63 protein-coding genes (2 of these 63 only partly in view) are annotated in these 54,460 nt (G+C 61.1%); 38 read left to right on the forward strand and 25 right to left on the reverse strand.

Going from position 1 to position 54,460, the window contains the following annotated elements; translation table 11 throughout:
* The 6 genes from ACR0DO_RS14090 to ACR0DO_RS14115 form a co-directional block, all read left to right on the forward strand.
* Positions 1–193: the 3' portion of a hypothetical protein gene (locus ACR0DO_RS14090; RefSeq protein WP_480559618.1), read on the forward strand. 926 nt of this gene lie to the left of the window's left edge; only the last 193 of its 1,119 coding nucleotides appear in the window; its start codon lies off the left edge, out of view; its stop codon occupies positions 191–193.
* Between the two features lie 90 nt (positions 194–283).
* On the forward strand, positions 284–2,215 hold the full coding sequence (locus ACR0DO_RS14095) for an AAA family ATPase (RefSeq protein WP_480559620.1): 1,932 nt from the start codon (positions 284–286) through the stop codon (positions 2,213–2,215).
* A complete protein-coding gene (locus ACR0DO_RS14100) occupies positions 2,212–2,499 on the forward strand; it encodes a hypothetical protein (RefSeq protein ID WP_480559622.1) in 288 nt (95 codons plus the stop codon). The genes ACR0DO_RS14095 and ACR0DO_RS14100 overlap by 4 nt, the downstream gene beginning before the upstream one ends.
* A gap of 133 nt (positions 2,500–2,632) precedes the next feature.
* On the forward strand, positions 2,633–3,970 hold the full coding sequence (locus ACR0DO_RS14105; RefSeq protein ID WP_480559624.1) for a DUF6638 family protein: 1,338 nt from the start codon (positions 2,633–2,635) through the stop codon (positions 3,968–3,970).
* Position 3,971: 1 nt separating this feature from the next.
* Positions 3,972–4,238 (forward strand): hypothetical protein, encoded by a 267-nt coding sequence (locus tag ACR0DO_RS14110; RefSeq protein WP_170447404.1) that lies wholly within the window; start codon positions 3,972–3,974, stop codon positions 4,236–4,238.
* A 10-nt stretch (positions 4,239–4,248) separates the two neighbouring features.
* Positions 4,249–4,893 (forward strand): DUF1523 family protein, encoded by a 645-nt coding sequence (locus ACR0DO_RS14115; protein WP_480559626.1) that lies wholly within the window; start codon positions 4,249–4,251, stop codon positions 4,891–4,893.
* A 48-nt stretch (positions 4,894–4,941) separates the two neighbouring features.
* Here the strand turns inward: ACR0DO_RS14115 and ACR0DO_RS14120 are convergent, their stop codons facing one another.
* The 6 genes from ACR0DO_RS14120 to ACR0DO_RS14145 form a co-directional block, all read right to left on the reverse strand.
* Positions 4,942–6,036, reverse strand: coding sequence for a flagellar basal body P-ring protein FlgI (locus ACR0DO_RS14120; RefSeq protein ID WP_480559628.1), 1,095 nt, complete (start codon positions 6,034–6,036; stop codon positions 4,942–4,944).
* Positions 6,033–7,040, reverse strand: a complete 1,008-nt coding sequence (locus ACR0DO_RS14125) for a flagellin (protein WP_480559630.1) — start codon at positions 7,038–7,040, stop codon at positions 6,033–6,035. The genes ACR0DO_RS14120 and ACR0DO_RS14125 overlap by 4 nt, the downstream gene beginning before the upstream one ends.
* Before the next feature lie 2 nt (positions 7,041–7,042).
* Positions 7,043–8,494 (reverse strand): flagellar hook-associated protein FlgK, encoded by a 1,452-nt coding sequence (flgK, locus tag ACR0DO_RS14130; protein ID WP_480559632.1) that lies wholly within the window; start codon positions 8,492–8,494, stop codon positions 7,043–7,045.
* A gap of 33 nt (positions 8,495–8,527) precedes the next feature.
* Positions 8,528–9,823: a flagellar hook protein FlgE gene (locus ACR0DO_RS14135; protein WP_170327825.1), complete on the reverse strand. Its 1,296-nt coding sequence runs from the start codon at positions 9,821–9,823 to the stop codon at positions 8,528–8,530.
* Positions 9,824–9,921: 98 nt separating this feature from the next.
* On the reverse strand, positions 9,922–10,758 hold the full coding sequence (locus tag ACR0DO_RS14140) for a flagellar motor protein MotB (RefSeq protein WP_480559634.1): 837 nt from the start codon (positions 10,756–10,758) through the stop codon (positions 9,922–9,924).
* Positions 10,759–10,844: 86 nt separating this feature from the next.
* The gene (locus ACR0DO_RS14145; protein ID WP_480559763.1) at positions 10,845–12,164 is read right to left on the reverse strand and encodes a FliI/YscN family ATPase; all 1,320 of its coding nucleotides are present in this window, start codon (positions 12,162–12,164) and stop codon (positions 10,845–10,847) included.
* 105 nt (positions 12,165–12,269) lie between these two features.
* Here ACR0DO_RS14145 and ACR0DO_RS14150 point away from each other — a divergent pair, with 105 nt between their 5' ends.
* From ACR0DO_RS14150 to ACR0DO_RS14190, 9 genes are read left to right on the forward strand one after another with little or no spacing between them, the layout of a single operon-like run.
* Positions 12,270–12,656 (forward strand): FlgB family protein, encoded by a 387-nt coding sequence (locus ACR0DO_RS14150; protein WP_480559765.1) that lies wholly within the window; start codon positions 12,270–12,272, stop codon positions 12,654–12,656.
* Positions 12,657–12,668: 12 nt separating this feature from the next.
* Positions 12,669–13,055 (forward strand): flagellar basal body rod protein FlgC, encoded by a 387-nt coding sequence (gene flgC, locus ACR0DO_RS14155; protein WP_480559636.1) that lies wholly within the window; start codon positions 12,669–12,671, stop codon positions 13,053–13,055.
* Between the two features lie 12 nt (positions 13,056–13,067).
* Positions 13,068–13,358, forward strand: a complete 291-nt coding sequence (gene fliE / locus ACR0DO_RS14160; protein WP_170674387.1) for a flagellar hook-basal body complex protein FliE — start codon at positions 13,068–13,070, stop codon at positions 13,356–13,358.
* 4 nt (positions 13,359–13,362) lie between these two features.
* Positions 13,363–13,635: a flagellar biosynthetic protein FliQ gene (locus ACR0DO_RS14165; RefSeq protein ID WP_058282142.1), complete on the forward strand. Its 273-nt coding sequence runs from the start codon at positions 13,363–13,365 to the stop codon at positions 13,633–13,635.
* The gene (locus ACR0DO_RS14170) at positions 13,635–14,345 is read left to right on the forward strand and encodes a flagellar hook-basal body complex protein (RefSeq protein ID WP_480559638.1); all 711 of its coding nucleotides are present in this window, start codon (positions 13,635–13,637) and stop codon (positions 14,343–14,345) included. Before ACR0DO_RS14165 ends, ACR0DO_RS14170 begins: the two co-directional genes overlap by 1 nt.
* Positions 14,346–14,367: 22 nt before the next feature.
* Positions 14,368–15,153, forward strand: coding sequence for a flagellar basal-body rod protein FlgG (gene flgG / locus ACR0DO_RS14175; RefSeq protein ID WP_170674383.1), 786 nt, complete (start codon positions 14,368–14,370; stop codon positions 15,151–15,153).
* On the forward strand, positions 15,153–15,569 hold the full coding sequence (flgA, locus tag ACR0DO_RS14180; RefSeq protein WP_480559640.1) for a flagellar basal body P-ring formation chaperone FlgA: 417 nt from the start codon (positions 15,153–15,155) through the stop codon (positions 15,567–15,569). Before flgG ends, flgA begins: the two co-directional genes overlap by 1 nt.
* Positions 15,569–16,300, forward strand: a complete 732-nt coding sequence (flgH, locus tag ACR0DO_RS14185) for a flagellar basal body L-ring protein FlgH (RefSeq protein ID WP_480559642.1) — start codon at positions 15,569–15,571, stop codon at positions 16,298–16,300. Before flgA ends, flgH begins: the two co-directional genes overlap by 1 nt.
* Before the next feature lie 12 nt (positions 16,301–16,312).
* Positions 16,313–16,828, forward strand: coding sequence for a flagellar basal body-associated protein FliL (locus ACR0DO_RS14190; protein WP_480559644.1), 516 nt, complete (start codon positions 16,313–16,315; stop codon positions 16,826–16,828).
* A 24-nt stretch (positions 16,829–16,852) separates the two neighbouring features.
* Here ACR0DO_RS14190 and ACR0DO_RS14195 read toward each other — a convergent pair whose 3' ends face one another.
* From ACR0DO_RS14195 to ACR0DO_RS14225, 7 genes are all read right to left on the reverse strand, one after another.
* Positions 16,853–17,236, reverse strand: coding sequence for a hypothetical protein (locus ACR0DO_RS14195; protein WP_480559646.1), 384 nt, complete (start codon positions 17,234–17,236; stop codon positions 16,853–16,855).
* On the reverse strand, positions 17,233–18,321 hold the full coding sequence (gene flhB / locus ACR0DO_RS14200; RefSeq protein ID WP_480559648.1) for a flagellar type III secretion system protein FlhB: 1,089 nt from the start codon (positions 18,319–18,321) through the stop codon (positions 17,233–17,235). Before flhB ends, ACR0DO_RS14195 begins: the two co-directional genes overlap by 4 nt.
* Positions 18,318–19,091, reverse strand: a complete 774-nt coding sequence (locus ACR0DO_RS14205) for a flagellar biosynthetic protein FliR (RefSeq protein WP_480559650.1) — start codon at positions 19,089–19,091, stop codon at positions 18,318–18,320. Before ACR0DO_RS14205 ends, flhB begins: the two co-directional genes overlap by 4 nt.
* Positions 19,088–21,115 carry a flagellar biosynthesis protein FlhA gene (flhA, locus tag ACR0DO_RS14210; RefSeq protein ID WP_480559767.1) on the reverse strand — a complete coding sequence of 676 codons (2,028 nt, stop codon included), beginning with the start codon at positions 21,113–21,115 and terminating at the stop codon, positions 19,088–19,090. Before flhA ends, ACR0DO_RS14205 begins: the two co-directional genes overlap by 4 nt.
* 69 nt (positions 21,116–21,184) lie before the next feature.
* Positions 21,185–21,877: a lytic transglycosylase domain-containing protein gene (locus ACR0DO_RS14215; protein WP_480559652.1), complete on the reverse strand. Its 693-nt coding sequence runs from the start codon at positions 21,875–21,877 to the stop codon at positions 21,185–21,187.
* Between the two features lie 73 nt (positions 21,878–21,950).
* Positions 21,951–22,379 (reverse strand): Lrp/AsnC family transcriptional regulator, encoded by a 429-nt coding sequence (locus ACR0DO_RS14220; protein ID WP_170447368.1) that lies wholly within the window; start codon positions 22,377–22,379, stop codon positions 21,951–21,953.
* A 35-nt stretch (positions 22,380–22,414) separates the two neighbouring features.
* Positions 22,415–23,647, reverse strand: a complete 1,233-nt coding sequence (locus ACR0DO_RS14225; RefSeq protein WP_480559769.1) for an MFS transporter — start codon at positions 23,645–23,647, stop codon at positions 22,415–22,417.
* A gap of 198 nt (positions 23,648–23,845) precedes the next feature.
* On the opposite strand from ACR0DO_RS14225, the gene ACR0DO_RS14230 reads away from it, so the two are divergent.
* The 7 genes from ACR0DO_RS14230 to ACR0DO_RS14260 all read left to right on the forward strand — a co-directional run bounded on the left by ACR0DO_RS14230 (position 23,846) and on the right by ACR0DO_RS14260 (position 28,630).
* Complete coding sequence (locus tag ACR0DO_RS14230; RefSeq protein ID WP_480559654.1) at positions 23,846–24,460, forward strand: ribonuclease D; 615 nt, start codon at positions 23,846–23,848, stop codon at positions 24,458–24,460.
* Positions 24,457–25,419 (forward strand): KpsF/GutQ family sugar-phosphate isomerase, encoded by a 963-nt coding sequence (locus ACR0DO_RS14235; RefSeq protein ID WP_480559656.1) that lies wholly within the window; start codon positions 24,457–24,459, stop codon positions 25,417–25,419. The genes ACR0DO_RS14230 and ACR0DO_RS14235 overlap by 4 nt, the downstream gene beginning before the upstream one ends.
* Positions 25,420–25,452: 33 nt before the next feature.
* Positions 25,453–26,034, forward strand: a complete 582-nt coding sequence (locus tag ACR0DO_RS14240; protein ID WP_480442860.1) for an LPS export ABC transporter periplasmic protein LptC — start codon at positions 25,453–25,455, stop codon at positions 26,032–26,034.
* A 39-nt stretch (positions 26,035–26,073) separates the two neighbouring features.
* Entirely contained in the window at positions 26,074–26,529 is a 456-nt protein-coding gene (locus ACR0DO_RS14245; RefSeq protein ID WP_170447360.1) for an LptA/OstA family protein, read from the forward strand.
* Complete coding sequence (lptB, locus tag ACR0DO_RS14250; RefSeq protein WP_170447358.1) at positions 26,529–27,287, forward strand: LPS export ABC transporter ATP-binding protein; 759 nt, start codon at positions 26,529–26,531, stop codon at positions 27,285–27,287. The genes ACR0DO_RS14245 and lptB overlap by 1 nt, the downstream gene beginning before the upstream one ends.
* Positions 27,288–27,539: 252 nt before the next feature.
* The gene (gene hpf, locus ACR0DO_RS14255) at positions 27,540–28,103 is read left to right on the forward strand and encodes a ribosome hibernation-promoting factor, HPF/YfiA family (protein ID WP_170447356.1); all 564 of its coding nucleotides are present in this window, start codon (positions 27,540–27,542) and stop codon (positions 28,101–28,103) included.
* Positions 28,104–28,165: 62 nt separating this feature from the next.
* Complete coding sequence (locus tag ACR0DO_RS14260) at positions 28,166–28,630, forward strand: PTS sugar transporter subunit IIA (RefSeq protein ID WP_170447354.1); 465 nt, start codon at positions 28,166–28,168, stop codon at positions 28,628–28,630.
* A gap of 66 nt (positions 28,631–28,696) precedes the next feature.
* Here ACR0DO_RS14260 and dalA read toward each other — a convergent pair whose 3' ends face one another.
* A complete protein-coding gene (gene dalA / locus ACR0DO_RS14265) occupies positions 28,697–29,212 on the reverse strand; it encodes a divisome-associated lipoprotein DalA (RefSeq protein ID WP_170447352.1) in 516 nt (171 codons plus the stop codon).
* A 168-nt stretch (positions 29,213–29,380) separates the two neighbouring features.
* Between dalA and ACR0DO_RS14270 the strand changes: the two genes are divergently transcribed.
* Positions 29,381–29,980, forward strand: a complete 600-nt coding sequence (locus ACR0DO_RS14270; protein ID WP_421596933.1) for a L,D-transpeptidase — start codon at positions 29,381–29,383, stop codon at positions 29,978–29,980.
* 140 nt (positions 29,981–30,120) lie between these two features.
* Positions 30,121–30,303, forward strand: a complete 183-nt coding sequence (locus ACR0DO_RS14275; protein ID WP_010442520.1) for a hypothetical protein — start codon at positions 30,121–30,123, stop codon at positions 30,301–30,303.
* 89 nt (positions 30,304–30,392) lie between these two features.
* Here the strand turns inward: ACR0DO_RS14275 and hemH are convergent, their stop codons facing one another.
* Positions 30,393–31,442: a ferrochelatase gene (hemH, locus tag ACR0DO_RS14280; RefSeq protein WP_170674361.1), complete on the reverse strand. Its 1,050-nt coding sequence runs from the start codon at positions 31,440–31,442 to the stop codon at positions 30,393–30,395.
* Positions 31,443–31,499: 57 nt separating this feature from the next.
* A complete protein-coding gene (locus tag ACR0DO_RS14285; protein WP_480559658.1) occupies positions 31,500–32,330 on the reverse strand; it encodes a methyltransferase domain-containing protein in 831 nt (276 codons plus the stop codon).
* A gap of 16 nt (positions 32,331–32,346) precedes the next feature.
* Between ACR0DO_RS14285 and ACR0DO_RS14290 the strand changes: the two genes are divergently transcribed.
* The 5 genes from ACR0DO_RS14290 to ACR0DO_RS14310 all read left to right on the forward strand — a co-directional run bounded on the left by ACR0DO_RS14290 (position 32,347) and on the right by ACR0DO_RS14310 (position 35,283).
* Positions 32,347–33,075, forward strand: coding sequence for a double zinc ribbon domain-containing protein (locus tag ACR0DO_RS14290; protein ID WP_480559660.1), 729 nt, complete (start codon positions 32,347–32,349; stop codon positions 33,073–33,075).
* 37 nt (positions 33,076–33,112) lie between these two features.
* Positions 33,113–33,370, forward strand: coding sequence for a glutaredoxin 3 (gene grxC, locus ACR0DO_RS14295; protein WP_170327797.1), 258 nt, complete (start codon positions 33,113–33,115; stop codon positions 33,368–33,370).
* On the forward strand, positions 33,370–34,200 hold the full coding sequence (locus tag ACR0DO_RS14300; RefSeq protein ID WP_480559662.1) for a carbon-nitrogen hydrolase family protein: 831 nt from the start codon (positions 33,370–33,372) through the stop codon (positions 34,198–34,200). The genes grxC and ACR0DO_RS14300 overlap by 1 nt, the downstream gene beginning before the upstream one ends.
* A gap of 14 nt (positions 34,201–34,214) precedes the next feature.
* Positions 34,215–34,655 carry a MarR family winged helix-turn-helix transcriptional regulator gene (locus ACR0DO_RS14305; RefSeq protein ID WP_170327795.1) on the forward strand — a complete coding sequence of 147 codons (441 nt, stop codon included), beginning with the start codon at positions 34,215–34,217 and terminating at the stop codon, positions 34,653–34,655.
* A gap of 217 nt (positions 34,656–34,872) precedes the next feature.
* Positions 34,873–35,283, forward strand: coding sequence for a hypothetical protein (locus tag ACR0DO_RS14310; RefSeq protein WP_480559664.1), 411 nt, complete (start codon positions 34,873–34,875; stop codon positions 35,281–35,283).
* 73 nt (positions 35,284–35,356) lie between these two features.
* On the opposite strand, the gene ubiG is transcribed toward ACR0DO_RS14310, so the two are convergent.
* Positions 35,357–36,103, reverse strand: a complete 747-nt coding sequence (gene ubiG / locus ACR0DO_RS14315) for a bifunctional 2-polyprenyl-6-hydroxyphenol methylase/3-demethylubiquinol 3-O-methyltransferase UbiG (RefSeq protein ID WP_480559666.1) — start codon at positions 36,101–36,103, stop codon at positions 35,357–35,359.
* Between the two features lie 48 nt (positions 36,104–36,151).
* On the opposite strand from ubiG, the gene pip reads away from it, so the two are divergent.
* The 7 genes from pip (at position 36,152) to ACR0DO_RS14350 (ending at position 44,070) form a co-directional block, all read left to right on the forward strand.
* Positions 36,152–37,129 carry a prolyl aminopeptidase gene (gene pip, locus ACR0DO_RS14320; RefSeq protein ID WP_480559668.1) on the forward strand — a complete coding sequence of 326 codons (978 nt, stop codon included), beginning with the start codon at positions 36,152–36,154 and terminating at the stop codon, positions 37,127–37,129.
* On the forward strand, positions 37,126–37,944 hold the full coding sequence (locus ACR0DO_RS14325) for an ABC transporter substrate-binding protein (RefSeq protein ID WP_480559670.1): 819 nt from the start codon (positions 37,126–37,128) through the stop codon (positions 37,942–37,944). Before pip ends, ACR0DO_RS14325 begins: the two co-directional genes overlap by 4 nt.
* 159 nt (positions 37,945–38,103) lie before the next feature.
* Positions 38,104–38,694 (forward strand): ribosome maturation factor RimP, encoded by a 591-nt coding sequence (rimP, locus tag ACR0DO_RS14330; protein WP_170447332.1) that lies wholly within the window; start codon positions 38,104–38,106, stop codon positions 38,692–38,694.
* Complete coding sequence (gene nusA / locus ACR0DO_RS14335; protein ID WP_480559672.1) at positions 38,694–40,307, forward strand: transcription termination factor NusA; 1,614 nt, start codon at positions 38,694–38,696, stop codon at positions 40,305–40,307. Before rimP ends, nusA begins: the two co-directional genes overlap by 1 nt.
* A 23-nt stretch (positions 40,308–40,330) precedes the next feature.
* Positions 40,331–40,954, forward strand: coding sequence for an RNA-binding protein (locus tag ACR0DO_RS14340; RefSeq protein ID WP_170447328.1), 624 nt, complete (start codon positions 40,331–40,333; stop codon positions 40,952–40,954).
* An 8-nt stretch (positions 40,955–40,962) separates the two neighbouring features.
* Positions 40,963–43,437 (forward strand): translation initiation factor IF-2, encoded by a 2,475-nt coding sequence (infB, locus tag ACR0DO_RS14345; RefSeq protein ID WP_170447325.1) that lies wholly within the window; start codon positions 40,963–40,965, stop codon positions 43,435–43,437.
* 330 nt (positions 43,438–43,767) lie between these two features.
* The gene (locus ACR0DO_RS14350) at positions 43,768–44,070 is read left to right on the forward strand and encodes a hypothetical protein (RefSeq protein WP_170447323.1); all 303 of its coding nucleotides are present in this window, start codon (positions 43,768–43,770) and stop codon (positions 44,068–44,070) included.
* Between the two features lie 380 nt (positions 44,071–44,450).
* On the opposite strand, the gene ACR0DO_RS14355 is transcribed toward ACR0DO_RS14350, so the two are convergent.
* From ACR0DO_RS14355 to ACR0DO_RS14380, 6 genes are all read right to left on the reverse strand, one after another.
* Positions 44,451–45,278 (reverse strand): alpha/beta hydrolase, encoded by an 828-nt coding sequence (locus ACR0DO_RS14355; RefSeq protein WP_170674340.1) that lies wholly within the window; start codon positions 45,276–45,278, stop codon positions 44,451–44,453.
* Between the two features lie 3 nt (positions 45,279–45,281).
* On the reverse strand, positions 45,282–46,160 hold the full coding sequence (locus ACR0DO_RS14360) for a tryptophan 2,3-dioxygenase (RefSeq protein WP_480559675.1): 879 nt from the start codon (positions 46,158–46,160) through the stop codon (positions 45,282–45,284).
* 63 nt (positions 46,161–46,223) lie between these two features.
* Entirely contained in the window at positions 46,224–47,252 is a 1,029-nt protein-coding gene (tdh, locus tag ACR0DO_RS14365; RefSeq protein WP_480559771.1) for an L-threonine 3-dehydrogenase, read from the reverse strand.
* Positions 47,253–47,271: 19 nt separating this feature from the next.
* Positions 47,272–48,222 carry a PLP-dependent cysteine synthase family protein gene (locus ACR0DO_RS14370; RefSeq protein WP_480559677.1) on the reverse strand — a complete coding sequence of 317 codons (951 nt, stop codon included), beginning with the start codon at positions 48,220–48,222 and terminating at the stop codon, positions 47,272–47,274.
* Positions 48,219–49,406 carry a glycine C-acetyltransferase gene (locus tag ACR0DO_RS14375; protein ID WP_480559679.1) on the reverse strand — a complete coding sequence of 396 codons (1,188 nt, stop codon included), beginning with the start codon at positions 49,404–49,406 and terminating at the stop codon, positions 48,219–48,221. The genes ACR0DO_RS14370 and ACR0DO_RS14375 overlap by 4 nt, the downstream gene beginning before the upstream one ends.
* A gap of 108 nt (positions 49,407–49,514) precedes the next feature.
* On the reverse strand, positions 49,515–50,078 hold the full coding sequence (locus ACR0DO_RS14380; protein ID WP_480559681.1) for a helix-turn-helix domain-containing protein: 564 nt from the start codon (positions 50,076–50,078) through the stop codon (positions 49,515–49,517).
* 117 nt (positions 50,079–50,195) lie between these two features.
* On the opposite strand from ACR0DO_RS14380, the gene ACR0DO_RS14385 reads away from it, so the two are divergent.
* Positions 50,196–51,371: an acetyl-CoA C-acyltransferase family protein gene (locus tag ACR0DO_RS14385; RefSeq protein WP_480559683.1), complete on the forward strand. Its 1,176-nt coding sequence runs from the start codon at positions 50,196–50,198 to the stop codon at positions 51,369–51,371.
* Positions 51,372–51,469: 98 nt separating this feature from the next.
* On the opposite strand, the gene ubiB is transcribed toward ACR0DO_RS14385, so the two are convergent.
* Positions 51,470–52,999: a 2-polyprenylphenol 6-hydroxylase gene (ubiB, locus tag ACR0DO_RS14390; RefSeq protein WP_480559685.1), complete on the reverse strand. Its 1,530-nt coding sequence runs from the start codon at positions 52,997–52,999 to the stop codon at positions 51,470–51,472.
* Positions 53,000–53,002: 3 nt separating this feature from the next.
* On the reverse strand, positions 53,003–53,755 hold the full coding sequence (gene ubiE / locus ACR0DO_RS14395; RefSeq protein ID WP_170447308.1) for a bifunctional demethylmenaquinone methyltransferase/2-methoxy-6-polyprenyl-1,4-benzoquinol methylase UbiE: 753 nt from the start codon (positions 53,753–53,755) through the stop codon (positions 53,003–53,005).
* Between the two features lie 166 nt (positions 53,756–53,921).
* Between ubiE and ACR0DO_RS14400 the strand changes: the two genes are divergently transcribed.
* On the forward strand, positions 53,922–54,460 hold the 5' portion of the coding sequence (locus ACR0DO_RS14400; RefSeq protein WP_480559687.1) for a hypothetical protein. It continues 142 nt past the right edge of the window; the window shows 539 of its 681 coding nt (coding positions 1–539); the start codon lies at positions 53,922–53,924; the stop codon falls past the right edge of the window.

The following is a 54,460-nucleotide window of genomic DNA, read 5'->3' on the forward strand; positions in this document are numbered from 1 at the left end:
GACAGTTGAGCGTGAAGTGTTCGCTTTGGATCCGTTCGGCGGGCAGGGGGCCGAGACCGGGGCCACGCGTACCCAAAGGTCGATCATTCTGCCTCAGCGTCCGTTTCAGGTGCTGGCCGAGCGCAACCCGCCGGGCTTTGGTGACGTGCGCAAATTCGTGGTTAGCAAGACCGGGCAGGTGTTGCGCTACTAGTTTCGCCTCCCCTAACGGACCCATTCCGGGTCCTGCCGGACAACGGGACGAGAGTATTTTTGAAAAGATGAAGCAAGGGCGGTTATTGAGATGAGTTTGACGTCAGATCAGATGGAATTGCGCGAGGCGGATATTCGCAAACACTATCCGGCGGCGACTGCCTTGCTGAACGGATTTGAACATGCGCCGCGGATTGCCAAGGTGGTTGAGGCGGCGGTCGAGCGGTCGCCGGGGGTGTCGACGGGGCGGCGATTCCGGTCCACGACGCCGGGATTGGTGACGCGGCGCACTGCGCGGGCCGACGGGGTGCATCTGGTCGAGCGGATCGAGGCGTCGGATGACGGCGATGCGCTGGTCTCGCCACCGCAGGCCACGACGCAGCAGGCCGTTCGCCGCGCCATTGCCATCGCTCTGGCCGTGGCCGAGGCCTATGCTGAGCAGACGCCGCTGGCCGATCTGAAGCGCGCCAATCTGGCCGGGGATTTGCCTGCCGCCCGAAAGTCCGAGTTCTCGGAACTGCTGACGGCCGAGGCCCTGATCACATCGCACACATTCGGCAATGCACTGGCCTATCTGATGTCTTCGCATCTGGGTGAAACGACGGTGGACATAGGTGAGATCGAAGAGGTTCTGACCGACAATGGCCAACTCGCCCTGCACGGCGCGCTGTGGGAACTGGACCAGACGCTGGCCAAACACGCCCCCGATGATGCCCACCTGATCGCCGCCACCAGCGCCTATGCTGAGCAACTGGTGGACAAGGCTGCTCTGCGCGCCCAGTCCGCAGGTCATCTGGCCCCGTTTCAGAACGCTGCGTGGCATATTGAGGCCGATGATTTGACGATCCGGGGGTTTGAACCAGCCTCCAAAGCCAAATCCACCACCCTGACCATGACGTTCAAAAAACCGAACGAAGTGGTGGGCAACCATATCGCAAAGTATCAGGCGATGAAGCTGGCCAAGATGGTCATGGCCTATGATTTTGACCGGCGTCTCAACCCGTTCGCGGAACTCGGCGGGTTCATCTTTACCTTCATGGGCGACGGCAAACCGGGCACCGGCAAGACCACTCTGATCCAGATGATGGCCGGGCTGATCAATGATTACTGCCAGAACGCGGGCTACCCGTTCCGCTATCAGAACCTGAGCACCGACAATATCGACAGCTATCAGGGCAAGTCCGGCCAGAATGCCAAGGCCTTCATCAACACGATCATCGACCCCTCGGTCATCGGCTTCGGCACCATTGACGACATCGACCAACTGGCAGGCAAACGCGGCGACCGGCAGTCCTCGGCCGGACAACTGGAAATCACAGCCGTGCTGATGGAGAGCTTTGCCGGCGCCAACACCGTCGTGCGTGGCAACTGCACCTTTGGCATGTTTTCGAACTACCCCGAGAATGTCGACGACGCCCTGCGCCAGCGGGCGGGCGCGCGGTTCCTGGTGGACGGGCCGCAGACGCGCGAGGATTACATCGACATCCTGCACCTGCTGATGGGCCGCAACCACGACATCCCGCTGGGCGAGCACGAAGCCTATGCCGCGCAGGAAATCAAAAAAGCCGTCGCCGCCAGTTTCGAAAGCCACTCCCGCCCGCATGAGGACGCTCTGCTGCAGGTCTATGATCGGGTCTCCGGCGATATCGGCCAGATGGACACCATCGCCAAGCTGGGCACCTACCTCAAGGCGATTCAAGCCGCGGATGAACGCTTCACCGGCCGCGCGATCAAGAACATCACCGATGCGGTCAAGGTCCGCGCGATGGATTTCGAACTGCCCGACGAGTGGATGGAAAACCCCGACCTGTTCCTGTTCCGCGACTATGACACCAAGAAAGCCATGATTGAGGACCTGCGCCAGCCGATCACGGTGGACATGGTGATGCAGGAGATCAACCGCTACGCCGACAGCGAATTCCGCTATGCCGACAAGAGCGACGAGGTCGCCATCGAGAACGCGGTGCGCGAGATGGGTCGGATGGAAGAGGCCAAGCGGCGGTATCTGGAGGGGAAGGGGTGACCTATACTTCGTTGTTCGTAGCAGCCGCAGTAGGGTTGGTTGTGCCCTATGCGATTTGGTTTTTGGCACCAATTGTTAGAAAGTCAAAGGTTCTGCATGGCTTGGTGGCAGCCTTGTTGGTCCCGTTGGTGAACTTGCTGATTCTCGTTGTTTTGAATTCACTAGGTCTTGTATCGGTCGAGAGCATTCCACTCTGGCCGATGGCGATGTTCTCTTCAACCGCCTCGATTGGCGTAATCATTGTAGTAGTCGTAAGATTGCATATGCAGAAAGAGGCGTCATGAGCGTTTGGCATAAACGTCAAAAGGTCAACGCGGCGCAGCCGCGACGCGCCCGACCCGCCCCCCAGGGCGGGCGCGTTCCGCACCCACCCTCGGGCCGGGCGCATCGCTACCGTTGCGCGGGAAGGCAATAGCCATGATCCGCCTCATCGAAAAAGGTCTGATGTTCGGCAATCTCGTCCACATCTCCAGCCCGGCTCTGGTCGAGCGGTATAACCGCGCGCTGCAGCATCTGGCGGGCAAGACCACTCAGCTTTCGGATTTCCATGTCGATATCTCGGGCTATTCGCCGGAGGTGGGGATTGAGCTGGACGACCCGCTCTACCTCAACCCCAACGGGGTCAACCGGCAGTTTATCCTGCTGACGACCGAGCAAAAACGCGCGCCTCTGCTGAATGTCAAATTCTCGACCTCGCGCGATATCCTGCGCGAATTCATCGAGATGAACGAGGCGCAGCTGTTCGCCCTGACCGCCACCGATGCGGTGGCCGGAGAGCTGGTGAACTCGGTTTTCAAACTCACCACGCCTGCGGACCTGCTGAACCTGCGCAAGATCGAGATTGAGGCGGACACGGTCGGCGGCACCCTGCGTAAGGCCGAGCAGCTGGCGGGTATGGTCGAACGGTTCAAGACCGAAGAGGACGCCTGGTTCGATGATGTGCTGATCGCCAAGATGATCGAAACCGCCAAGGAAACCGGCGACGTCACCCGCAACCCGGTCCACCTGCGCCACACGGCGTTTGAGCAGCGCAACTTCTGGACGGCGCATTTCGGCGGGCTCTACCTGTTCCCCGATCTGGACTATCCGGCAGCGATCTGCATGGGGGACCGGCCCGATGACGTGCCGATAGACCACGTGTTTGATCCCACGCAGAGGCACCGGATCGCGGCCTTTCTCAACGACAACAATCTGGTCGAGACGATTATCGAGGCACGCGGCGTGAACTCGGCCGCTGTTTTGCAGCAGAAGATGGATTTTCTGACCGTCCACGCCGCCGCAGATGCGGGCGTCAATCTGACCGGGCTGGACCGCAGCGACATGCGCCGTCTGGCGCGAAACCACGCCGACCGCCTGCCCGAGGCTTTTCACGGCCTTGCCCAACTGCTGCGCTGGGCCAGCGATGGCGGGCCGTGGCCGCGCATCACCTCGGACCACCCGGCCTATTTCTACACCCTGCGCGCGGCGGATACGCCCAACCGCGATCTGGTGAACATGCTGCTGGCCGATCTGGCCCCGCTGGACCCGCGCCAGATGTTCATCTGCCATAAAGAGCTGTTCTACAGCACTTATTCCACCTGGCCCGAGGCTAAGAAGGCCTATGTTGCCGACTTCCTCGCGCGCGAGTATCAGGTGGACAAGGCAGGCGCCCGCGCCGCACTGTTCGGCCATGAACCGGACATGAGCGGCGATGATCAGGTCAGCGAGGCGGTGATCGCGCGGGTCGGGCCCTGGGGCGCGTTGAGGAGGGGTTGAGATGTTCGGAGCGATACGCCTGTTTCTGATCCTTTTCGTCATCCAGACGATCGCCTTTTTCGCGCTCTCGTTCTATTCGCGCGGTGTCCGGCGCCGTAAGCTGGAAACCTGGTGGGACGAAAAGGGCAAAACCGGCGACAAGGCCGCGTTTGTCGAACGTGGCCTGCACGTCTATGACAATTCTTTCCGGCGTAAACTGATCCTGGGTGTCTATATTGTGCCTTGGGTGGCGATTGGCGCGCTGATCTATATCGTGAACTACATGTGAGGGTTACGGCATGGCCTATTTGAAATGGGCGTTCATTATCATCTTCTGGGGCGCGATTGCCGTGATCCTGCAATATTCTCTGCCGCAGCGCGACATCGTGCGGATCGTCAACACCTATGAAGAGCGGCAGGATTTGAATGACTGGACCCGTATTTTCTGGTCCGAGCCGGACGATCAGTCGACCAGCCTGTCAAACCGCGACGTGCAGTTCATCCAGGCTGTGCGCGCCAATGGCAAGCCGATCGTCTACCGCAATGAGGACACAAGCTGGGGTTGGCCGCCCTACTTCAAATTCGACACCGCGAACCTGTATACCGAGGCCAATGATGCGATTTCGGACAAGGATGACCCGGAATGGATGGTCGTGACGCATTACGGGTGGCGGAATGAATTCATGTCGATCTTTCCCAACGCCGTTTCCATCAAACATGTGGAGGGGCCGGATGTCCGGATCATTCCTTGGTTCAACATCCTCTTTCTGACCGTCTTTTTCGCCATTATTTGGGCGATCTGGGTGCGCTGGCGCAGGTTCCGGCAGCGCCGCATCGACCCGATGCTCGAGAATGTCGAAGACAGTTTTTACGCGGCAGGCGATGCAATCGAGGAAAGGCGCACCGGATTCCGTCGCTGGCTGGACAGCTGGAAATCAAAGTGACGGTGGCGCCACAAGTCTGATCTGGCCATTCCTTTTTGGCCAGATCGGTTAGCGGACAACGAACTCGGCATGAAGCGCCCCGGCGGCCTTGATCGTTTTCAGAATGTCGATCATGTCACGGGGTGACACTCCAAGGGCATTCAGGCCAGCCACGACCTCGGACAGGGTTGTGGCCTCGGGAATTTCGGCCAGCCCGGTGCCTTCTTCCTCTTCGATGCCGGCGAAGGTGCGGGGGACGACCACCGTTTCACCGCGCGCAAACGGGTTGGGCTGGACTGCGATCGGCGATTCCTCGACCGTCAGAGTCAGATTGCCCTGTGATACCGCGACGCGCGAGATCCGAACCTCTTGCCCCATGACGATGGTGCCTGAACGCTGATCCACGACCACACGGGCCTTGGTTTCCGGTTCGACCAGGATGTTTTCAATCCGGCCCAACGCGTGCGCTGTCGAAATCGCCTGCGTTGCCGCGATGTTCAGCTCGACCGTGCCGGAATCGCGCATGATCGCCACCGCCCGGTTGAACTCGGTGTTGATCGCAACCTCAATCCGGCTGGCGGTGGTGAAATCGGGCTCGCGCAGGGCCAGCCGCATTTGCGTCAGGGTCGAGAGGTCAAAGTCGATCTCGCGTTCCACCCGCGCACCCGACGGGATTACGCCAGAGGTCGGAACCCCCTGTACGACCGAGGCAGCCTCGCCCTCGGCCACGGCGCCACCGGCCAGAATCGTACCCTGCGCCACCGCATAGATTTGCCCGTCAGCGGCATTCAGCGGAGTCATGATCAGGGTGCCACCCAAAAGGCTCTTGGAATCGCCGATGGCCGACACCGTAACGTCAATCTGCCCGCCCACGCGGGCAAAGGGCGGCAGGCTGGCGGTGACCAAAACGGCCGCCACGTTCTTAGGGCGAAAATCCTCTCCGTTCACGTTGACGCCCAGCCGTTCGAGGATGTTCGACATGATCTCTTCGGTGAAGGGCGAGTTGCGCAGCCCGTCGCCGGTGCCGTTCAGCCCGACGACGAGGCCATAGCCCACCAGATCGTTCCCGCGCACCCCGTCGAAATCCACAAGATCCTTCAGACGGATCGCACCGGCTGAGGCGATTCCGGGCAGCAGCATCAACAGAAAAGCAAGAAGTTTCATCTCAGGAAATTCACCAGCGACAGATTCGCGTTGCGAACGGTGACGGAATAAAGGCTCTCCAACTGGAATTGGACGGTTTGCAGCTGCGCCGCGGTTTCATACGGGTCCGCCGCGATCAGCTTGTTCCGGCTGTATTCCAGGCTGGTTTGCGCCGCACCGTTGCGCGTCGCGGCCTGTTCGATCCGCGCCTCGGCCGACCCCACCTGCGCGCGCAGGTTCACGACCTCGTTCTGGGTATTGGCCAGATCGACGCCCAATTGGGCAAACAACGCCGTGCGCTGATCGCGCGGCAGGTTCAGTGCGTCGTCCGACACCAACGCGGCAACCGCAATATCGCGCAACGCATCCTTGATCGCGGGATCCGTTGCCGTGATGGGGATACGGACACTTTCATTCTCTGAGATCTGCATCGCGGCCAGGGCATCGTCTGATCCCTGATAGATCACCGCGTCAAATCCAGCGGGGTCGTTGAACCAATCTTCTGCCGCCTGCCGGATGTCCGACACTGTGCTGTACCCGGTCAGCTCGGCCTCCAAAGCGGTCAACAGCGTGTCGGCTGAGGGCAGCGGGGATACATCCGTTGAGGTGCCGGAATACAGGCTGCGCCCACCGGCCCGCGTGTTCAGCGCCGAAATGATCGTGTCCAGTTCGTTTCGCGCCTGCACGGATGCGTTTTCATGGCTGACCGCCTGGTTCGAGGTGCCAAAAGACAGCAGGGACGCGGTGAATTCGCTGATAGAGGTATCAATTGTCGTCAGGCTCAATTGCATGGCGTCGGTGAACAGCCCGGCCTCGGCCGTGGATACCTTATACGCGTCCAGCCGTGACAGGCTGCGATCCAGATCCAGAAGGTGCGAGTAATCGCCATCCAAGCGCCCGGAGACATCCTGAACCTTACCTGTGGACATTTCATACGACAGGGTCTCGATCTGCGTTTTCAACTCGGTCGAGCGGGCCTTCAGCGTCATGCCCCGCGCCAGATCACCGATAGACGTCAAATTCATCATCACAACCTCAACAGAGTATTCATCAATTCATCCACCACCGAGATGACCCGGGCATTGGCGGCATAGGCCTGTTCGATCTGCATCAGGCGCTGCAGTTCCTGATCCGTATCGACGCCGTCTTCCGCCTCGATCCGAGCCATTTCCAATTGGGCGCTGTTGGCAGAGGTCTGGCGTTGGCTGGCCGTGTGGGCATTTGCGCCCGCTTTCGACGAAAGCGCCTCGGTCAGATCAGAGGCGCGCATCGCACCGGTGCCAAAAGGCGAACCGGCGACAGGGCGCGCGTCGCTGAGAATGGCGCCAAAGGCCTGTAGTTGTGTCGCATCGCCCGGATCGCCGGGGGCCGCCGCGCCCAGACCGTCGCGCAGCCGCCAGCTGTCGCCGCCATTGTCGGGATCGACAATCGCGTTCAGGCTGATCCGCGAGGCCAGCCCCGCCGGGGCCGTCGCATCGAACCGGTTACCGGCATCGGTGAACAGGCTCGCGTCGGTGGGCAGCGCGGTGGGGTCCAGACCGGGGGTTTCGAACCGTTCGATCAGGTCCCGGGCGACCGAATCCAGATTGGCCTGCGCTTCAACCGCCAATTCATCGCGGATCTGGAACTGCGCCATCAGCGCGCCGCCGCGTATCTGGGCGCTGTCGCCACTGGTGCGCACCGGATTGCCGTTCATTTCCAACCCTGACAGCAGGCCGTTGCCGACCGTCATGTGGGGCTTGGTGTCGCCGGTGGTGGTAAAAGAGAACTGCGCCGCGGTGCCTTCCAGCAGGATCAAGCCGCCATCGGAATACAGCGACACCTGATCGTTTGCCCGGGGCACCGCATTAACTGGCACCAATTCGTTGACCTGATCAATCAGAACCTGCCGTTGATCCAGCAAGGCTCCGATGTCACCGCCCGAGTGTTTGACCGAGGGAATTCTGGCATTCAGCTTTTCGATATCCCTGAGGGTCTGGTTCAGGCTGTCCACCTGCTTGCCAATTTTACGGTCCGCGTCCGACCGCATTTGCCGCACGCCTTCGGAGGCGGAATTGATCCTGTTGGCCAGATCGCGACCGGTGCGGGCGACCTGGTCCAACCGCTCGGACGAGTCGGGCAGGCTGGCCGCCGTGATCAGGCTGCTGTCGAAATCGGCCAGCCGGGCAGCGAGGGATGAACGATCATCGGCCGTTCCGACAAAGCCCTCGACCCCGGCGTGAAAGCTGGAAACTGCGGTTTGGTAGGCCAAATCCGCGTCGGTGGCGCGGCGATTCGCGGTCAGGACCGGGTCCTGGTTCCGAACCACACCGACCGTTCGCACCCCATGGCCCGAGATCGTATTTGTCGTCAGCTCCAGCGACCGGCGGGCAAAGCCGGGGGTCAGCGCGTTGGCGATGTTGTCCGACACAACCGACGTGCCCCGGCCCGCGGCCGTCAGACCGCTTACTGCGTTGTTGAACGCCGTCGTCATATTCATCGGACAGCCCCCCTTTCCGGATTAATACCCAAATCAGCGTTTGATGTTGGTGGTTTCCTGCAGCATCTCGTCGACCGTTTTGATCACCGTTGCGCTCGAGGAATAGGCGCGTTGGGTCTGAATCAGCGAGGTCAGCTCGGTCGCGATGTCGGTGGTCGATTCCTCGCGTGCGAAGGACACCAGATCGCCTGTCGGCCCTTCGCCTGCGTTCCACAGGAAAAAGGTGCCACTTTCACGGGACGGCGCGTAGGTCTGGCTGTCCAGCGCGGTCAATCCGTTGGGATTGGGCACATCCGCCAGAGGGATCTGGAACATGCGACGGCTGACACCGGTATCATAGAATGCATAGACATAGCCATTCTCATCCACCTGAACGCTAGTCATCGTGCCCACGGCCGATCCATCGCGCGTGATCGAAACCGGCGCGAACGTGTCGGACAGTTGCGTGATGCCATCGGCGTCGCCGATCTGGCCGATATTGACTTCCATCGGGCCACCGGCCACGTTCACCACAAGGCTGCCGGTGGTCGGGTCATAAGCCCCACCGGATACGGTCGTCACACTTGCCAGCGTGCCGCCAGCGGTACGGCTGTCCGTGAAGGTCAGAGTGTATTCCCCGATCACCGCCCCGCCAGACGCGGAATCCCTTAGGATCATGGTCCATTCATTGCTGCTGCCGGCTGCAGGCACGGTTGGCACCAGCTCGATATCGACGCTTTCGGATTTGCCCAGGTTGTCGAAATACTCAACCGACAGGGGCTGCGTATCACCCGGGGCGCCGGCGTCGGTTGCCGTTGCCGGAAGATTCATGCGCAGGTTCATCGCCGTGGTCGGAGAGCCGGACAGCTGGTTGACGCTCAGTTGGATGGGTTCCAGCGCCGCGGGAGTGTCCCGTGGCACCGCCGGAATCGTTCCGTCCGGATTTGCGCGCCAGCCCAGCAGGACAAGGCCGGATTCGGTGACCAGATACCCTTCTTCATTGGTGCGGAACGATCCGGTAGTGGTCAGCTGCATCTCATTCGAACCGCCCGCAATCTGCGAGCTGGGGCGCACCGGCAACATGCCCCGGCCCCGCACCGCCAGATCAGTCGAGTTGTTGGTGGTCACCAGCGACCCACGCTGGTCAATCAGGCGCTGACTGGTGGTTCTGACCCCACCCGCCGAATAGCTGCCGCCCTGGCCTGACGTGACCATCGAATGAAAATCTGTCTCGACCCGCTTGTAGCCGAAGGTCGAAGAGTTCGCGATGTTGTCCGAAATGGTGGCCAGCCGGTTGGCGTTGGCCTTCAAGGAGGCCACACCGGCATTCAGCGAGGAGGAAATCGTCATTGGCACGCCCTTCTGTTGCGTCAATCTTTGATGCAACAGCTAACGCACTGCCCCTTAACAGCGCGCTAACAGGTAAAATGCCGTCTATCCTGTGCTGCTCAGGTGTTGCGCAGAAAGATGATCTCGATCCTGTTGTTGCGCACGGCCATCGGGTTTTTGTCGGACAATTCCCGGTCGGCGTGACCGGTCACGCGATCCAGCCGCTTGGTCGTAAACCCCTTATCTTCAAGCAGTTGACGCACCATCTGCGCGCGCGAGGTCGAAATATCCCAGGACGGATCGCGCGCCAGAACCACGGGCGAGGCGCTGACATGGCCTTCAACCGCCACATCATTGGTCACCAGATCCGAAGACCGCGCCACCAGCAACGCCAGCGCCCGCATCATCGTTGTCGGCTCATCCGTACCCGATTCGAACAGCGGCTGATCCTCGGTATCGAACAGCTCGACCACCAGACCTTCGTCGGTGACGCGCGTGACGATGTGTTTCAGTACCTTGTCCGAGACCATGCTTTCCCCGGTATGCCCTAGCAACTGGGCCTCGAGCGTCGAGAAATCCTCGGAGGTTTCCTTGCCGCCATCGGGGTTCACCCCGATCGCGCCGCGCGCCTGCCGGGCGACCGTGGGGTGCCGTTTGGCCGCCCCCGAGCCATCCATCACCATAGTCTTTTCGGAAAACATGTTGTTGCCGCCAAAGGCCCCGTCCCCACCACCCGAGACCGGATTCACCGGAATCGTCGGCGAGAAGTAATCTGCCAGACCTTTGCGTTGTTTCTCAGTCGTTGCGTTCAGCAGCCACATCAACATGAAGAACGCCATCATGGCCGTGACAAAGTCGGCATATGCGACTTTCCACGCGCCACCGTGGTGACCATCGCCACCTGACACACGTTTCTTCTTGATGATGATTGGCGCCGCATTGGATTGCGCACCCATCTCCACCACCTTTTTTATCACCCGACTACAGGCGTAGCCGGGCAGGTCTTAAGGTGGGCTTAACACTTAAAACTGTCCGGACTTCTCTAACGCGGCAGGTTGGCGCTGGCCCGCCGCAGGATCAGTTGCAGCCGGTTGAAGCTGTTCTGGATGCCGTCGGGCTCGGCTTTGCCGAAGAACGCGTCCAGTTCCTCGTGCACCCGTACGGCCTGATCCAGCAACGGGTCTGCGCCCTCAGTATAGAGCCCGGCCTTGATCATCACCTCGGACTGTTCATAGCTGCCAACCAGTTTGCGGGTTTCCGAGATCATCTGGTTTTCTTCCGGTGTCGCCGCGCCCGGCAGGCTGCGCGAGACCGAACGGCTGAGATCGATGGCCGGGAATCGTCCGCGCTCGGCAATCTCACGGCTGAGCACAATATGCCCGTCCAACACCCCGCGCAGGATGTCAGCGACGGGTTCGTCCATATCCGACCCGGCGACCAGAACGCTGAACACGGCGGTAATGTCCCCCTGATCGGCGGTGCCGGGTCCGGCCCGTTCGCACAGCCCGGCAATCAGCGGCGTGACCGACGGGGGAAAGCCGCGCAGCGAGGCCGCCTCGCCCATTGCGACGGCGATCTCGCGATGCGCCTCGGCAAAGCGGGTCACCGAATCGGCCAGGAACAACACGTTCAGCCCCTGATCGCGCAAATATTCCGCCACAGACATGGCCGACCAGGCGCATCGCCTGCGGGCCAGCGCCGACTGGTCCGAGGTCGCCGCCACCACGACCGAGCGTTTCATCCCCTCGGCCCCCAGCGCCTGTTCGACGAATTCATTCACCTCGCGCCCGCGTTCGCCCACCAGCGCGACCACGACCGCATCCGCCTGCATCGATTTCGCCAATGCCGCCAGCAAAGTGGACTTGCCCACACCCGACCCGGCGAACAGGCCGATCCGCTGACCCTGCACCACCGGCAGCATGGTGTTGAGTATGGCCAGCCCGGTCTCCATCCGCGCGCCCAATGGTTTGCGCGCCACGGCTGGGGGCGGTGCGCGCATGATGTCCTGTTCCTGCGTACCCGACAGCAGGGGCTTTCCGTCCAGCGGTTTGCCGAACGGGTCGACCACCCGCCCCAACCAGTGCATTCCCGGTGCAAAAGCAGGTGTCTGGTCCAGAATCACCCGGTCGCCCAGACAGACCCCATCGGGCGCGGCGGTTGGCATCATGTGAATCACATCCGATTCGACATGCAGCACTTCACCCGGCAAATCCGGCCCGCTGCGCCGCCGCAGCGTCAGATGATCGCCGATCCGCGCCTGCCCCTCAAGCCCTTGTATTTCAATGACACCCCGCGCCACGCCGGACACGCGGCCCATATGGCGCACCGCCGACAGGCGGTCGAATTCGCATTTCAGAAGCATCGGGTCGAGATCGGACATCGTGGGTTCTCCAACGGGTTTCTGAAAACGCTTTCTAAAGGAATCGGGGTTAAGCCTTGATTGAAATTGATCGAGGGAGAAGCCCCGATGTTCTATGACCTGAACGTCTTTAAGACAGCGCACGCAATGGCAACTCATGCCGGGCAACGGCAGGCCGTCATCGCGCGCAACATTGCCAATGCGGATACGCCGGGCTACCAGCCCCGCGATATCGAGGCCTTTCAGAAAGCATTCGAAAATTCAGGCCGCGAGGTCGCCATGACGGCCACGCGGACCGGCCACCTGAACGGTGCTTCTGGCCCTCAGCCCTGGGCCGAATACGAAGTTGCGCCCTCGGGCGACCCCAACGGCAACGGCGTGTCTGTTGAGGAAGAGATGTTCAAAGCGGTCGAGGTCAAGCGCCAGCATGACCGTGCGCTGACCATCTACAAATCCTCGATGAACATCCTGCGCAGCAGTATTGGCCGGTCGTAAGGGGGCTGAGACATGAGTGATTTTTCCCATTCCCTTGCGGCTTCGACCAGCGCCCTGCGCGCCCAATCGGCGCGGCTGCGGCATGTGTCCGAAAATATCTCAAACGCGGACACACCCGGTTATCGCCGCAAGACTGTGCCGTTCGAGACGGTGCAGAAGGACGGGCGCGACGTGGTGCAGGCCGGGCGCGTCAAGCTGGACCGCCGCGATGGGTCGCGCATCTATGACCCCGGTCACCCGATGGCCGATGAAACCGGCCATTATCGCGGCTCGAATGTCGATTTGATGATCGAGATCGCCGACGCCCGCGAGGCGCAGCGAAGCTACGAAGCCAATCTCAAGATGTTCGACCAGACACGCCAGATGTCGTCGAGCCTGATGGAACTCCTCAGAAGATAAAAGGACACCAGAATGGATATCCGATCCCTGACCGCAGCCCAGAACTATGCCGTTGCGCGCCCGGCCACGCAGGCCGATCCCAACCACGCCGGACTGGCGCAGGGGCTGCGCAACACGTTTCAGGACTTTGCCGCAACGCTGAAACAGAGCGAGCAAGTGTCTCAGGTCGCCATGACCGGGCAGGCCGATCCGCACGCGCTGGTTCAGGCGCTGGCGCAGACCGAACTGGCCGTGGAAACGGCCGTGGTCGTGCGCGACAAGGTGGTCGAGGCCTATCAGGAAATCCTGCGGATGCCGGTCTGACGGGATGCTGAGCGAAGGTCTCTTCTATGACATCGTGCGTCAGGCGCTGTGGGTTGCGGTGATCACCTCGGTCCCGATCCTGGCGGTGGCGCTGGTGTCGGGCCTGATCGTCGGTCTGTTCCAGGCGCTGACCTCGGTGCAAGAGATGACGCTGACCTTCGTGCCCAAGCTGATCGCCATCGTCATCGTGTTCTGGATTTCGATGGGCTTCATGACCCAGACGCTGGTGACGTTCTTCACCACAACCCTCATCCCACTGATCGCAGGAGGTCGCTGATGGATACCGCCTATGTCACCCTGTCCCGCCAGTCCGGACTGATGAACGAAATGCGGCTGGTGGCGAACAACATCGCCAATGCCAACACCACCGGATACCGTGCGCAGGGCCTGGTGTTTTCCGAATTCGTCCAGGACATACCGGGCAACCCGTCCCTGTCGATGAGCCGGGCCGAGGCGCGCAATACCTCGCAGCAGCAGGGGGTGCTGACCGAAACAGGAGGCCAGTTCGATTTTGCCATCGAAGGCGACGGGTTTTTCATGATCGAAACTGCGTCAGGCAACCGTCTGACGCGGGCGGGCGCCTTTTCCCCAAGCGCCGAGGGAGATCTGGTCACGATGGATGGTCACCGGGTGCTGGACGTGAACGGCGCGCCTGTTTTCATCCCTCCGGACGCGGCTTCGATCGATGTGGGCAGTGACGGTACGCTCAGTATCGAAGGGCAATTGCTGGGGCAGATCGGCGTCTATAGGGTGGCCGATCCCAGCACGCTGGTGCGCGAGGGCAGCACGCAATTCCGCGCCGAGGGTGAGATTGAACCGGTGGAAAACCCGGTGGTTGTGCATCGTTTCCTCGAAGGGTCCAACGTCAACGCCGTTCATCAGGTGACCCGGCTGGTCGAAATCCAGCGCGCCTATGAGCTGGGGCAGAGCTTTCTGGAAACCGAAGACGAACGCGTGCGCGGGGCGCTGAAGGCGCTGATGCGCTGATTTGTGAAAAGGAGATTTTAACATGCGGGCTTTGAAAATCGCAGCGACGGGCATGACCGCGCAGCAGATGCGGGTCGAGACGATCTCGAACAACCTGGCGAACACGAACACCACCGGCTACAACGCGCGTCGGGCCGAGTTTGCGGATCTGCACTATCAGCAGATGGCGCGGGCTGGGACGGTGAACGCCAATGACGGAACGGTTTTGCCCACGGGCATTCAGCTGGGCCTGGGCGTGCGTCCGGCGGCCGTCACGGTGCAGCTGGCGCAAGGCGGGCTGTCGGCCACCGGCAACGATCTGGACGTTGCCATCGAAGGCCGCGGCTATCTTGAGGTGACGTTGACCAACGGCCAGTCCGGCTTTACCCGCGATGGCAGTCTGAAACGCTCAGCCGAGGGGCTGATCGTCACGTCGGACGGGTACGCGGTGGCGCCCGAGATCACTATTCCCGACGATGCACATTCGATCTCGATCAACGCCTCGGGCGAAATCTACGCCTATTTCGACGACGCGCCCGAGGGGCAATTGTTGGGGGAAATTACGCTGGCCAGCTTCTCGAACGCCAAGGGGCTCGAGGCGATCGGCAGCAACCTGTTCAAGGAAACCGAAGCGTCCGGCGCGCCGGTGGTCGGAACCCCGGGCGAAGACGGGCTGGGCACCTTGCGGCAGGGTTATCTTGAGGACAGTTCGGTCGATGCGATCCGCGAGGTGACCGAACTGATCGAGGCACAGCGCGGATATGAGATGAACGCCAAGGTCATTTCCGCCGTCGATCAGATGATGGGCGCGACAACGCAGGTGCGGTGATGCGGGTTCTGATCCTGATACTGGGGTTGCTGATGCCGGTGTTTGCGCAAGCTGACACCGTCGTGCCGACCCGCACCATCCGGGCCAAGGAAATCATCTCGGCCGCGGATCTTGAAATCAAGGCGCAGCAAATACCCGGAGCGGTGACTGACCCTGGTTTTCTGATCGGGCAAGAGGCTCGTGTCGCGCTTTATCCCGGGCGCCCGATTCACGCCGGGGATGTCGGTGCACCGGCGCTGGTCGAGCGCAACGATCTGGTTGTTCTGATCTTTGACCGCAAACCGCTGTCGATCACGGCAGAAGGCCGCGCGCTGGGGCGCGGGGCCGCCGGGGACCGCATCCGGGTCATGAACCTGTCCTCCCGCACGACCGTGACCGGTCTTATCCGGCCCGACGGCCAAATCGAGGTGAAATGATGTCAGCTCTTTCGAAATCTCTTTTGCTCGCGGTTCTTGCCGTGTCGGCCTGTGGCCGGGTGGATCATCTGGGAAAGCCACCCAGTTTCACCCCGAATGAGGACTCGCCCGAGCATGTCGCCATGTTGTGGCCGGGTCTGCCGCTGCACACACAACCGCAGCGCAATGTCGACCGGTCTTCGCTGTGGAGCGGCGGCCAGCAATCGCTGCTGGGCGATCAGCGGGCGATCAAGAAGGGTGACATTCTGACGGTCGTGATCGAGCTGGACGAGAAAGCCGAGTTTTCGAATGACACGGAACGCTCGCGCTCGGCTTCGGAAAGCCTAGGCATCGTTGGCCTGTTCGGTTTGCCGCAGCGCGCGGACAAACATTTACCGGACGGCGCATCGCTTGCTGACGCGGTCGAGATCGACTCGTCCTCAGAAAGTACGGGCGAGGGGTCGGTCAAACGCAAGGAAAAGCTGACCCTGCGCGTGGCCGCCACCGTGGTTGATGTGCTGCCGAACGGTGTGTTGTCGATCTCGGGCTCGCAGGAATTGCGCGTGAATTTCGAACTGCGTGAGCTGCTGGTCGCGGGCTATGTGCGGCCGCAGGACATCTCGCGCCAGAACGAGATCACCTATGACAAAATCGCCTCGGCCCGCGTGTCTTATGGCGGGCGCGGACAGATCACCGACGTGCAGCAGCCGCGATACGGCCAGCAGGTCCTTGACGCTGTGCTGCCGTATTAAGGAGCGGATGTGATGAAGAAATTGTTGCCCGTCATTTTTCTGCTGCTCGGTCTGGGGGCCGGTATCGGCGCTGGCGTCATGCTGTCACCTTCGGAATCGAAAGAGGCCGCAAAGCAGGAAAAATCGGAACCGAAGGCGGAAAAGCCAAAGGAGAAATCCACCAAAGCCAAAGGTGGTAAAGCGGGGGAAAAGGATAAGCCAAGCGACTATGAATACCTCAAGCTGACCAAGCAGTTCGTGGTGCCGGTGGTTGACTCCGAGCGTATCGACGCGCTGGTCACCATGTCGCTGAGCCTTGAGATCACCCCCGGCATGACCGAGGCTTTCTACGCAGTTGAGCCAAAGCTGCGCGACGGGTTCCTGCAGGTCATGTTCGACCACGCCAATACGGGCGGGTTTGATGGTGCCTTCACCGAGTCCGACAACCTGAAAGTGTTGCGCAAAGCCCTGCTGGAGACGGCGCGCCGTGATCTGGGGGATGACGTCTCGCAGGTTTTGATCATGAGTGTCAGCCGTCAGGATGTCTGATCCTGGTGGCGCAGCCCTAGCCGGTTAAACCGACAGTTTTTTGTTCTGCGCGCGTTTGAGCGCGTCTTTCTGTGCCGCCGACAGGTTTGCAACAGCCTGCTGGCGGCCAAATGCCGTGCGCAACGCCTCCATCGCCGTCAGCTTTTGTGCCCGCAGCCGGGCGAGCTCCATGTTCAACTGGCGACGCGTGGCCGATTCCCATCCATTCCACAGAACATCCGTGCCGGTGACGCGATACCCTTCGGCCGAGGCGCTGTCCTGCCGGGATTGCAGCACCTGAGCATCCAGCCGCGCCAGTTGCTGTAGCACCCTTGCTTCGGCTTCGATCAGCGGGCGGAGGGTGTTGTATTCCTTCTGGAACGCTGCCTCGGTGACTTTTTCGAGGTCTGAAAACCGGTCCTGCCTCATCTGATCTGCCCCTTGGCCCGCTTGCGCATCGCCTCGGCAAACCGGATCGCGGCGGCCACGGGGCGATAGTGTTCTTCGGCGATCTCCTGACCGATTTCGACGGCCGCATGAAGCGCACGTGCGGTGGGCGGATCGGAGTGAATGGGAACTCCAGATTCGGCGGCGCGTGCACGGATCGCGGCGGCCACTTCATCCACGCCCTTGGCCACGCAGACCGGCGCTGAGCCCGCCGTGCGTGCCCATTTCAGCGCCACCGCATAGTGGGTCGGGTTGACGATCACCACATCTGCCGAAGGCACATCAGACATCATCTGGTTTGTCGCGATGTCCTGCGCGCGCTGTCGGCGTTGCTGTTTCACGTGCGGATCGCCCTCGGCATCCTTGGTTTCGTCTTGGATTTCCATGCGCGACATCCGGTTCTTGCGCATGTGCTCGGCGTATTGCCACAGATAGTCCACGACCCCGATTGCCAGCGCTACTGCGATGACGATGAACAGAAAGCGAAACAGCAGGTTCATCATCAGCATCACCGAGGACCGCGCAGGGGCGGCGCTGGCCGACAGGATCTCGCTCAGATTCGCACGCAGGAACAGGGCTAGGCAGGTGCCGTAGATCACTAGTTTCACAAAGCTCTTGGTGAACTCGAACAGGCCGCCGCGCCCAAACTTGTTCTTGGCGTTCGATAGGATCGAGATGCGGGACAGCTTCGGTTTCAGCTTGCTGGGCGCAAAGATCAGCGCGCGCTGGGCGATCAGGCTGAGCAAAACGGCGCTGGCGGGCAGGGCGAACAGGATCGAGACCGACAGCAAGGCGGTTTTCAACATCCCGCCCACCGGGCTGGCCGCCGGACCGTCAGTCAACAAAGGGGCAAAGGTATCCGCTTGGTCGATCAGAACGACAAACAGGGTTCCCAAGTGCCGGACGCCGAACTGACCGGCTGCAAACAAAGCGATGAGAAACCCGGTATAGGCAGCCACAACGGACAGGTCATTGGATTTGGCGACCTCGCCCTTTTCCCGTGCTTTCTGCAGTTTCTGCGGCGTCGGCTCATAGGACTTGTCACTGTCGTCATCCGATCCGCTCATCGTGTGCCCTCAAGCGGGTTTAGCATGAAGGCGAACAGGGCGTCGGACCACACCGACAGGATCAGAGGGGTGCCCGCGAACAGCAGGAACAGCCCCGCAAAGGTGATGGCGGGGGCACCGACAAAGGCCACCATCAGCTGCGGCATCGCTCGGTTGATGACCCCGAGCGCGAGGTTGTAGATCAGCGAGGCGATGACAAACGGCATGGCCAGCGCAAAGGCCATGCCAAAGCTGCGCGCGATCTGCTGCACGCCCCATTGCGACAGGTCGGGTGCCATCGGTGCGTTGCCCATTGGAAACAAGGTGTAGCTGTGGATCAGAAACTGCGCGACGCGGATGTGCAGGCCCAGCAGCACCGCCAAGGCCAATCCCGCCAGGGTCAGCAGATATCCCATCGCAGGCACCGGGTCTGCCGCCGCACCGCCCAGAATCTGAGACAGCGAGGTCGCCTGAGCTGCGATCGACCCAGCCGTCTGCAGGGCCAGTACGAACAAGCGCAGGCCCAGACCCAGAACCACGCCGATCAGGGTCTCAACCACAATCATCCGCGCCAATGGAAACAGGTCAGGTGCGGTACCCGCAGCCTGAACTGCTGGCGCTACAATCAGTGTGAACGCCACCGCGATGCCAAGTTTGACGCGGGTCGGGATGCTGCGTTCGCCAAAGGCGGGCAGCAATGAGACCATGGCAGAGACGCGCAGAAAGACGGCAAACAGGTGCCACAAACCCTCGCCCAACTGGGACAAAAGCTCTGGCGGCAGCGCGATCACGCCGGCACCGTTCCCACCAGTGCGGGGCGTGCTTCGAGCCCGATTTCCTCGAAGGACAACACCGGGTTGGCAATGCCGCGCGCGTGCATGATGGTGCGCAGCAACCTGCGCCGCCGGGTCGAGGTGACCAGTGCCGGGAACAGCCCGTGATCGGCGGAATGCGCCACACTGTCGACCACGCCATCGGCCAGTTTGTTGAACAGGTTGGGCGGCAACGCAACGTCCAGCCCGGCATTCGGTGCGTCGATCTGGTAGGTGGCGAAGGTGTCCTCCCATTCCGGGGCCAGCTGAATCAAGGGAATCGAACCGTCCTCGCGTTTCATCTCAGCCACCAGTTGAAAGCCCAGTCGTTGCCGGACCAGTTCGCAGATGCCCTCGGGCTGGGTTGTGGTTAGGCGTGCCTCGGCCACGCTTTCCAGGATCAGGGCCATGTTGCGGATCGAGACGCGTTCGTCCAGCAGCAGCCGCAACACCGCGTGCAACGTGTCGATCGGCACCTTGTCGGGGATCAACTCGTCCAGCAGCTTGCGGTTGGCCTCGGCGCGGACCGGATCGCTGAGCCGCGTCATCTCGGACAGCAGGCGACGCAGGGATTTCAGCGTCAACAGGCGTGAGAAGTTCTGTTTAATGATCTCAAGCAGATGGGTCGCCAGAATCTCGGGCGGAGAGACGATGGTGGCCCCGCTCATTGCGGCGGCCTCGCGGTCCTTGGGCAGAATCCAGCGGGCCGGGGCGCCATAGACCGGTTCGGTCACGTCATTGCCTTCAGGCAGCATATCGCGGTCATCCTGCACCAGTGCCAACACCAGATCGGGGTTCAAGACACCGCGGGCCTGTTCGACGCCGTGCACCTTGACCACATAGGTACCCATGGGCAGATCGGCGCGGTCGGTCAGGCGGATATCGGGCAGGATCAGGCCAAAGCTTGAGGCCACATAGGTGCGCATATTGGCGATCCTCGCGTCCAGCCCGGTGCCGGGGTTCAAAACCATGCTGACCAGATCCGGGGCGAATTCCAGATGCACGTCGTCCAGATCCAGAATGTCGCCGATGGCCTGCGAAACGGGTGTTTCGTCCTGTGGCGCGGGGGCCAGTGCCGCCTCTTCCTCGGCCTTTTGTTTGCGGTGCACGTTGAAGGCAGCATAGCCCAGAACGCCCGCGCCCAGAATGAAGGGCAGGAAGGGCAGGCCGGGGACCAGTGCAAATAGAACCATCAGGATCGCAACCGTCCCCAGTGCCGCCGGATGCTTGCCCAGCTGCGAGAAAATTGCATTGTCGGTGGCGCCTTGCGTGCCGCCGCGGGCCAGCAGCAGGGCCGAGGCGATGGAGATGATCACAGCTGGGATTTGCGACACCAGCCCATCGCCGACGGTCAGGATGGCATAGGTCTCGAACGCCGCAGAAATCGGCATCCCGTGCACGATCACCCCCATGATCAGACCCATCACGAGGTTCAGAAGGGTGATCAGCAGACCGGCAACCGCATCCCCTTTGACGAATTTCGAGGCCCCGTCGAGTGAGCCGAAGAAGGTCGTCTCCTGCTGTTCCCTCTCGCGCCGTTCCTTGGCCTGCTGGTGGTCGATGGCCCCGGCGGACATGTCGCTGTCGATGGCCAGCTGCTTGCCGGGCATCCCGTCCAGAGCGAACCGCGCGCCGACCTCGGCCATACGCGCGGCACCTTTGGTAATGACCATAAAGTTCACGATCAGCAGCACGCCGAACACAACCAGCCCCAGAAAGATGCTGCCGCCCATGACGAAATCGGCAAAGCCCTCAATCACGTCCCCGGCGGCGTTGGGGCCGGTATGCCCCTGGCCAATGATCAGCTTGGTCGAAGATACGTTCAGCGACAGCCGCAGCATCAACGAGGCCAGCAGGATCGTCGGAAAGGACGAGAAATCCAGCGGCCGTTCGATAAACAGCGTCAGCGTGAAGATCAGGATCGCCAGCGCGAAGGACGCCGCCAGCCCCACATCCAGCACCCAGGCAGGCATCGGCAGGATCATCATCACGATGACCGTCATCAGCGCCAGCGCCAGCAGCACGGTCGGAGAGAACAGGGAACGGGCGTCGATCTTGGGCACGCAGGCCTCCTAGTTGAACGAGATAAAGGCGGTGGCGGTGCCCGAGGGCGGAACCAGTGACCCCAAAACGCTGCCGGATTGCGACAGGTTGACCGGGATCAGAGGGGTTGCGGCGGTGGTGAACGGGTCGCGCGACACCGCTTCCGAAGCGGCGGGACGGGTCTGGTCCAGCTGCGCCAGCACGGTTTGAAACCGGCCGGAATAGGCCTGGGCCAGGGATGGCGTCCGGGAATGATAGGCCCCGACGGCGGCGGGCCACGACCCAAGCTCGGCATAGAGGTCTTTCAGAAACCGCGCGGCGTAGGTGGCGTTTTCATCCGGATCGAACATGGCGTCGATGGACCGGAACGCCTTGCCGTGCCAGCGGTAGTTGATCTGGAAACAGCCGATGTCAAAGCTGCGCTTGCCCGCCTTGAAGATGTCGAAAACGTAGGATTTCGCCTCGAATTCCGAGGTGAACCAAAACCCCTGCCCCTCGACATTGATGGTCCAGGGCCAGGGTTCCAGCCGTCCGTCCCGCAGGCGCCCGGTCTCCACCCGTGCAATCGCGCGCAGCACGTTCAGCGGGACACCTTCGGACTGTGCGGCCCGTCGCGCGGCGGAATCACAAACCCCGGCGACACGGGCGTCGGGCATGGCAAAGCCCTGTTGCGCCACACATAGCGCAAGGAAACTCAGTCCAAAGATCAAACGATGGGGCATTCTGCCGGTCCGGGATTCTGATCAGTCCCGGCCAAGCTAATCCCGCTTGGGTTTACAGAGGGTTATCAGCCACCTAGTTCCGGTCGATCCGGCGACCGAAGACAACGCTGGTATTGGTACGCAGCACGCCGGGGATTTTGGCCAGTTCGTCGACCAGAATGTCCAGGTCTTCAATCCTCGGGGCCTCTGCCGACAACAGCAGGTCGAACTCGCCATTGATCGACAGGCACAGTTTCACCTCGGGATAGGCCTCAAGCCGGTTGATGATGCGTTTGGTTTCCTTTTGCTGCACTTCCAGCAGCACCACGACCTGAACGCGCGGGGCATCCTCGGAACTGTTCAGGATCACGGAATATCCGGCGATCACGCCGTTTTCCTCCATCCGGCGCATACGTTCATGCACGGTGGTTCGGGCCACGCCCAGCTTCGCGGCGATCTTCGAGGTCGTCTCGCGGGCGTTGTGCTGCAGGGCAGCGATGATGCGGCGGTCTAGCTGATCCATGATCCCCAAGGTGTAATGCACAGGGGCCGGGGGGCTCAAGACATGTCAGAGCGTTCTTTCGAAACGGCTTTCCGGTCCGGACGTGGCCAAATCAGGGTTGCAGGCACAAGTCCCGGCGATGCGACCAACGCCATGCAGACAAGTGTGATCGCCGCGCCAAACGTCGTCATCATCCAGCCCGCCAACGGATACAGCACCAGCCAGCAGGCATGGGACAGCGTGAACTGGGCGGCAAACACCGCCGGTCTGTCTTCGGGGCGGGCCGAGCGGGTCAGCAGGCGGCCCGAAGGTGTCAGCGTTGCGGAATAGCCGAACCCGATGCAGGCCCACAGCAATGCCAGCCCGGTCAGCGAGACCTGTGCAAAGGCGAAGGCGCCCGCTGCGATTCCCATGGTCAGGGTTCCGAGTGCGGCTCCGGACAGCATGACGCTGCGGTCTTTGTAGGTCTCCAGCAATTTGGGCAGGGTGAACGCGGCCAGCATCGACCCACCGCCGAACCCGGCCAGCGCGATGGCCACCGCGCTTTCGGACAGGCCCAGATCGGCACGGACGATGACCACGGTGTTGACGATGACCATCGCACTGAGCGCTGCTGCCGTCCATGTCAGGGCCAGCAAGCCACGAAGCCGCGGAGTGCGCAGATACAGGCGTATGCCGTAAGTTGTCCGGTCATAGATGCCCCGGCGTTGTGTGGGCTTGGGGGAAGGCAGGGCAACCGACACCACAAGCAGGGCCGAGGCGATGAACCCCAGCCCGGTGCCCCAGAACAGGCTGTCAAAGCTGACGATCAACAGCAGCGCGGCGGCCAGCATCGGGCTCAGCAGGCTTTCCAGATCATAGGCAAGCCGCGACAGCGACAGGGCCTTGGTATAGTCCTGCTCGTCCGTCAGCACGTCCGGAATGGTGGCTTGAAACGCAGGGGTGAACCCGGCCGAGGCCGATTGCAGCACGAAGATCAGCACATAGACCTGCCAGATCTCGGTCACGAAGGGCAGGCAGATCGCAACCAGCGCCCGCACCAGATCCAGCGCCACCAGCATCCGGCGGCGATCCAGCCGTTCGGCAAAGGCCGCCGCGAGGGGGGCGATGGTCACATAGGCCACCATCTTGATCGTCAGGGCCGTGCCTAGAACCATGCCCGCCGCATCTCCGGCCAGATCATAGGCCAGCAGCCCCAGCGCCACGGTCGCCAGCCCGGTGCCCGTCAGGGCAACCAGTTGCGCCGCCAGCAGGTGGCGATACGTTCGGTTTCGCAGAACACTCAGCATCGGCAGGTTGGACCTTTTGACCATTCGGACCCGCCCCAAAGCCTCTTGTGACCCGGAGCGTTGCGTCCGGAACCATTTTCCCGTCAATGCCTTCGGGGTCAAGAAATCCGCGCAACTTGGCCGCATTCCATTGATAGCGTTGAGTTTGGGAACCAAACCTCCTATCTCGGGGGCAATACCGGACAAAGGAAGACCCGCGTGGCGAACCATCTCTATAAAAACGACCTGCCGGACGGGTTGGATCTGGGCCCTGTTGTGGCCATTGACTGCGAAACCATGGGGCTGAACCCGCATCGCGACCGCCTGTGCGTGATCCAGATGTCGGGCGGCGACGGCAACAGCCATATCGTGCAGGTGGAAAAGGGCCAGACCGAGGCCCCGAACCTGTGCGCGATGCTGGAAAACCCAGACGTGCTGAAGCTGTTCCATTTCGGCCGGTTTGACATTGCCGCGATGTATCACACCTTTGGGGCACTGGCCGCGCCGGTCTATTGCACCAAGATCGCCAGCCGTCTGGTGCGCACCTATACCGACCGCCACGGCCTGAAGAACCTGTGCCAGGAGCTGATCGGCGTCGATATCTCGAAGCAGCAGCAGATGAGCGACTGGGGGGCCGAGACCCTGACCGCCGCGCAACTGGATTATGCGGCCTCGGACGTTCTCTACCTGCACCAGCTGCGCGATGCGCTGGACGGGCGTCTGGCCCGCGAGGGGCGCTCTGAGATGGCGCAGGCGTGTTTTGACTTCCTGCCGATGCGTGCGAAACTCGATCTCGCCGGTTGGCCCGAAACGGATATTTTTGCGCACTCATGACCGATACCGAAGCATTCCTGAAAACCGCCCGGCAGGTCGTCACCGACGAGGCCCGCGCGCTGGACGTTCTGGCCGACAGCCTGGACGAACATTTTGCCGAGGCCGTGCAGCTGATCCTGCAGGCGCCGGGCCGGATCATCATCAGCGGCATCGGCAAGTCGGGCCATATCGGCCACAAGATTGCAGCGACGCTGGCCAGCACCGGCACGCCGGCCTATTTCGTGCACCCGGCCGAGGCCAGTCACGGCGATCTGGGCATGGTGTCGAAGGGCGACGTGGTTCTGGCGATCTCGAATTCGGGCGAGGCGCCGGAACTGGTGAACCTGCTGGCCTTTACCCGCCGTTTCAGCATCCCGTTGATCGGACTGTCCAGCAAGCCGGAAAGCACGCTGATGAAACAGGCTGATGTGCATTTGCTGATCCCCTCGTTGGGTGAGGCTTGCGGCTTTGGCATGGTGCCGTCGATCTCGACCACGCTGACATTGGCGATGGGCGACGCGCTGGCCATTGCGCTGATGAAATATCGCGATTTCAAACCCGAGGATTTCCGCGCCTTCCACCCTGGCGGCAAGCTTGGGGCGCAACTGTCCACCGTGCGCGACCTGATGCACGCCGATCTGCCCGTGGTGCCCGTTGGCACCCCGATGAGCGAGGCGCTGCTGGTCATGAGCCAGAAGAGCTTTGGCGTCGTCGGCGTGACCGATGAGGCAGGCCGCCTGATGGGGATCGTGACTGATGGCGACTTGCGCCGGAACATGGACGGCTTGCTGAACAAAACCACCGAAGAGGTCATGACTCGCAACCCCCTGACCATTGCGCCCAACGCGATGGCGGAAGAGGCGGTGGCGATCATGAACGACCGCAAAATCACCTCTCTGTTCGTGGTTGATCCCGAAACGCAGGGTCCGGCGCAGGGGCTGCTGCATATCCACGACTGCCTGCGCGTCGGTTTGGGCTAGGTGGAGGGTCGCGCGGTGGACGGACATTCCCGCATGGTACAGTTCTTCAAGGTGGTGCTGCCGTTGGTGGCCATCCTGATGCTGTCCACCGTTTTCCTTTTGTCGCGCAGTATCGAAACCAATGTCAGCGTTCCGTTTACCCAGCAGGACATCGACGAACGCTTGGCCGATCAGGTGGTGACGCAGCCGAATTACCGCGGCACCACCCGCAAGGGCGAAGAGGTCCAGATCGAGGCAATCCGGGCAACGCAGGGGCGGGAAGGCTCGATTCCCACCGCGGCCGAATTCCGTGGCCGCATGAACCTGTCAAGCGGCGGTGTCATCACGCTGGATTCCAATTCCGGCATGATCCGCCCCGACAAAAACTCGGCCACCTTTGTCGGCGATGTCGTTATCACCTCGACCGACGGCACCGAAATCACCACCGACCTGCTGAACACCTCGCTGGATGAAATCCGGGGCGACGCGCCCGGTCAGGTCAACGGAACCGGGATCATCGGCAACTTCACCGCCGGCAGCATGAGCTTTGGTACGGAAAAAACCGACGGCCCCGTGCATATTCTTTTTACAGATGGCGTGAAGCTGATATACGAGCCTGAAAAAGCAGAAAGATAACCTGTGTTCCATTTCCGATTTGTTCCACTTTGCCTTTTATTGACCCTTGGCGCCTTTTCTGCGGCGGCGCAGGAGACTCAGGTTGCGTTTGGCGCGACCCAGGCCGACCCCAGCCTGCCGGTCGAGGTGACTTCGGAAAAGCTGAACGTCAACCAAGAGGACGGTTCGGCCGAGTTTCTGGGCAATGTGATCGTCATTCAGGGTGAAATGCGCCTGACCGCCGAACGGGTGCTGGTGATCTACAATCAGGATCGCTCGGGCATCGAACGGATGGAAGCGACCGAGGATGTGGTTCTGGTCAGCCCGCCGGATGCGGCCGAAGGCGACTGGGCCGAATACACCATCGATTCCGGCGTGATCGTGATGAAGGGCAACGTGCTGTTGAATCAGGGGCCCAGCACCATCAGCGGCGATCAGATGAATGCCGACCTGACCGCCGGAACAGCGACGATGACCGGCAACGTCAAAACCATTCTGCAGCAGGGCAACAACTGATGGCGCGCCCTGAACTGACCGTGGCCGAGGGCAATTCCGGTCTCAGGATCGAAAAGCTGCGGAAATCCTACCGCAAGAAGACCGTGATCCGGGATGTGTCGATGACGCTGGACCGGTCCGAGGTTGTGGCGCTGCTGGGTCCAAACGGGTCGGGCAAGACGACCACCTTCTATTCGGTTGCCGGGCTGGTCTTCCCCGAAGCGGGCACGGTCACCATCGACGGGCAGACGGTAACGACCCTGCCGATGTACCGCCGCGCGCGGCTTGGGATCGGCTATCTGCCGCAGGAAATGTCGATCTTTCGCGGCATGAGCGTCGAGGACAATATCGCCGCGGTTCTGGACATTACGGTGCGTCACGCCCACCGCCGCAAGGAGCGGCTGGAAGAGCTGCTTTCGGATTTCTCGATCGAGCATTTGCGCCGGGCACCTGCCTTGGCCCTGTCGGGCGGTGAGCGTCGCCGCGTCGAGATTGCCCGCTGTCTGGCGGCCGACCCGAAATATCTGCTTTTGGATGAACCCTTTGCAGGTGTTGACCCGATCAGTGTCGGCGATATCCGCCATCTGGTTGCGGACCTGAAAAAGCGCGGCATCGGCGTGCTGATCACCGACCATAACGTGCGGGAAACGCTGGAAATTGTGGATCGCGCCTATATCCTGCATGACGGGCAGGTCCTGATGTCCGGAACCCCGGACGAAGTGGTCGAAAATGAGAACGTCCGCCGCGTTTATCTGGGCGAAAATTTCCGGATTTCATGAGCTTGCGCAGAAATGCGCCGAATGCATGACGGAAATCACGTATATACACGTCTGTTTTGATTGACTCTTCCGCTGTCTCTTGCCTCAATTGGGCCATGGCATTTCTTCGGTTCCCGTCTGGATCACGATGCCCCTTCATCGAAGGGGGAACGGTGCGGCTACCGCGGGAAATGTCTCTACCCCCCACCCGATAACAACAAGCGCGTCGCGTCACGTGACGTCAGAATGGGTGTGAATTGTGAAGGAGATCACATGCGTTACCAAATCAGCGGAAAACAGATCGACATCGGCGAAGCACTTCAAACTCATGTGCAGACCGAACTGGGCGAGGTCGTGGGCAAATATGCCCAGCGTCCGACCGATGCCAATGTCGTCTTTTCCCGTTCTGCGCATGAATATGTATGCGAAACCACCGTACATCTTTCCACCGGCCTGACGGCGCAGGCCAAGGCCCATGCAACCGAAATCTACGCAGCGTTCGAGGCCTGCTGCGACAAGATGGAAACCCAATTGCGCCGCTACAAACGCCGCCTCAAGGATCACCACAAGGATCGGTCCGAGCCGGTTGAACTCTTTGGTGCTTCCTCATATATCCTCGCTTCTGACGAGTCCGAGTCGGCAGCGGAGCCGGAATCTCTGCAACCGATGATCGTGGCTGAGATGGAAACCAAGATTCCATCGCTGAGTGTTGGTGAAGCCGTTATGCAGATGGAATTGGCCGGCGCCCCGGTGCTGGTGTTCCGTAATGAAAACAAGGACGGATTGAACGTCGTATACCGCCGCGATGACGGCAATATCGGCTGGATCGATCCGTAACAGGCAAGAATAGCAAAGGCACGCCCCTGCACCGTGTGGGGGCTTCGCCATGGAGCGTGATCATGGAGCTTTCGAGCATACTGAAGCCCGAAGCAGTGCGTGTATTGTCCGCCGCATCCAGCAAGAAGCGGCTGTTTCAGGAAATCGCCGATGTGGCCGAAGCGACTCTGGGTCTTGAGGCCCAGATCGTTGTGGACGGGCTGCTGGAGCGGGAAAGCCTGGGGCCAACCGGTGTGGGCCATGGCGTGGCTCTGCCACATGCGCGCATGTCCGAGCTTGAGGCGGTTGCAGGCGTTTTCGTGATGTTGGAAAAGCCGATTGATTTTGGCTCGGTCGACCGCCAGCCGGTGGATATTGCGTTTGCGCTGTTCGCACCGGAAGAGGCCGGGGTGGATCATCTGAAAGCGTTGGCGCTGGTCTCGCGGACCCTGCGCGACACTTCGGTCTGCGCGAAATTGCGGGCCAATCCCGATCCGGTCAAACTGTATGCGATTCTGACCGAAGCACAGTCCATGCAAGCGGCCTAAGCCATTGTATTTACAAAAAAGCCCCCGGATTTCCGGGGGCTTTTTCGTTTTCGGACGGGGCTGCGGTTACCCGCCTGCGCCCATTTCCAGCGTCCACCAGATCTTGCCGCCGCCTTCCTGATGCCAGGCAAAGCCCATCTGCGTGGCCTTGGGGTCCATGATCACCGAGCGCGGGCCGGGTTCCTGCATCCAGGCGGCCAGAGTTTCGGTCTCGGTCTCATAGGTTTCCGAGATGGCCTCGCCAATATATGTCCCGTAATATCCGACGCGCTGGGCACGTTCCGGCGGGGACGATCCGTCCGAACCGAAATGCCAGGGGCGGTTTTGCCGGGCCATATCCTTGGAGTGGGTGGCGGCAGCAGCGTTGAGTTGCGAATTCAGCTGCACCGCCTGCAGACCCTGAGCCTGGCGCAGTGCATTGACCGAATCAAGCATACGGAACTGAAGTTTTTCGGGATTGCCCCGGATCTTGTAGACCGTCGGCAGCGGCCGCCCGTCCGATCCATATGTCGGCGTGCCGCCGGGAGTACATGCGGACAGCGCCACAAAGCAGGCAAATAGTAATGAAATGATACGCGTCATGATCGACCTGATGTTTGATTTAACCTAGGGCATAGCGCGACAGGCCGCCTTGGGCAAACGCACATTGGCCCGGTTCCGCGTGATTCTGCCGGTTTGATTTGCGACTGAAGCATTCTGGCCATAAAATACGCTGAAATTCAGACTGGCCTTAGAAAAGGACCGCCCGTCATGGTCAAAAAACACTATCTCGCGCCCTCCCGCCGGGGATTCCTGGCCGGAGCGTCGGCCCTGCTGGCCTCGCCCGCGGTTGCCCAATATATCCCCGGCGACCCGCTGCGCCCTGCGCCCGAGCCGGAACCGGATGTGCGCCGCAATATCTCGGGGTTCCGCGCGCTGGACTGGCAGCCCTATTTTTCCAACACCAATAACGGGGCCATTCTGGTCGATACCGTCTCGCGCGCGCTGCATTACTGGTCCGACGACCAGCGGGTATACAAACTATACCCCTCTTCCGTGCCACTGACCGAGGAGCTGACCCGCCGCGGTCGCACCAGCGTGGTCCGCAAGGTCGAAGGGCCAAGCTGGTCGCCAACGCCGTCGATGAAGAAGCGCAACCCGGAATGGCCGGATTATATCCCTCCGGGGCCGGATAACCCGTTGGGAACACACGCTTTGTATCTGGGCTGGAAGTATTATCGCATCCACGGCACCCACGATACGCGCAAAATCGGGCGCAGATCGTCTAACGGCTGCATCGGTCTTTTCAACGAGGATATCGCGGAATTGTTCTCAATGGCGCAGGTCGGCACGCAAGTGTTGCTTATTTGACGACATTTTCGCGCACGAACCCGCTTGCGGCGCAAGTTGCAATTGCATTCCAGTTGGATAGCTGATTAGAAAAAACGTACGAGGTAAGTCTTGGGTGTGCGGTTTCGCTATTTGGAACCGTGCAAATTCTGGAGGTTAATATGAAGAAACTCGTTCTCGCCGCTGCACTGACTGCTGCTGCATCGACCGCCTACGCTGGCAACCTGGAAGAGCCGGTTGTTGAAGCACCGGTTGTTGTCGAGGAAACTCAAGGTTCGTCGCAGGGCATCATCCTGCCGCTGATCCTGCTGGTCGTAGTTGCCGCAGCTGTTGCAGCAAGCTAATTTGACGAGCGTCATCTAGAGAAAAGGCGGTGGAGCAATCCACCGCCTTTTTTCATGTCTGCTTGACCGGGTCTGTTTGAAGGGGCCGGTCAGTCCAGCCAACCTTTCAGATTGTCTTCGATCACCTTGCCAAGGGCCGCGATGTGCGAATCATCGTCGTTGAGGCAGGGGATATAGGTAAAGCTTTTGCCGCCTGCCTCCTCGAAGCTTTCCCGAATCTCTTCGTTGATCTCTTCCAGCGTTTCAATGCAATCGGCGGAAAACGCCGGGGCAATCACGGCGATGTTCTTTTTGCCCTGCCTGGCCAGTTCGGCCACGTGATCGACCGTATAGGGCTTCAACCATTCCTCGGGGCCGAATCGGGACTGGAAGGTCGATACAAGCCGGTCGTCCGACCAACCCAGCCGTTCCTTCAGCAACCGCGAGGTTTTTGCGCATTGGCAGTGATAGGGGTCACCCTGCTGCAAATAGCGTTCCGGCATTCCGTGGTATGAAACGACCAGAATGTCGGGCTTTGTCTCCATCGCCGCATAGGCCTGTTCCACCGACCCGGCCAAAGCGTCGATATAGGCGGGTTCGTCGAAATAGGCGGGCACGGTGCGGGTGGCAGGCTGCCAGGCTTCCTCCATCAGGGCGCGGAAGAACTGGTCATTCGCAGTCGCTGTCGTGGCACCCGCGTATTGCGGATAAAGCGGGAAGAACAGGATGCGGTCGCAGCCTGCGGCGACCATCTCGCGTACCTTGGACTTGGTCGAGGGGTTGCCGTACCGCATACAGAAATCAACCAGAACACGGTCGCCATAGCGCGCCTGCATCGCATCGCGCAGCTTGGCGGTCTGGTCCTTTGTGATCGTCATCAGCGGGCTTTCGCCCTTGTCGTGGTTCCAGATCGACTTGTAGGCCTCGCCCGAGCTGAAGGGGCGTTTGGTCAGGATGATGCCCTGCAGGATCGGCTGCCATTTCCATTTCGGATAGTCGATGACGCGCTGATCCGAAAGAAACTCGTTCAGATAGCGGCGCATCGGCCAATAGCTGTAATCGTCCGGCGTGCCCAGATTGGCCAGCAGAATGCCGACGCGGCCCATCTTGACCTTGGGGTGGTCCGCGGGGGCATGGGATGGGCGAGTGGCGTCAAACATGTCGAGCTTCCTGAGATTTCTCTGTGCCAAGCTGAGATAACCGGAAAAACCGGGCCGTCAATCGGGCAGTTTGCCTTCTTTTGCACCCAGCGCATCGGCAAGGCGGGCTTGGGCCGATCCGGGGCGCAGGGGTTTCTGCTGGCTGTCGTCGGGCGACCAGCCGGTCAGGCAGATCAGCTCGAACGTGGCGGCCAGACGGCCCTGAGGGGTGGTGAAGTGGTCGGCATAGATCTGCTGCGCCCGGGCAAAGACCTGCCGTTTTGTCAGGTGTTTCACGCGGCCCGACAGGCTGTTGGTCTCGCCCATCGCCCGGAGATCGCGCATCAGGTGGGTCAGGTCGCGGTATTCCGCCGTCAGACGCGCGGTGTCGGCCACCGGCAGCGCAAGGCCCGCCCGTTGCAGCAAACCGCCCAGATCACGAAGCTCGGCCATCGGCGCGATGCGCGGGCTGAGGCCGCCTGCGATTTCGATCTCGGCCTGCCCAAGGGCGGCGCGCAACTCGTGCAGAGTTTCTCCGCCTAGACAGACCACCAGCAGCAGCCCATCGGGCCGCAGGGCGCGGTGGCATTGGATCAGCTGCCCGACCGGATCATTGGCCCAGTGCAGCGCCATAGCGTGAATCACCAGATCATGGGCGCCGGGCGTCAGGTCCAGCACCTCATCATCCGCAACAATCCGCGCCCCGGGCAACACACCCTGCCAAACCTGAGCAAACGGTGTCACCACTGCGGGCGCCGTAAAGGTTTTGTTAACCATGGAGAGCCGATCCTGCACCTCGTCCACGGCGGCATGGTGCAGAAACAGCGCGTCATCCTGCGCGCGGGCGCGGTGCCGGGTCAGGGTCCGGCGGTCGAACAGAGAGGGTGCGTTGGAGTCAGGCAGCTTCATAGGGCGCAATTATCGCATGTGGCAGCGGATTCAAACCGCTGTTCACCTGATCTATCCGCCGCGCTGTCTTGGATGCGGTGAACTGACCGAAGCGGATTTCGGTCTGTGTGGCCAATGTTGGCGCGATACGCCCTTTATCGGTGGGGTGGTGTGCGAAAGCTGTGGCGTGCCCCTGCCGGGCGAGGCGGACGGCCACCGGATCGAGTGTGACGACTGCATGAAAACGCCACGCCCCTGGCAGGACGGGCGCGCGGCGCTTTTGTATGACGGCAAGGCACGGTCTCTGATTCTGGCGTTGAAGCACGGGGACAGGCCGGAACTGGCAAAACCGGCGGCCCGCTGGATGGCGCAGGCCGGGCGGGATTTGTTCCGCGATGACATGCTGATTGCCCCGGTGCCGCTGCATTGGTCGCGGCTGTTGAAGCGGCGCTATAATCAATCGGCCTTGCTGGCGCAGCATCTGGGGCGGCAGAGCGGGCTGGACGTGTGCCCGGATTTGCTGCTGCGACGGGTGCGGACCCCGGTTCTGGATGGTAAAACCGCGGCGGAACGGGCTGAAACCCTGTCGGATGCCATTATAGCGCACCCAAAACGGGGTCAGCGGATGCAGGGGCGCGATGTCCTGCTGGTGGATGATGTGATGACCTCGGGTGCGACGCTGGCAGCCTGTGCGCGTGTCTGCCTTGCCGCCGGGGCAAATCATATTTTCGTGTTGGTACTGGCGCGCGTTGCCAAGGATGCCTAATTCGCTCAGGATTGCGCGAAACCTTAAGGGACGAAATATGAAGCCGGTTGAACTCTACACCTCGCCGCTATGCGGTTATTGCCACGCGGCCAAGCGGTTGCTGAAACAGAAAGGCGTCGAATTCAAAGAGATCGACGTGCTGTTGCACCCCAAACGCAAGCCCGAGATGATCCAGCGCGCGGGTGGCAAACGCACCGTGCCGCAGATTTTTATCGGCACCGAACACGTGGGCGGCTGCGACGACCTCTATGAGCTGGAGCGTCAGGGCAAGCTGGATCGCCTTCTGGCGGCCTGATGAAAACCGCGCTGCTGCAACTTTGCTCGTCGGATGATCCGGCCGAAAACCTGGCAACCGTGCGCGCCATGATGGCCGAGGCCGCCGGGCAGGGCGCGCGGTTCATCCTGACGCCCGAGGTGACGAACTGCGTGTCCACCAGCACGACACGGCAGCGCGAGGTGTTGCAGCACGAAGAAGATGACCAGACGCTGGCGGGCCTGCGGGATCAGGCCGCTGCGCTGGGCGTCTGGCTGCTGATCGGCTCATTGGGGATCAAAACCCATGATGCCGATGGGCGCTTTGCCAACCGATCCTTCCTGATCGACCCGCAGGGGCAGATCGTGGCGCGGTATGACAAGATCCACATGTTCGATGTGCAGGTCTCGGACGCCGAGACCTTCCGCGAATCCAAGAATTACCGCCCCGGTGATCGCGCGGTGCTGGCGCAGACCGATTTCGGACCGGTCGGCATGACCATCTGTTATGACCTCCGGTTCCCGCATCTCTATGCCGCTCTGGCACAGGCCGGGGCGCGTATCCTGACCGTTCCGGCGGCATTTTCGCCGGTGACCGGCGCGGCCCATTGGCAATCGCTGCTGCGCGCCCGGGCGATTGAAAACGGCTGTTGGGTGCTGGCCCCGGCGCAGACCGGGACCCATCCGAAAACCCGCGGCAAGACGCGCAATACTTACGGTCACAGCATGGTTGTGGCCCCGTGGGGCGAGGTCGTCATCGACGCAGGCATCGATCCGGGCATTCACATTTTCGATTTGGATGATAGTTCTGTGGCAGAGGCGCGTCGCCGCGTGCCTTCACTGACTCACGTGCGGCCTTTCGACGGGCCCTGACCCAGAACCGAGACATGACTGACGAACACAATGCCCTTGCGGTCACGCTGTTCAGCGAGATCCTGACCGCCGACCAGCTGTTGCGGAACCGGCTCAGCCGCGTGCTGCCCAAGGGCATGGAAATCTCGCATTTCTCGGTGCTGAACCATCTGGTTTTTGTCGGCGATGAGCGGACGCCTGCGCAGCTGGCCAGCACCTTCCACGTCACGCGCGGGGCGATGACCAACACCTTGGCCAAGCTGGAATGGGCCGGATACATCCACATCCGCCCCGACTGGGACGACGCCCGCCGCAAGATGGTCGCGATCAGCCCCGCCGGTCGCCGGGCGCGCGATCAGGCGATTTCCTCGATCGCGCCGCTGATCAACCGCGTGGTCGGAGAGCTGGGGCTGGAGCGCGTCCGCAGCACGCTGCCCGTGCTGCGGGATTTGCGGTTGCAGTTGGAAGGGGAGTAGAGGCGCTGCATCGACGACTCTAGGTTGAGGAAGTCAGGCTGCTCATCTACAACCCGACAATCTAATTGAAAACTGATGGGAACAAGTCAAAGTGAAGAACTATTTGATCGGTGGGTTAGTGTGCCTTGTTGTGGCTTTCATTGTCGGCTTCGAACCACTGCAATGAGTAGTTAACGAGGCAACGAACCAAGGTACACTGAAGGGTGTAGAATCTTGTATGTCCTATTCACATAGTGAGCTTCTTTCGGCGGAGGCTGTCAGAGCAACTTGCATCAGCGCTTTCCAGCGGCGTCTTTATCGGGGCGAATACGCGACAGGTCGTGCGGGGCCGAGTGTAAAAAGGGGGAGCGTCCGCTGGGGCGGCGTTCTTGAAAACAAGACCTATGATCATGTGACGACTTGGGTGCAGATTTCCGTCAGTGTTTTCGACGACAAGGGTGTAGAACAAGAGTATTCCGCTGAAACGTCAATCTGGATAGATCCTTTAGGCGAAACCGAATTCGAGGTAGAACTGCCCGACATCGAACCCGCGCAATTCGAGAGTATTGATTTCTGCGAACACGAAAATTCAACGCCATCCGCATGCATGGCTTGGAATGTAACCGATGTAATGGGGCTGTCGATTTGAGGTGGCGTAGGATGGGTTTCTAACCCATCATCAAATCCCGGAAACCACAGGTAAGATGGGTTGAAAACCCATCCTACCCCAGCTTCACACTCGCCGTTACATAATTCACGCTTAAGTCCCGGTCCGAGATCGACCAGCTCCACAGGATCGGGTTGAACACGAACCCCTTGCGGTCCACCGGGTCCAGCCCGGCCTGACGCAATAGGTCGAACAACTCATCCGGCGTGATGAACTTGTTCCATTCATGCGTGCCGCGCGGCAGCCAGCGCATGACGACCTCGGCCCCGAAGATGGCCATTGCATAGGATTTCGGGTTGCGGTTGATGGTCGAGCAGATCAGCAGGCCGCCCGGTCTCAGCAAGTGCTGCGACGCGGTCAAAAATCCCGCCGGGTCGGAGACGTGTTCGACCACCTCCATGTTCAGCACCACGTCGAATTGCTCGCCCGCGGCGGCCATGTCTTCGGCGGTAGTGTGGCGATAGTCGATCTCAAGCCCCGATTGCTCGGCATGGATGCGGGCGACGGGCAGGTTGCCTTCGGCGGCATCGGCGCCGACCACCGTGGCGCCAAGGCGGGCCATTGGTTCGCTCAGCAGGCCGCCACCGCAGCCGATATCCAGCAAGCGCAGGCCTTCGAACGGGCGCGGGACCTTCAGATCGCGGTCAAATTCGCCCGCAATCTGTTGTGTGATATAATCCAGACGGCACGGATTCAGCATGTGCAGGGGCTTGAATTTCCCATGAGGGTCCCACCACTCGGCCGCCATCGCTTCGAATTTTGCGATCTCGGAAGGGTCCACCGTGTTCGGATGCGCTTGCATTCCTGTCTCCGTATGCTCTTTTACGTTTAAGGACTATATAGGGCCATAATGGACAAGTACCCGGACCAAAAGCGCGCAGTTCAATATCTGTACCCGCCGATCGATCCCTTCGATCAGCGCATGGTCGATGTGGGCGATGGGCACCGTATCTATATGGAACAATGCGGCAATCCCAACGGCAAGCCGGTGGTTGTGCTGCATGGCGGGCCGGGCGGCGGCTGCAGTCCGGCGATGCGGCGGTATTTCGATCCTGCCGTCTTTCGGGTGATTCTGTTTGACCAACGCGGCTGTGGCCGGTCGCGGCCGCATGCGTCGGTGGCGGACAACACGACGTGGCACCTTGTCGCTGATATCGAACGGCTGCGGACCTTACTGGATATCGACGACTGGACGGTGTTCGGCGGCAGCTGGGGGGCGACGCTGGCGCTGATCTATGCGCAAACTCATCCCGACCGGGTCAACCGTCTGGTGCTGCGCGGCGTGTTTCTGGCCACCCAGGCCGAGCTGGATTGGTTCTATGGCGGCGGTGCAGGCAAGTTCTGGCCCGAGCCATGGGCGAAATTCACCGCCCTGCTGACCGAAGCGGAGCTGTCCGACACCATCGGGGCCTACAACAAGCGCCTGTTCTCGGGGGATCGTGCGACCGAGATTCTGTATGCGCGGGCGTGGTCGGCATGGGAAAACGCTCTGGCGTCGATCCACACCAATGGAATGACGGGGGAAAGCCCCGGCGAATATGCGCGCGCCTTTGCGCGGCTTGAGAATCACTATTTCATCAATGGCGCTTTCCTTGAGAAAGACGGGCAAATTCTGGATCAGATCGAGAAGATCGCCCATATCCCCGGCCATATCGTGCAGGGGCGCTATGACATGATCTGCCCACCGCAGGCCGCTTGGAAACTGGCCGAACGCTGGCCCAATGCGGACTTGAAGATGGTGCGTAATGCAGGTCACGCCTTGTCCGAACCCGGTATCAGCGCCGAGCTGGTTCGGATCATGGACCGTGTGGCCGAGGAGGTGGCATGACCCGGATTGACCGCCGTGCTCTGTTTGCCTCGGGTGCCGCTGCTGCGTTGCTGGCGGCCACCGGGGCCTCGTTGGCGGCCACGCCGAAGGCCGGTGGTACGCTGCGCCTTGCGGTTCCGCGCGATGACAGCCTTGAACAGGTGGCCCGCGGGTCCGTGCTCGACACCCTGACCGAGATTGCGCCCGATGGCACCCTGCGGGGTGAGCTGGCGGCCGGCTGGCAGACCGAATCCGACGCGCGGGTCTGGACCTTTGATCTGCGCGCTGACGTAACCTTCCACGATGGCGCGGCCTTGGATGTGGCCGATGTGGTCTCGGTACTGCGCGAGGTCGGAGAGGCCGAGGCGCTGACGCCCGACTCGGTGCGGCTGGAACTGGCCGAGGCCAATCCGGGCTTGCCTTTCCTGCTGGCCGACGGCCGCTTTGTCATCACGCGCGATGGGCAGGGTGTGACGCCTCTGAACGCTGCAAATGGTACCGGTTGTTACAAGGTAGAGCGCGCGGAAGATGACCGGCATTTTCTGGGGCGGCGTGTTCCGGATCACTACAAGACCGGTCAGGCGGGCTGGGTCGATGCGATAGAGATCATCGTGATCCCTGACCCGCGTGTCCGCGCCGAGGCGTTGCGGGATGGCTATGTGGATGTGGTGGCCTTTCCCGAAAGCGATGATCTGAAGGGTCGGCGCGGTCTGCGTTACCATCCCGGCGAATCGGATATGGCGCTGGCCGTGGCTGCGCATGTCGGTATGCCGCGTCAAATCGGCAGGGCTATGCTGGACGACGGGCGCATTGCCGAACGGTGGTGGCGGGCGTAAATCCGTTCACGAATCCCGTCGGGGGTTGCAGTTTCGACAAACCCTGCGTATATGCAGTTTCAACAGCGGCGCGTTGGACTTCTGGTCCAAGGCTCCACCGGAAAATTCGACGGGCCGCGCGCCCGTTTTTTTGTGCCCGGACAAAGGGTAGAGAACCTGATGACAAACGACCTGATAGCCAAAGCAGCGATCGACCGGCGACTGGCCGAGATCATCACCCCCGTGATCGAGGATCTGGGGTATGAGCTGGTCCGCATCCGCCTGATGAGCGGTAAGACCACCACGATGCAGATCATGGCCGACAAGCCCGATGGCGGCATCGAAGTGGATGACTGCGCCGAGATTTCCAACGCGGTCAGCGCCACGCTGGATGTCGAAGACCCGATTTTGGACGCCTATACGCTTGAGGTGTCCAGCCCTGGCATCGACCGGCCTTTGACCCGCCTCAAAGACTTTGAGGCGTTTGAGGGCTATGAGGCCAAGATCGAGACCGCCGAGCTGATCGACGGCCGCCGCCGTTTTAAGGGCGAACTGGCCGGGATCGAAGGGGAAGAGGTTCTGATCAACATCCCAGAGGGGGATGAGACGATCACCATCGGCCTGCAATTCGACTGGCTGAGCGATGCCAAGCTGGTCCTGACCGATGACCTGATCAAGGAAATGCTGCGCCAGCGCAAAGACGCCGGTGCCCTGAACGAAAACGCTTTCGACGAGATTGAGACCGAAGGGTCCGAAGAGGAGACGAACTGATGGCAATCACCTCAGCCAACCAGCTGGAGCTGCTGCAGACCGCCGAGGCCGTGGCCCGCGAAAAGATGATCGACCCCGGTCTGGTTGTCGAAGCGATGGAAGAATCGCTCGCCCGCGCCGCCAAGAGCCGTTACGGCGCCGAGATGGACATCCGCGTCAGCATCGACCGCAAGACCGGCAAGGCGACCTTTACCCGCGTCCGCACCGTGGTTGAGGATGAAGAGCTTGAGAACTATCAGGCCGAGATGACCGTCGAGCAGGCCAAGCAGTACATGGAAGCGCCCGAGGTTGGTGACGTCTTCGTTGAAGAAGTGCCGCCGGTGGAAATGGGGCGTATCGCTGCTCAGTCCGCCAAGCAGGTGATCCTGCAGAAGGTGCGCGAAGCTGAGCGTGACCGTCAGTACGAAGAGTTCAAAGATCGCGCGGGCACCATTATCAACGGTGCGGTCAAGCGCGAGGAATTCGGCAATGTCATCGTCGATCTGGGCGGTGCCGAGGCCGTCCTGCGCCGCAATGACAAGATCGGTCGCGAAAGCTATCGCCCGAATGACCGCGTGCGTGCGTACATCAAAGAGGTTCGCCGCGAGGTGCGTGGCCACCAGATCTTCCTGTCGCGCACTGCGCCGGAGTTCATGGCCGAGTTGTTCAAGATGGAAGTGCCGGAAATCTATGACGGCATCATTGAGGTCAAGGCCGTGGCCCGTGACCCCGGCTCGCGCGCCAAGATCGCCGTGATCTCGTATGACGGTTCGATTGATCCCGTCGGTGCCTGCGTCGGTATGCGCGGCAGCCGTGTGCAGGCGGTTGTGAACGAGTTGCAGGGCGAGAAAATCGACATCATCCCGTGGAACGAAGATCAGCCGACCTTCCTTGTGAACGCGCTGCAGCCTGCCGAGGTTTCCAAGGTGGTTCTGGACGAAGAAGCCGGCAAGATCGAAGTGGTGGTTCCCGAAGAGCAGCTGAGCCTCGCCATCGGCCGCCGCGGTCAGAACGTGCGTCTGGCCAGTCAACTGACCGGTCTGGACATTGATATCATGACAGAGGCCGAAGAATCGGCGCGCCGTCAGAAGGAATTCGAAGCCCGCACCAAACTGTTCATGGACAGCCTGGATTTGGACGAATTCTTCGCGCAGCTGCTGGTTTCCGAAGGCTTCACCAACCTTGAAGAAGTCGCTTACGTGGAAATCGACGAACTGCTGGTGATCGACGGCGTTGACGAAGGCACCGCGCAAGAACTGCAGACCCGCGCTCGCGAATTCCTGGAAGCACAGGCCAAAGCGGCGCTGGACAGCGCCCGTGCACTGGGTGCCGAGGACAGCCTTATTGAATTCGAAGGCCTGACACCCCAGATGGTAGAAGCTCTGGCAAAGGACGACGTGAAAACGCTGGAAGACTTTGCCACTTGCGCCGACTGGGAACTGGCCGGTGGCTGGACCACGGTCGACGGTGAGCGTATCAAGGATGATGGTGTGCTTGAGCCTTTCGGCGTGACGCTGGAAGAGGCGCAGGATCTGGTCATGACCGCGCGCATCATGCTGGGCTGGGTCGATCCGGCCGAGCTGGAGCAGGCCGAAGAAGACAGCGAAGTTGCTGAAGAGGAGGCCGAGGCCTGATCTCAGGGCCTCGGGTGGCGCACATGGGTCGCGGTGGCGTCCATAAGGATCGGTCCGAAGGACCTGAGCGCAAGTGCATCGCCACGGGCGAGATTCAGCCTAAATATGGCTTGATCCGCTTTGTGATGGGGCCGGACGGTCAGGTCTTTCCGGATGTCGCGGCGAAACTGCCGGGACGCGGGGTCTATGTGGCGGCGGATCGCGCCGCACTGGATAAGGCCGTGGGCAAGAAACTGTTCGCCCGCGGGTTCAAGGCGCAAGTAAGCGTGCCGCAGGACCTAGTGGACGAAGTCGAAAAGCAGGTTGCGCGTCGGGTGATCGAGTTGCTGAGCCTTGCGCGCAAGTCCGGTGACGCGGTCGCCGGGTACGAAAAAGTCAAGACGTGGCTGGACCGGGAAGAGGCCCAGGTGCTGATTCAGGCCATCGATGGATCGGGGCGCGGCAAGTCGAAACTCAGCACGCCGCACTTCGGAAAATACATCGGATGGCTCACGGCGGACGAGTTGGGACAGGCATTTGGTCGCCAAACGGTGATTCATGCGGCCTTGGCCTCTGGTGGACTCGCCAAACGTGTTGTAGAGGAAGCGCAGCGCCTGCGTGGCTTGCGCGAAACGGATGACGGCGGCAGGGGCCGCGCGGAAGGGTAAGAAGCTTTATGAGCGATAATGACGGCAAAAAGACATTGGGTCTTCGTGGCGGGGCACGCCCCGGAAATGTGAAACAGAGTTTCAGCCACGGACGTACCAAGAATGTCGTGGTGGAAACCAAACGCAAGCGCGTGGTGGTTCCCAAGCCGGGCGCCGGCAAACCGGGTGGCGGAGCAACGCCCTCGGGTGATCCGTCGCGCCGCCCTGCCGGGATTTCCGACGCGGAAATGGCCCGCCGGATGAAGGCATTGCAGGCCGCCAAAGCGCGCGAGGCCGAAGAGGCCGCCGCCCGTGAGGCCGCCGAAAAGGCGCGTGAAGAAGAACGCGCCCGCCGCCGTGCTGAGCAGGAAGCCAAGGAACGCGAACAGCGTGAGGCGGAAGAACGTGCAAAGGCCAAGGCCGAAGAGGAAGAGCGCAAGCGCAAAGAGGCAGAAGACGCTGCCAAACGCGCCGCAGCCGCCCCGGCCCCCGAAGAACCCAAAGCTGCCCGCAGCCCGGCCAGCAAACCGGCCCCCGCTGCGGCTCCGCGCAAGCAGGATCGCGAGCGTGAACAGCGTGGCCGTGGCAAGGGTCGTGACGACAACCGCCGGTCCGGCAAGCTGACACTGGGTCAGGCCACCGGTGGCGAAGGCAACCGCCAACGCTCGATGGCGTCGATGAAGCGCAAGCAAGAGCGTGCGCGTCAGAAAGCCATGGGCGGCCCGGTCGAGCGGGAAAAGGTGATCCGCGACGTTCAGCTGCCCGAGGCGATCATGGTCTCGGAACTGGCCAACCGTATGGCTGAGCGCGTGGCGGACGTTGTCAAATCGCTGATGCAGATGGGCATGATGGTCACACAGAACCAGACCATCGACGCCGACACCGCCGAGCTGATCATCGAAGAGTTTGGCCACAAGGTCACCCGCGTCTCTGATTCGGACGTCGAAGACGTCATCAAAGAGGTCGAAGACAGCGAAGACGATCTGCAGCCGCGTCCGCCGGTCATCACCATCATGGGTCACGTTGACCACGGTAAGACCTCGTTGCTGGACGCAATCCGCGACGCACGCGTTGTGGCGGGCGAAGCCGGTGGCATCACCCAGCATATCGGCGCCTATCAGGTGAAAACCGATGGCGGCACCACGCTGACCTTCCTGGATACGCCGGGCCACGCGGCGTTTACGTCGATGCGCTCGCGCGGGGCTCAGGTCACGGATATCGTGGTTCTGGTTGTTGCTGCCGACGACGCGGTGATGCCGCAGACGATTGAGGCGATCAACCACGCGAAAGCGGCCGGAGTGCCGATGATCGTGGCGATCAACAAGGTCGACAAGCCGGATGCCAACCCGGACAAGGTCCGCACCGATCTGCTGCAGCACGAAGTGATTGTCGAGAAAATGTCGGGTGAGGTTCAGGACGTCGAAGTGTCCGCCATCACCGGTCAGGGTCTCGATGAGCTGCTGGAAGCCATCGCACTGCAGGCCGAGATTCTGGAACTGAAAGCCAACCCCGACCGCGCCGCCCAGGGTGCCGTGATCGAGGCGCAGCTGGACGTGGGCCGCGGCCCCGTGGCCACCGTTCTGGTTCAGAACGGCACGCTGCATCAGGGCGACATCTTCGTTGTGGGTGAGCAGTACGGTAAGGTCCGTGCGCTGATCAACGACAAGGGTGAGCGCGTCAAGGAAGCTGGCCCCTCGGTTCCGGTTGAGGTTCTGGGTCTGAATGGCACGCCCGAGGCCGGCGATGTTCTGAACGTCACCGAAACCGAAGCGCAGGCCCGTGAGATCGCCGAATACCGCGAACAGGCCGCCAAGGACAAACGCGCCGCTGCTGGTGCCGCAACGACCCTTGAGCAGCTGATGCAGAAGGCCAAGGAGGACGAAAACGTCACCGAGCTGCCGATTCTGATGAAAGCGGACGTGCAGGGTTCGGCCGAGGCCATCGTTCAGGCGATGGAAAAGATCGGCAACGAAGAAGTGCGCGTGCGCGTGCTGCATTCGGGCGTGGGTGCGATCACCGAGACGGATGTCGGTCTGGCAGAAGCCTCAGGCGCGCCGATCTTTGGCTTCAACGTGCGTGCCAACGCATCGGCGCGGAACACGGCGAACCAGAAGGGTGTCGAGATCCGCTATTACTCGGTGATCTATGACCTCGTGGATGACGTGAAAGCCGCCGCCTCTGGCCTGCTGAGCGCCGAGATTCGCGAGAAGTTCATCGGTTACGCCGAGATCCGCGAAGTCTTCAAGGTCACTGGTGTTGGCAAGGTTGCTGGCTGTCTGGTCACCGAAGGCGTGGCGCGTCGTTCCGCAGGCGTCCGCCTGCTGCGCGACAACGTGGTGATCCACGAAGGCACGCTGAAGACGCTGAAGCGCTTCAAGGACGAAGTGGCCGAGGTTCAGTCGGGTCAGGAATGCGGTATGGCGTTTGAAAACTACGACGATATCCGCGCAGGCGACGTGATCGAAATCTTCGAGCGCGAAGAGGTCACCCGAACGCTGGATTGATCCGGTACGGAATAGAAAAAGAAAACAGCGGCCCCCTCGGGCCGCTTTTTTTGTCGGCTGTTAAATTCCTTTGTTCTTGTCCGCGAGTTTTGGCATCTCAGCAACACGTCGCGTCATGCAATCCTGACATGAACACGGGTTGAATTTGATTTAACACCGGCTGAGCGGACCCAGCTGCCTGAAACTGCTGTGGCGGAAATCTTCTGGAGATGCGGTTAAGAAGCCGGAAAAGCGCGCTTGCAAATTTGACATTTCGCCTAGGTCGTTTAAAATCGAGCTATTATTATATTCGACTAAAATCACAATCTATCGGTTATCTGGGGGTATAATATGAATATCCATCACAAGACAGAGTCTGATGACGCCGTTGAGCGTAGAGAAGTATTGGCCGCACTTATGAAGTACTCAGCCGCGGTGGGCGCTGCATCAACTGTAGCACTTTCAGCATCTGAAGTTGTCGCTAAGTCAGCGGCAAGCGGAAGGGTAAAAACTAAGTGTGATAATGGCTGGGGTAACGACGACGATTGCGTGCCCGGAAAATCATGGAATAACCAAGCAGAAAATGTCGGAGCAGACCCGGTTTCCAATCCTAACCCGGATAACACTGCGGACAGACCAGGAAACGGAAGCTAAAGTAACGACAATAGCAACTTCTGCAGAGACGCTCATACGAGCGGTCTAAGAAGACGGCGAACCCACTGCTGTGCCCGGTGGGTTTAGTCCGCACTCCAGCGGTCCAATAGGTGTGTGATTGGACCAAGAGTATGCGCGGATTGTTCTGGTCGACGGAAACCCGATTGAGGGAAACGAAATCCCAGTTAGCTGTGAGGATACCCTCCACCTAGTTGCAAAGGGCTGTGTTATCTACAAAAACACACTTGATTGACCTTTGAACAGGCGCCGCTTTGCGCTCAACGCAGGCATTCCTTATCTCACCAAAACGTTCAACTTGAAAATGATTACGTTGCTTCGTGAGGCAAAGGCCAAATCTGTCCAACGCCCAATACCCCCAACTATCGATACACGGGCAGAAATGTCCCCGGATGCATGATGATGTCGAAATGCTGCATCCCCTTTTTCAGATCGAAACTGACCGAATGCCCGCCCTTGCGCAGCAATTCGGCATAATCCCGGCTCTGGCGGATGAATTCGGGCGTATCTCGGTCCGCCACGGTCACGTGATAGCGCGGGCCGGGCCGGGGCAGGTGACGGATGGGAGAGAGGTCGTTCACCTCGACCGGGGTCAGTTGCAGCGGATCGTTGATGGGCGTCAGGCTGATCGGTTCCAGATCGTAGACGCCGCTGATCAGGATCACATCGCGTACCCGCACTCCGGCACGGGCCAGCGCATCGGCCGAACCCGCCATGACCATACTGACCAGATGTGCGCCGGCACTATGGCCGGACAGGGTGACGCGGGAGGGATCGAAACCCAGATTGAACGCGTTTGCCGCCAGCCAGAGCAGGGCGTTGCGGCATTCCTCGATCATGTCGCCGATGCGCGCATCCGGGGCGAGCGTGTAGTTCAGAGTGGCAAAGGACTGCTCGGCCGCGACCAGCGCCGGGGCCATCATCGCCGATTCGCTCTGGCTGAGGGCCTGCCAATAGCCACCGTGGATAAACACATGCAGCGGTGCGCCAGCGCCTTTTGCGGGAAAGAAGTCCAGCACCTGCGTTGGGCTATCGCCATAGGCTAGGTTCTCTTTCACCTTCATCTGCGCCCGGTACTGTGCGCTGAGCGCGGCGTAGCTGTCGATATAGGGGGTCAGGTCGCCGCCGATCATCGACCGGGGCGAATACTCCTGATCCAGTTCGTCCTGAGTGAAACCCCGGTACAGCATCGCCTACTCCTGCTCGGTATACATCAGTTCGGTGCGCATATCGTAGAGATCATGGAAAAAGCGCAAATCCAAGGCCTTGCGCAGAAAGGCCACGCCGCTGGAGCCGCCAGTGCCGGGTTGGTTGCCGATCACCCGCTCGACCGCGGTGACGTGATCGAAGCGCCAGCGCTGGAACAGGGATTCCACGTCCATCAGCTTTTCAGCCAGTGCATAGAGGTCCCAATACCTGTCCGTGTCACGATAAACCTGCGCCCAGATTTTCACCACACGGCTGTCGCCGGAATAGGGTTGTGCAAAGTCCCGTTCCAGCAGGTCCTGCGGCACGTCAAACCCCTGGCGCGCCAGCATGAACAGCACCTCGTCATACAAAGACGGTTTGGTCAGGGCGGCGTTCAGCATCTCCATGACGTCCGCGTCGTGCTCATGCACCTTCAGGGTCGAGGGATCCTTGTTGCCCAGAATGAACTCGATCTGGCGATAGCCATAGCTTTGGAACCCCGACGAATTCCCCAGCGCCTGCCGGAAGGTCATGTAATCTGCGGGTGTCATGGTCAGCAGGGTTTCCCATGCCGCGATCAACTGCCGCTGGATCGCCTTCACCCGGTCAAGGTTCTTCATCGCCGGGCCGAACGCGTCCTGTTGCAGGAAGTGGCGTGTCTCGACCAGTTGGTGGTGCATCAGTTTCAGCCATAGCTCGCTGACCTGATGGATGATGATGAACAGCATCTCATCGGGTTGGGCGGGGTCCTGAAAGGTCTTTTGCAGGTTCAGCAGAGTCTTGAGCTGTAGAAAATCGCCATAGCTCTTGCGATGGGTCTGCGCGAAATCGGTGACCAGAGAATCCTCGATCCCGCGTTCCAGATACCTGTCCTTGTCGCCCATATGCTCCTCCAAACGCCCGGGTTCTTCCCTGTTTAGGGTCAAAACCCGCGCGGTGCCAGAGCGTCAGGTCCAGTCCAGCACCACCTTGCCGGACTGACCCGATTTCATCGCGGCAAAGCCTTCGGCAAAATCGTCGACCTTCATCTGGTGCGTGATGACCCGGCTGACATCCAGACCGTTCTGCAACATGGCGATCATCTTGTACCAGGTCTCGAACATCTCGCGCCCATAGACGCCTTTGATTGTGATCGCCTTGAACACAATGCGTGACCAGTCGACCGGAGATTTCCCCGGCGGAATGCCCAGCAGGGCGATCTTGCCGCCCATCACCAACGCCTCGACCATCTGGTCCAGCGCGATTTGTGAACCCGACATTTCCAGGCCCACATCGAAGCCTTCTTTCATGCCCAGTTCGGTGATGACGTCCTGCAGTTCTTCTTTGGAGACATCGACGGTGCGCACGGTGGGTACAACGTGTTCGGCCAGTTTCAGGCGATCGGGGTTGATATCGGTGATCACCACATGCCGCGCGCCTGCATGACGTGCGACGGCGGCAGCCATGATGCCGATGGGGCCCGCGCCGGTGATCAGAACATCCTCGCCCAGCAGATCGAAGCTGAGCGCGGTGTGCACGGCGTTGCCCAGCGGGTCGAGGATGGCGCCGATCTCATCCGGCACATCATCGGGCAAGGGCACGACGTTGAAGGCGGGCAGTTTCAGGTACTGCGCAAAAGCCCCCTGTTCGTTCACGCCGATCCCGCGCGTGCCGGGGTCCAGATGGAACTTGCCCGCGCGGCTTTGACGGCTGTCGGTGGTGATCAGGTGACCTTCACCGGAACAACGCTGACCAATCTCAAGCCCGGTCACATTGCGCCCGAGTTCGACGATCTCTCCGGCGAATTCGTGCCCGGTGATCATCGGGATCGGCACCGTCGCGGCGGCCCACTCATCCCAGTTCCAAATATGGATATCTGTGCCGCAAATTCCGGTCTTGTTGACGCGGATCAGAACCTCTTCCGGGCCGATCTCGGGCACCGGGGCCTGGACCATCCACAGACCCTCTTCGGGTTTGGATTTCTCAAGTGCTTTCATGGTGTTGGGTCGCATGAGGTTACTCCCACAAATCGGTAGACAGGTATTTCAAACCGCTGTCACACATCACAATCGCAACGCAGCCGCCTTTTTCCGGCCCGCGCAACAGGTCGATGGCCGCAGCAAGGTTGGCACCCGCCGAAAAACCCGCGAAAATGCCTTCGGTGCGGGCCAGCAATCGCGCGCAGTCTCGTGCTGCGTCACCCGAAACCGACAGATGCCCGGCCAGTGTCGTTCCGTTCAGGTGGACCAGATCGCCCATGGCATAGCCGCCGCCCTGAATTGGGTGATCGGGGTTTCTGATGGCTTCTCCGGCGATGGCCCGCGCGCCTTCGGGTTCGACCGCGTAGCAGCGCACGCCCAGCGGGGTCAGGTATTCCGCCGCCCCGGCCAGAGTGCCGCCGGACCCTGCAAAGTCGCAAAACGCCGTCACCGACCCGCCGGACTGGTTCCAGATTTCTGGCCCCGTGCCGGTGGCATGGGCTTTGGGGTTGCCGGAATGACCGAACTGGTCGGCGCGAAACGCGTTGCGTTCGGCGGTGATGCGCTGCGCGGCTTCATCCACCAAGGTCAGATCGGCCCCCGAAACCTCGCCGGGTTTGCTGCCCTCGGCTTGCGGGACGATTACGACCTCAGCCCCCAAGGCCCGCATCATGCGCGCGCGTTCAACCGAGTTTCCGGCGCTCATGACCGCGACGAAAGGATGACCCAGAATGCCGCAGACAATCGCCAGACCTGTGCCCATATTGCCCGAGGTCAGTTCAACTACCGCCTGCCCCGGGGCCAATGTGCCATCGGCCCGGGCCAGTTCGATGATGGACTTCGCGGCCCGGTCCTTTTTCGAAAACCCCGGCAGCAGGTAGTCCAGCTTGGCCAGAATACGCCCGTCCAGATCAAGCTGCCGACATACGCGCGAAAGCTCGACAAGCGGCGTGTCTCCGATTGCGTCGATGACAGAGGGCAGGATCAAGAGATCACTCCCAGTTCCTTGCCCACCTTGCCAAACGCGGCCAGTGCGCGGTCCAGTTCATCCTTTGTTAGAGCCGCATTCATCTGCGTTCTGATCCGCGCCTGACCGCGCGGGACGACGGGGAAGAAAAAGCCCGAGACATAGACGCCCTCGTCAAACAATTTGGCGGCCATGTCCTGTGCCAGGGTCGCCTCACCCAGCATTACCGGGATGATCGGGTGTTCACCGGGCAGCAGGTCAAAACCCAGCTTTTCCAACCCCGCGCGCCAGTATTTCGCGTTGCCGAACAGTTGCGCGCGCAGCATGTCGCCCTCTTCGACCAGACGGATCGCTTCCAGACCGGCAGCGACGATAGAGGGTGGCAGCGAGTTCGAGAACAGATAGGGCCGCGCGCGCTGCCGCAGCAGGTCGATCACTGGCTGCGGCCCGGCGATATAACCGCCGATTGCCCCCCCAAGTGCCTTGCCCAGGGTGCCCGTCAGAATGTCCACGTCGACGCCGAAATGATCCGGCGTTCCGGCCCCGTTCGGCCCCATGAAGCCGGTGGCGTGGCAATCATCGACCATGACGATGGCGTCGTACTTGTCGGCCAGTTCGCGAATCTTCGGCAGGTTGGCCAGATAGCCATCCATCGAAAACACGCCATCGGTGGCGATCATGATATGCCGCGCGCCATCCTCGCGCGCCTGTTTCAGCCAGGCTTCCAGATCGTTCATGTCGTTGTTCATGTAGCGATAGCGTTTCGCCTTGCACAACCGCACCCCGTCGATGATCGAGGCGTGGTTCAGGCTGTCCGAAATGATGGCATCCTCAGGCCCCAACAAAGGCTCGAACAATCCGCCATTGGCATCGAAACACGCCGCGAACAGGATCGCGTCGTCCTTGTTCAGGAATTGCGCCAGCTTCTGTTCCAACTCGCGGTGAATGTCCTGCGTGCCGCAGATGAACCGGACCGAGGCCATGCCGAACCCTTTGGGCTCCATTGCGCCCTTGGCGGCGTCGATCAGCGCCGGGTGATCGGCCAGACCCAGATAGTTGTTGGCGCACAGGTTGATTACCTGCTTGTCGCCCACCGTGATCTCACCGCCCTGAGGCGAGGTGATCATTCGTTCGCGTTTATACAGACCCTCGGATTCGATCTGCGCGAGGGTGTCCGTGATATGGGACAGGAATGCATCTGCCATGGCGGTCTCCGTTTATGTGAGTCGCGTGTCTAACATAACGGATGTAGTTCCCAAATGGGGGAAATACAATATAAAAGATGAAAATCCGTAAAAACGGAAGGTTTGATTTCAGGCGTTCTTGACGATCAGGAACACGCGCGCCGGGCTGTCGGCCACAATCGAATGGGCCACATCCGCCGCATAGCGGGCCGTATCGCCCTGTTTCAGATCGCGGGACGCGGTGCCCGAGGTCACGCGGACTGCGCCCGCCAACACCGTCAGTTGTTCCCTTGCGCCGCGCGCGTGGGGCTGGCTCGTCAGGGCACCGCCCGCGTCGAATTCGATGTCGTAGGCCTCGTGCCCGCCGGCTTCTTCGGGCGGGGAGAGGATACGGATGCGGCAGTTCTGGCCCATATTGTCGATGCTGGGCACCTCGGCCTTGCGCAGCACCTCGATCTGGTCGGCGGTGTTGGCCTCTTCCAGCAGACCCGCGAAATCCACCTGCAGGGCGCGGGTTAGGTTCCACAGAGTCGAGATGGTCGGGCTGCTTTCGCCGCGTTCGATCTGGCTGACCATCGAGCGGGACACCCCGCTGAGATTGGCCACGGCTTCAAGCGACAGGCCCTTGGCCCGGCGCGCCTCTTTCAGGCGGGCGGGCAGGCGTGTCAGGATATCGTCAGTGTTGTCCGTCATGACGGAATTTCATGCGCCTTGCGGGGATGGATGTCAATTCCAACCGTGACGGGACGTCTCATAGGACAGGTCCATGCTGCAGGTGCATACTGCTGCCGAATCCCGGAGGAGACTGACATGACCGATATCGTATTGCTGGATGGTGCCCGCACCGCAATTGGAACCTTTGGCGGCGCTCTGGCGTCAACCGCGCCCATCGACCTGGCGACCGTTGCCACAGAGGCCGCGCTGGAGCGGTCGGGTGTCGAGGGTGCGCAGATCGGGCATGTGGTGTTTGGGCATGTGATCAACACCGAACCGCGTGACATGTACCTGTCGCGCGTTGCCGCGATGCAGGCGGGGATACCGAACGGGACGCCTGCGATGAATGTGAACCGGCTGTGTGGATCGGGCGCGCAGGCGATTGTTTCGGCGGTGCAGTCCCTGATGCTGGGCGACGCCGAGTTTGCCGTGGCAGGCGGGGCCGAGAGCATGTCGCGCAGCCCATACATCGTGCCGCAGGCGCGGTGGGGGGCGAAGATGGGCGATGTGTCCTCGTTGGACATGATGCTGGGCGCGCTGAACTGCCCCTTTGGCACCGGCCATATGGGCGTGACGGCTGAGAATGTCGCTGATGAGCATCAGATCAGCCGCGCGCAGATGGACGAGTTTGCGATCACCAGCCAGACCCGCGCGGCGGCGGCGATCGAGGCGGGGTATTTCGACAGCCAGATCGCGCCGGTTCAGGTCAAGGTCAAGCGGGACATGGTGGATTTCAAGGTCGATGAACACCCCAAGGCCACCACGGCCGAGGCGTTGGCCGGGTTGCGGCCGGTGTTCAAAAAAGACGGTCGTGTGACGGCGGGTAATGCTTCGGGCATCAATGACGGCGCGGCGGCGATGGTTTTTGCCACGGCGGAGGCGGCCGAGAAAGCCGGGTTGAAACCCAAAGCGCGCATTCTGGGTTATGCCCATGCCGGTGTACGCCCCGAGGTGATGGGCATCGGGCCGGTTCCGGCAGTGCGGAACCTGATGGACAAGACCGGCCTGTCGGTGGACGATTTCGATGTGATCGAAAGCAACGAAGCATTCGCGGCGCAGGCTCTGGCGGTGAATCAGGAGCTTAGCCTGGACGCGTCGAAGGTGAACCCGAATGGTGGGGCGATTGCTCTGGGTCATCCGGTCGGCGCGACCGGGGCGATCATCACGCTGAAGGCGCTGTATGAGCTGGAACGCACGGGTGGGTCCAAAGGGCTGATCACCATGTGTATCGGTGGCGGGCAGGGGATTGCCATCGCCATCGAGCGGCTCTGAGCCGAAGCCGAGGCAGGGGGGCTGTCTGCCCCCCATCGCGCCTTTGGCGCGAGTCCCCCCGAGGATATTTCTGGACAGATGAAGCGGGCGGGATGGTTTTAGCTGAGCGCGTTGAGCAGCAGAACCAGCGCGGCGCCAACTGCGGCACCGATACCGGCAGGCAGAGCCGCAGACCAAAGAGGTGAAATCTGAGGGTCGTCCTTCTGGGTCTGGGCGATCAGGGCGTTTTCGACCAACCCCGGCAGGCGGGGGCCGAAGCGGGCCAGAACCCAGGCGGTTTTGCCGAAATCACGCAGGGCGGCACGCGGGCCGATGGATTGCTTGATGTAATCCTCGACCACGGGGCGGGCGACCTCCCAGATGTTCGTGTGTGGGTCAAGTGAGCGTGCGACGCCCTCGACCACCACCATCGTACGTTGCAGCAGGATCAGTTCCGTCCGGGTTTCCATGCCGAACCGTTCGGTGACCTCGAACAGGTAGTTCAGCAGGCGCCCCATCGAGATATTCGAAGCGTCCATACCGAAGATCGGCTCGCCCACGGCGCGCAGGGCGCGGGCGAATTCGTCGACATCCCGATTGGCAGGGACGTAGCCGGCCTCGAAATGCACCTCGGCCACGCGTTTGTAGTCGCGGCGGATGAAGCCGAAGAGGATCTCGGCATAGACCCGGCGGGTGTATTCGTCGATATGGCCCATGATGCCATAGTCATAGGCGATGATATCGCCATTGGCGGCGACCTTCAGATTGCCCTGGTGCATGTCGGCGTGGAAGTAGCCGTCGCGCAGCGCGTGCAGCAGGAACAGGCGCAGGACGCGCTCGGCCAGATCGCGGCGGTTGTGTCCGGCGGCATCAAGCGCGTCGTTTTCACCCAGCGGAATACCGTCAGCCCAGCTGAGCGTCATCACCCGGCGGGCAGACAGGGACCAGACAACCGGCGGCAGCCAGAACCCCGCGTCATCCTTGGTGTTGGCGGCGTATTCCGAGGCGGCGGCGCTTTCCAGCCGCAGGTCCAGCTCGCCGCGCACGACGCCATCGAAATGTTCGATCACGTCCATCGGGCGCAGGCGGCGCGCACCGGGGGCGAACAGCTGGACGATGCGGGCGGCGAAGTAGAAAGCGTCCACATCCTTGCGGAACGCGCGTTCGATACCGGGGCGCAGAACCTTGACGGCGACATCCTCTCCGGTGCTGCTCAGCTTGGCCTTGTGGACCTGCGCAATCGAGGCCGCGGCGATGGGTTCGCTGAACTCCGAGAACACCTCCTCCACCGGCTGACCCAGTTCCTTGGACACTTCGGCCATGGCCTCGGCACGCGAAAAGGGCGGCAGCTTGTCTTGCAGCACGCGCAGCTGGGCGGCCAGTTCATTGCCGACCACGTCCGGGCGGGTCGAGAGCACCTGACCGAACTTGATATAGGCCGGGCCCAGCGCCGTCAGCGCCCGGGTCGCAGGTGGCATTTCGGGGTCACCCTTGTAGCCCAGCCACTGAAACGGTTTGCCCAGGGCATGGGCCACGAAACGCAGGGCGCGCGGTGCCTCGAAGGCGTCCAGTACCACGTTCATGGCGCCTGTACGTTCCAGCGTGGCGCCTGTGCGGATCAGGCGGATGATGTTGTGAGGGCCTCGCATGGATCAGATCTTCCAGCCGGAATGCAGCGCGGCGATACCCATGCTGAGGTTACGGTATTTGGCGTTTTCGAACCCGGCGGTACGGACCATGTTCAGGAACGTCTCCTGATCGGGGAACTTGCGGATCGACTCCACCAGATACTGATAGCTGTCGTAATCATTGGCGATCAGCTTGCCCATGCGCGGGATGACGTTGAAGCTGTAGAGGTCATATAGCTTTTGCAGCCCGTCATTGGGCAACTGGCTGAATTCCAGCACCATCAGGCGGCCACCGGGTTTCAGCACGCGGAATGCTTCGTTCAACGCCTCTTGCGGGCGGGTCACGTTCCGGATGCCGAATGAGATCGTGTAGACGTCGAACGTATTGTCCTCGAACGGCAGGGACATCGCGTCGCCCACCACCCAATTCAGGCTGTCGGACATCTGATCGGCCTCGGCGCGCTGGCGGCCTTCGACCAGCATCGGCTCGGTCAGGTCCAGCACGGTGGCATGGCCATAGCCCGCGCGTTTGAGAAAGCGGAATGAGATATCGCCGGTGCCCCCTGCCACGTCCAGCAGGCGTTGACCGGGGCGCGGTGCCAGCCAATCCATCATCGCGTCTTTCCAGACCCGGTGAATGCCCATCGACATGACATCGTTCATCACGTCGTATTTCGAGGCGACCGAGTTGAACACGCCCTGCACACGCCCGGCCTTGTCGGCCTCGCGCACGGTTTCGAATCCGAAATGAGTGGTCTTGTCGCTGTTGTCGGACATGAAAGGATGCCTTTGCCTGAGTTGCTCATCCTTATAGGCCGCGCAGCCGGGAAGACAATCGCGCGAAAAGGTAGCAGGGGGCGGCGAATCGACAGATGCGCCACAGATTTTCCTTAGTCGCAGCCTATGACGGGATCAGATATTCCTGACCTTCGGAGATGTCCTGTTGGCAAGCCTTCTTGCAGCTTTGCTGTCCATCGTTTTGGTCTTCCTGTTTTTCGGCTGGCGGGTCAGGGCTGTCTTTCGCACCGCGCAAAGGGTGTGGCGTGCCGATGGGCTGGGCGACAAGGTGGATGCGTTGGCCCGTCATTTTCCCAATGATCCTTTGGACGAGGCGATCTCGCGTGCGGGCAGTGAACGGCCTGCGCAGCAATCGCTGACGCGACTGACCTTTCGCACCACACCGGGTTTGCTGGTCCTGATCGCGATTGCGCTGTTCAATGCGCTCAACATCTGCTTTTTCCAGCCCGATCTGATGCCCGATGACGAGGTTTTCCCGGGTTTGGAGGCGGAAACAATACTATGGATCAAGCTGTCGCTGGTCGGGCTTGTCGTCTACACCCTGATCTATCATCTGGTGAACACGGTGACGATCGATGGGGCCGAATTGGTCACAACGGGTTGGCTGTTTCAACGGCGCTATTATGATTTGTCCGGGCTGACTAAAATCAGCCTCAGACATCACGGGACCTACGTGCTGCGTTT

This window comes from Ruegeria sp. AM9 (assembly GCF_056540565.1).

Bases quoted from the DNA above. Each gene is read 5' to 3' on its own strand.
- ACR0DO_RS14095 (WP_480559620.1), top strand. From the start codon at position 284: ATGAGTTTGACGTCAGATCAGATGGAATTGCGCGAGGCGGATATTCGC.
- ACR0DO_RS14105 (WP_480559624.1), top strand. From the start codon at position 2,633: ATGATCCGCCTCATCGAAAAAGGTCTGATGTTCGGCAATCTCGTCCAC.
- ACR0DO_RS14110 (WP_170447404.1), top strand. From the start codon at position 3,972: ATGTTCGGAGCGATACGCCTGTTTCTGATCCTTTTCGTCATCCAGACG.
- ACR0DO_RS14115 (WP_480559626.1), top strand. From the start codon at position 4,249: ATGGCCTATTTGAAATGGGCGTTCATTATCATCTTCTGGGGCGCGATT.
- ACR0DO_RS14120 (WP_480559628.1), bottom strand. From the start codon at position 6,036: ATGAAACTTCTTGCTTTTCTGTTGATGCTGCTGCCCGGAATCGCCTCA.
- ACR0DO_RS14125 (WP_480559630.1), bottom strand. From the start codon at position 7,040: ATGAATTTGACGTCTATCGGTGATCTGGCGCGGGGCATGACGCTGAAG.
- flgK (WP_480559632.1), bottom strand. From the start codon at position 8,494: ATGAATATGACGACGGCGTTCAACAACGCAGTAAGCGGTCTGACGGCC.
- ACR0DO_RS14135 (WP_170327825.1), bottom strand. From the start codon at position 9,823: ATGACGATTTCCTCCTCGCTGAATGCCGGTGTGGCCTCCTTGAAGGCC.
- ACR0DO_RS14140 (WP_480559634.1), bottom strand. From the start codon at position 10,758: ATGGGTGCGCAATCCAATGCGGCGCCAATCATCATCAAGAAGAAACGT.
- ACR0DO_RS14145 (WP_480559763.1), bottom strand. From the start codon at position 12,164: ATGCTTCTGAAATGCGAATTCGACCGCCTGTCGGCGGTGCGCCATATG.
- ACR0DO_RS14150 (WP_480559765.1), top strand. From the start codon at position 12,270: ATGTTCTATGACCTGAACGTCTTTAAGACAGCGCACGCAATGGCAACT.
- flgC (WP_480559636.1), top strand. From the start codon at position 12,669: ATGAGTGATTTTTCCCATTCCCTTGCGGCTTCGACCAGCGCCCTGCGC.
- fliE (WP_170674387.1), top strand. From the start codon at position 13,068: ATGGATATCCGATCCCTGACCGCAGCCCAGAACTATGCCGTTGCGCGC.
- ACR0DO_RS14165 (WP_058282142.1), top strand. From the start codon at position 13,363: ATGCTGAGCGAAGGTCTCTTCTATGACATCGTGCGTCAGGCGCTGTGG.
- ACR0DO_RS14170 (WP_480559638.1), top strand. From the start codon at position 13,635: ATGGATACCGCCTATGTCACCCTGTCCCGCCAGTCCGGACTGATGAAC.
- flgG (WP_170674383.1), top strand. From the start codon at position 14,368: ATGCGGGCTTTGAAAATCGCAGCGACGGGCATGACCGCGCAGCAGATG.
- flgA (WP_480559640.1), top strand. From the start codon at position 15,153: ATGCGGGTTCTGATCCTGATACTGGGGTTGCTGATGCCGGTGTTTGCG.
- flgH (WP_480559642.1), top strand. From the start codon at position 15,569: ATGTCAGCTCTTTCGAAATCTCTTTTGCTCGCGGTTCTTGCCGTGTCG.
- ACR0DO_RS14190 (WP_480559644.1), top strand. From the start codon at position 16,313: ATGAAGAAATTGTTGCCCGTCATTTTTCTGCTGCTCGGTCTGGGGGCC.
- ACR0DO_RS14195 (WP_480559646.1), bottom strand. From the start codon at position 17,236: ATGAGGCAGGACCGGTTTTCAGACCTCGAAAAAGTCACCGAGGCAGCG.
- flhB (WP_480559648.1), bottom strand. From the start codon at position 18,321: ATGAGCGGATCGGATGACGACAGTGACAAGTCCTATGAGCCGACGCCG.
- flhA (WP_480559767.1), bottom strand. From the start codon at position 21,115: ATGACGGTCATCGTGATGATGATCCTGCCGATGCCTGCCTGGGTGCTG.
- ACR0DO_RS14215 (WP_480559652.1), bottom strand. From the start codon at position 21,877: ATGCCCCATCGTTTGATCTTTGGACTGAGTTTCCTTGCGCTATGTGTG.
- ACR0DO_RS14220 (WP_170447368.1), bottom strand. From the start codon at position 22,379: ATGGATCAGCTAGACCGCCGCATCATCGCTGCCCTGCAGCACAACGCC.
- ACR0DO_RS14225 (WP_480559769.1), bottom strand. From the start codon at position 23,647: ATGCTGAGTGTTCTGCGAAACCGAACGTATCGCCACCTGCTGGCGGCG.
- ACR0DO_RS14235 (WP_480559656.1), top strand. From the start codon at position 24,457: ATGACCGATACCGAAGCATTCCTGAAAACCGCCCGGCAGGTCGTCACC.
- ACR0DO_RS14240 (WP_480442860.1), top strand. From the start codon at position 25,453: ATGGTACAGTTCTTCAAGGTGGTGCTGCCGTTGGTGGCCATCCTGATG.
- lptB (WP_170447358.1), top strand. From the start codon at position 26,529: ATGGCGCGCCCTGAACTGACCGTGGCCGAGGGCAATTCCGGTCTCAGG.
- hpf (WP_170447356.1), top strand. From the start codon at position 27,540: ATGCGTTACCAAATCAGCGGAAAACAGATCGACATCGGCGAAGCACTT.
- ACR0DO_RS14260 (WP_170447354.1), top strand. From the start codon at position 28,166: ATGGAGCTTTCGAGCATACTGAAGCCCGAAGCAGTGCGTGTATTGTCC.
- dalA (WP_170447352.1), bottom strand. From the start codon at position 29,212: ATGACGCGTATCATTTCATTACTATTTGCCTGCTTTGTGGCGCTGTCC.
- ACR0DO_RS14270 (WP_421596933.1), top strand. From the start codon at position 29,381: ATGGTCAAAAAACACTATCTCGCGCCCTCCCGCCGGGGATTCCTGGCC.
- ACR0DO_RS14275 (WP_010442520.1), top strand. From the start codon at position 30,121: ATGAAGAAACTCGTTCTCGCCGCTGCACTGACTGCTGCTGCATCGACC.
- hemH (WP_170674361.1), bottom strand. From the start codon at position 31,442: ATGTTTGACGCCACTCGCCCATCCCATGCCCCCGCGGACCACCCCAAG.
- ACR0DO_RS14285 (WP_480559658.1), bottom strand. From the start codon at position 32,330: ATGAAGCTGCCTGACTCCAACGCACCCTCTCTGTTCGACCGCCGGACC.
- ACR0DO_RS14290 (WP_480559660.1), top strand. From the start codon at position 32,347: ATGTGGCAGCGGATTCAAACCGCTGTTCACCTGATCTATCCGCCGCGC.
- grxC (WP_170327797.1), top strand. From the start codon at position 33,113: ATGAAGCCGGTTGAACTCTACACCTCGCCGCTATGCGGTTATTGCCAC.
- ACR0DO_RS14300 (WP_480559662.1), top strand. From the start codon at position 33,370: ATGAAAACCGCGCTGCTGCAACTTTGCTCGTCGGATGATCCGGCCGAA.
- ACR0DO_RS14305 (WP_170327795.1), top strand. From the start codon at position 34,215: ATGACTGACGAACACAATGCCCTTGCGGTCACGCTGTTCAGCGAGATC.
- ACR0DO_RS14310 (WP_480559664.1), top strand. From the start codon at position 34,873: ATGTCCTATTCACATAGTGAGCTTCTTTCGGCGGAGGCTGTCAGAGCA.
- ubiG (WP_480559666.1), bottom strand. From the start codon at position 36,103: ATGCAAGCGCATCCGAACACGGTGGACCCTTCCGAGATCGCAAAATTC.
- pip (WP_480559668.1), top strand. From the start codon at position 36,152: ATGGACAAGTACCCGGACCAAAAGCGCGCAGTTCAATATCTGTACCCG.
- ACR0DO_RS14325 (WP_480559670.1), top strand. From the start codon at position 37,126: ATGACCCGGATTGACCGCCGTGCTCTGTTTGCCTCGGGTGCCGCTGCT.
- rimP (WP_170447332.1), top strand. From the start codon at position 38,104: ATGACAAACGACCTGATAGCCAAAGCAGCGATCGACCGGCGACTGGCC.
- nusA (WP_480559672.1), top strand. From the start codon at position 38,694: ATGGCAATCACCTCAGCCAACCAGCTGGAGCTGCTGCAGACCGCCGAG.
- ACR0DO_RS14340 (WP_170447328.1), top strand. From the start codon at position 40,331: ATGGGTCGCGGTGGCGTCCATAAGGATCGGTCCGAAGGACCTGAGCGC.
- infB (WP_170447325.1), top strand. From the start codon at position 40,963: ATGAGCGATAATGACGGCAAAAAGACATTGGGTCTTCGTGGCGGGGCA.
- ACR0DO_RS14350 (WP_170447323.1), top strand. From the start codon at position 43,768: ATGAATATCCATCACAAGACAGAGTCTGATGACGCCGTTGAGCGTAGA.
- ACR0DO_RS14355 (WP_170674340.1), bottom strand. From the start codon at position 45,278: ATGCTGTACCGGGGTTTCACTCAGGACGAACTGGATCAGGAGTATTCG.
- ACR0DO_RS14360 (WP_480559675.1), bottom strand. From the start codon at position 46,160: ATGGGCGACAAGGACAGGTATCTGGAACGCGGGATCGAGGATTCTCTG.
- tdh (WP_480559771.1), bottom strand. From the start codon at position 47,252: ATGAAAGCACTTGAGAAATCCAAACCCGAAGAGGGTCTGTGGATGGTC.
- ACR0DO_RS14375 (WP_480559679.1), bottom strand. From the start codon at position 49,406: ATGGCAGATGCATTCCTGTCCCATATCACGGACACCCTCGCGCAGATC.
- ACR0DO_RS14380 (WP_480559681.1), bottom strand. From the start codon at position 50,078: ATGACGGACAACACTGACGATATCCTGACACGCCTGCCCGCCCGCCTG.
- ACR0DO_RS14385 (WP_480559683.1), top strand. From the start codon at position 50,196: ATGACCGATATCGTATTGCTGGATGGTGCCCGCACCGCAATTGGAACC.
- ubiB (WP_480559685.1), bottom strand. From the start codon at position 52,999: ATGCGAGGCCCTCACAACATCATCCGCCTGATCCGCACAGGCGCCACG.
- ubiE (WP_170447308.1), bottom strand. From the start codon at position 53,755: ATGTCCGACAACAGCGACAAGACCACTCATTTCGGATTCGAAACCGTG.